The organism is Agrobacterium tumefaciens (assembly GCF_017726655.1).
GTDB lineage: Bacteria > Pseudomonadota > Alphaproteobacteria > Rhizobiales > Rhizobiaceae > Agrobacterium > Agrobacterium tumefaciens_B.
This window is the reverse complement of the sequence record NZ_CP072309.1, coordinates 996,351-1,054,021: the sequence shown is the minus strand read 5'-3', so window position 1 is coordinate 1,054,021 and position 57,671 is coordinate 996,351. Positions and strand designations below refer to the sequence as shown.

The 57,671-nt window shown below is 58.4% G+C and carries 51 protein-coding genes and 3 pseudogenes (2 of these 54 cut by a window edge); 31 read left to right on the top strand and 23 right to left on the bottom strand.

What is annotated here, in order from left to right:
• The 4 genes from AT6N2_RS19085 to AT6N2_RS19070 all read right to left on the bottom strand — a co-directional run.
• Positions 1-1,750, bottom strand: the 5' portion of a protein-coding gene (locus AT6N2_RS19085; protein WP_209090778.1) for a xanthine dehydrogenase family protein molybdopterin-binding subunit. 554 nt of this gene lie to the left of the window's left edge; the window shows 1,750 of its 2,304 coding nt (coding positions 1-1,750); its start codon is at positions 1,748-1,750; its stop codon lies beyond the left edge, outside the window.
• Positions 1,747-2,736 carry an FAD binding domain-containing protein gene (locus tag AT6N2_RS19080; protein ID WP_209090776.1) on the bottom strand — a complete coding sequence of 330 codons (990 nt, stop codon included), beginning with the start codon at positions 2,734-2,736 and terminating at the stop codon, positions 1,747-1,749. The genes AT6N2_RS19085 and AT6N2_RS19080 overlap by 4 nt, the downstream gene beginning before the upstream one ends.
• Positions 2,733-3,266 (bottom strand): 2Fe-2S iron-sulfur cluster-binding protein, encoded by a 534-nt coding sequence (locus AT6N2_RS19075; protein ID WP_209090774.1) that lies wholly within the window; start codon positions 3,264-3,266, stop codon positions 2,733-2,735. Before AT6N2_RS19075 ends, AT6N2_RS19080 begins: the two co-directional genes overlap by 4 nt.
• 113 nt (positions 3,267-3,379) lie before the next feature.
• Positions 3,380-4,366 carry an XdhC family protein gene (locus tag AT6N2_RS19070; protein WP_209090772.1) on the bottom strand — a complete coding sequence of 329 codons (987 nt, stop codon included), beginning with the start codon at positions 4,364-4,366 and terminating at the stop codon, positions 3,380-3,382.
• Positions 4,367-4,591: 225 nt separating this feature from the next.
• Between AT6N2_RS19070 and AT6N2_RS19065 the strand changes: the two genes are divergently transcribed.
• The gene (locus AT6N2_RS19065; protein WP_233282551.1) at positions 4,592-5,173 is read left to right on the top strand and encodes a TetR/AcrR family transcriptional regulator; all 582 of its coding nucleotides are present in this window, start codon (positions 4,592-4,594) and stop codon (positions 5,171-5,173) included.
• A 101-nt stretch (positions 5,174-5,274) separates the two neighbouring features.
• On the opposite strand, the gene AT6N2_RS19060 is transcribed toward AT6N2_RS19065, so the two are convergent.
• Complete coding sequence (locus AT6N2_RS19060) at positions 5,275-6,357, bottom strand: NAD/NADP-dependent octopine/nopaline dehydrogenase family protein (protein WP_209090768.1); 1,083 nt, start codon at positions 6,355-6,357, stop codon at positions 5,275-5,277.
• 387 nt (positions 6,358-6,744) lie between these two features.
• Here AT6N2_RS19060 and AT6N2_RS19055 point away from each other — a divergent pair, with 387 nt between their 5' ends.
• The 10 genes from AT6N2_RS19055 (at position 6,745) to AT6N2_RS19010 (ending at position 16,385) form a co-directional block, all read left to right on the top strand.
• On the top strand, positions 6,745-7,725 hold the full coding sequence (locus tag AT6N2_RS19055) for a LysR family transcriptional regulator (protein ID WP_209090766.1): 981 nt from the start codon (positions 6,745-6,747) through the stop codon (positions 7,723-7,725).
• A 51-nt stretch (positions 7,726-7,776) separates the two neighbouring features.
• Complete coding sequence (locus tag AT6N2_RS19050; protein WP_063947602.1) at positions 7,777-8,877, top strand: extracellular solute-binding protein; 1,101 nt, start codon at positions 7,777-7,779, stop codon at positions 8,875-8,877.
• Positions 8,878-8,956: 79 nt separating this feature from the next.
• Positions 8,957-9,940, top strand: coding sequence for an ABC transporter permease (locus AT6N2_RS19045; protein WP_209090765.1), 984 nt, complete (start codon positions 8,957-8,959; stop codon positions 9,938-9,940).
• Between the two features lie 9 nt (positions 9,941-9,949).
• The gene (locus AT6N2_RS19040) at positions 9,950-10,741 is read left to right on the top strand and encodes an ABC transporter permease (protein WP_063947601.1); all 792 of its coding nucleotides are present in this window, start codon (positions 9,950-9,952) and stop codon (positions 10,739-10,741) included.
• Positions 10,742-10,744: 3 nt separating this feature from the next.
• A complete protein-coding gene (locus AT6N2_RS19035) occupies positions 10,745-11,815 on the top strand; it encodes an ABC transporter ATP-binding protein (protein ID WP_063947600.1) in 1,071 nt (356 codons plus the stop codon).
• Positions 11,816-11,868: 53 nt separating this feature from the next.
• Positions 11,869-13,350: an NAD(P)-binding domain-containing protein gene (locus tag AT6N2_RS19030; protein ID WP_209090764.1), complete on the top strand. Its 1,482-nt coding sequence runs from the start codon at positions 11,869-11,871 to the stop codon at positions 13,348-13,350.
• A 10-nt stretch (positions 13,351-13,360) separates the two neighbouring features.
• On the top strand, positions 13,361-13,954 hold the full coding sequence (locus AT6N2_RS19025) for a 2-hydroxychromene-2-carboxylate isomerase (protein ID WP_209090763.1): 594 nt from the start codon (positions 13,361-13,363) through the stop codon (positions 13,952-13,954).
• A gap of 6 nt (positions 13,955-13,960) precedes the next feature.
• Positions 13,961-14,467 carry a CMD domain-containing protein gene (locus AT6N2_RS19020; protein ID WP_209090762.1) on the top strand — a complete coding sequence of 169 codons (507 nt, stop codon included), beginning with the start codon at positions 13,961-13,963 and terminating at the stop codon, positions 14,465-14,467.
• Between the two features lies 1 nt (position 14,468).
• Positions 14,469-15,047, top strand: a complete 579-nt coding sequence (locus AT6N2_RS19015) for a peroxidase-related enzyme (RefSeq protein ID WP_063947596.1) — start codon at positions 14,469-14,471, stop codon at positions 15,045-15,047.
• The gene (locus AT6N2_RS19010; protein ID WP_209090761.1) at positions 15,048-16,385 is read left to right on the top strand and encodes an MATE family efflux transporter; all 1,338 of its coding nucleotides are present in this window, start codon (positions 15,048-15,050) and stop codon (positions 16,383-16,385) included.
• Between the two features lie 204 nt (positions 16,386-16,589).
• Here AT6N2_RS19010 and AT6N2_RS19005 read toward each other — a convergent pair whose 3' ends face one another.
• The 3 genes from AT6N2_RS19005 to AT6N2_RS18995 are packed head-to-tail and all read right to left on the bottom strand — an operon-like array spanning position 16,590 to position 19,413.
• Positions 16,590-17,351: an ABC transporter ATP-binding protein gene (locus AT6N2_RS19005; protein WP_209090760.1), complete on the bottom strand. Its 762-nt coding sequence runs from the start codon at positions 17,349-17,351 to the stop codon at positions 16,590-16,592.
• Positions 17,348-18,349, bottom strand: a complete 1,002-nt coding sequence (locus AT6N2_RS19000) for a FecCD family ABC transporter permease (protein WP_209091916.1) — start codon at positions 18,347-18,349, stop codon at positions 17,348-17,350. Before AT6N2_RS19000 ends, AT6N2_RS19005 begins: the two co-directional genes overlap by 4 nt.
• Before the next feature lie 53 nt (positions 18,350-18,402).
• Positions 18,403-19,413: an ABC transporter substrate-binding protein gene (locus tag AT6N2_RS18995; RefSeq protein ID WP_209091915.1), complete on the bottom strand. Its 1,011-nt coding sequence runs from the start codon at positions 19,411-19,413 to the stop codon at positions 18,403-18,405.
• Between the two features lie 699 nt (positions 19,414-20,112).
• Between AT6N2_RS18995 and AT6N2_RS18990 the strand changes: the two genes are divergently transcribed.
• Both AT6N2_RS18990 and AT6N2_RS18985 read left to right on the top strand, forming a co-directional pair.
• A complete protein-coding gene (locus AT6N2_RS18990; protein WP_209090758.1) occupies positions 20,113-21,123 on the top strand; it encodes a helix-turn-helix domain-containing protein in 1,011 nt (336 codons plus the stop codon).
• 146 nt (positions 21,124-21,269) lie between these two features.
• Positions 21,270-22,976, top strand: coding sequence for a ShlB/FhaC/HecB family hemolysin secretion/activation protein (locus AT6N2_RS18985; protein ID WP_209090757.1), 1,707 nt, complete (start codon positions 21,270-21,272; stop codon positions 22,974-22,976).
• An 83-nt stretch (positions 22,977-23,059) separates the two neighbouring features.
• Here the strand turns inward: AT6N2_RS18985 and AT6N2_RS24255 are convergent.
• Positions 23,060-23,190 (bottom strand): annotated as a pseudogene (locus tag AT6N2_RS24255) (IS6 family transposase); the annotation flags it as partial.
• Positions 23,191-23,613: 423 nt separating this feature from the next.
• Here AT6N2_RS24255 and AT6N2_RS18980 point away from each other — a divergent pair.
• Positions 23,614-23,862: a type II toxin-antitoxin system VapB family antitoxin gene (locus tag AT6N2_RS18980; protein ID WP_063947588.1), complete on the top strand. Its 249-nt coding sequence runs from the start codon at positions 23,614-23,616 to the stop codon at positions 23,860-23,862.
• A complete protein-coding gene (locus AT6N2_RS18975; protein ID WP_063947587.1) occupies positions 23,859-24,272 on the top strand; it encodes a type II toxin-antitoxin system VapC family toxin in 414 nt (137 codons plus the stop codon). The genes AT6N2_RS18980 and AT6N2_RS18975 overlap by 4 nt, the downstream gene beginning before the upstream one ends.
• 15 nt (positions 24,273-24,287) lie before the next feature.
• On the opposite strand, the pseudogene AT6N2_RS18970 reads toward AT6N2_RS18975, so the two are convergent.
• Positions 24,288-25,279, bottom strand: a pseudogene (locus tag AT6N2_RS18970) (tyrosine-type recombinase/integrase).
• 198 nt (positions 25,280-25,477) lie between these two features.
• On the opposite strand from AT6N2_RS18970, the gene AT6N2_RS18965 reads away from it, so the two are divergent.
• Entirely contained in the window at positions 25,478-26,578 is a 1,101-nt protein-coding gene (locus AT6N2_RS18965) for an RHE_PE00001 family protein (RefSeq protein WP_209090756.1), read from the top strand.
• A 174-nt stretch (positions 26,579-26,752) separates the two neighbouring features.
• Here the strand turns inward: AT6N2_RS18965 and AT6N2_RS18960 are convergent, their stop codons facing one another.
• From AT6N2_RS18960 to AT6N2_RS18945, 4 genes and pseudogenes are all read right to left on the bottom strand, one after another.
• Positions 26,753-27,658 carry a bacteriophage abortive infection AbiH family protein gene (locus AT6N2_RS18960; RefSeq protein ID WP_209090755.1) on the bottom strand — a complete coding sequence of 302 codons (906 nt, stop codon included), beginning with the start codon at positions 27,656-27,658 and terminating at the stop codon, positions 26,753-26,755.
• 113 nt (positions 27,659-27,771) lie between these two features.
• On the bottom strand, positions 27,772-27,933 hold the full coding sequence (locus AT6N2_RS18955; RefSeq protein WP_209090754.1) for a hypothetical protein: 162 nt from the start codon (positions 27,931-27,933) through the stop codon (positions 27,772-27,774).
• A gap of 164 nt (positions 27,934-28,097) precedes the next feature.
• Positions 28,098-28,301 (bottom strand): annotated as a pseudogene (locus AT6N2_RS18950) (non-homologous end-joining DNA ligase); the annotation flags it as partial.
• A 279-nt stretch (positions 28,302-28,580) separates the two neighbouring features.
• A complete protein-coding gene (locus AT6N2_RS18945) occupies positions 28,581-29,210 on the bottom strand; it encodes a hypothetical protein (RefSeq protein WP_209090753.1) in 630 nt (209 codons plus the stop codon).
• 106 nt (positions 29,211-29,316) lie between these two features.
• Here AT6N2_RS18945 and AT6N2_RS18940 point away from each other — a divergent pair, with 106 nt between their 5' ends.
• Entirely contained in the window at positions 29,317-32,256 is a 2,940-nt protein-coding gene (locus AT6N2_RS18940) for a PD-(D/E)XK nuclease family protein (RefSeq protein ID WP_233282550.1), read from the top strand.
• Entirely contained in the window at positions 32,256-35,408 is a 3,153-nt protein-coding gene (locus AT6N2_RS18935; RefSeq protein WP_209090752.1) for a UvrD-helicase domain-containing protein, read from the top strand. Before AT6N2_RS18940 ends, AT6N2_RS18935 begins: the two co-directional genes overlap by 1 nt.
• A gap of 134 nt (positions 35,409-35,542) precedes the next feature.
• Here the strand turns inward: AT6N2_RS18935 and AT6N2_RS18930 are convergent, their stop codons facing one another.
• The 5 genes from AT6N2_RS18930 to AT6N2_RS18910 are packed head-to-tail and all read right to left on the bottom strand — an operon-like array spanning position 35,543 to position 41,964.
• On the bottom strand, positions 35,543-36,505 hold the full coding sequence (locus AT6N2_RS18930) for a hypothetical protein (RefSeq protein WP_209090750.1): 963 nt from the start codon (positions 36,503-36,505) through the stop codon (positions 35,543-35,545).
• Between the two features lie 42 nt (positions 36,506-36,547).
• A complete protein-coding gene (locus AT6N2_RS18925; RefSeq protein ID WP_209090748.1) occupies positions 36,548-37,285 on the bottom strand; it encodes a DCL family protein in 738 nt (245 codons plus the stop codon).
• Between the two features lie 26 nt (positions 37,286-37,311).
• Positions 37,312-38,904, bottom strand: coding sequence for an MBL fold metallo-hydrolase (locus tag AT6N2_RS18920; RefSeq protein ID WP_209090746.1), 1,593 nt, complete (start codon positions 38,902-38,904; stop codon positions 37,312-37,314).
• 12 nt (positions 38,905-38,916) lie between these two features.
• The gene (locus AT6N2_RS18915) at positions 38,917-40,812 is read right to left on the bottom strand and encodes a hypothetical protein (protein ID WP_209090745.1); all 1,896 of its coding nucleotides are present in this window, start codon (positions 40,810-40,812) and stop codon (positions 38,917-38,919) included.
• Between the two features lie 9 nt (positions 40,813-40,821).
• Positions 40,822-41,964 carry a patatin-like phospholipase family protein gene (locus AT6N2_RS18910; protein WP_233282549.1) on the bottom strand — a complete coding sequence of 381 codons (1,143 nt, stop codon included), beginning with the start codon at positions 41,962-41,964 and terminating at the stop codon, positions 40,822-40,824.
• A gap of 466 nt (positions 41,965-42,430) precedes the next feature.
• Between AT6N2_RS18910 and AT6N2_RS18905 the strand changes: the two genes are divergently transcribed.
• Positions 42,431-43,255, top strand: a complete 825-nt coding sequence (locus AT6N2_RS18905) for a hypothetical protein (RefSeq protein WP_209090743.1) — start codon at positions 42,431-42,433, stop codon at positions 43,253-43,255.
• Positions 43,252-46,437, top strand: a complete 3,186-nt coding sequence (locus AT6N2_RS18900; RefSeq protein ID WP_209090742.1) for a DEAD/DEAH box helicase — start codon at positions 43,252-43,254, stop codon at positions 46,435-46,437. Before AT6N2_RS18905 ends, AT6N2_RS18900 begins: the two co-directional genes overlap by 4 nt.
• Before the next feature lie 173 nt (positions 46,438-46,610).
• On the opposite strand, the gene AT6N2_RS18895 is transcribed toward AT6N2_RS18900, so the two are convergent.
• Positions 46,611-47,180 (bottom strand): LysR substrate-binding domain-containing protein, encoded by a 570-nt coding sequence (locus AT6N2_RS18895; protein ID WP_209090741.1) that lies wholly within the window; start codon positions 47,178-47,180, stop codon positions 46,611-46,613.
• Positions 47,181-47,186: 6 nt separating this feature from the next.
• On the opposite strand from AT6N2_RS18895, the gene AT6N2_RS24250 reads away from it, so the two are divergent.
• The 4 genes from AT6N2_RS24250 to AT6N2_RS18875 all read left to right on the top strand — a co-directional run bounded on the left by AT6N2_RS24250 (position 47,187) and on the right by AT6N2_RS18875 (position 49,827).
• Positions 47,187-47,924, top strand: coding sequence for a transglycosylase domain-containing protein (locus AT6N2_RS24250; RefSeq protein WP_233282548.1), 738 nt, complete (start codon positions 47,187-47,189; stop codon positions 47,922-47,924).
• 52 nt (positions 47,925-47,976) lie between these two features.
• Entirely contained in the window at positions 47,977-48,768 is a 792-nt protein-coding gene (locus tag AT6N2_RS18885) for a class I SAM-dependent methyltransferase (protein WP_209090740.1), read from the top strand.
• Positions 48,769-48,880: 112 nt separating this feature from the next.
• Entirely contained in the window at positions 48,881-49,363 is a 483-nt protein-coding gene (locus AT6N2_RS18880) for a GNAT family N-acetyltransferase (protein ID WP_209090739.1), read from the top strand.
• Positions 49,360-49,827, top strand: coding sequence for an AAA family ATPase (locus AT6N2_RS18875; protein ID WP_209090737.1), 468 nt, complete (start codon positions 49,360-49,362; stop codon positions 49,825-49,827). Before AT6N2_RS18880 ends, AT6N2_RS18875 begins: the two co-directional genes overlap by 4 nt.
• Positions 49,828-50,017: 190 nt before the next feature.
• Here the strand turns inward: AT6N2_RS18875 and AT6N2_RS18870 are convergent, their stop codons facing one another.
• Positions 50,018-51,544 carry a hypothetical protein gene (locus tag AT6N2_RS18870; RefSeq protein ID WP_209090735.1) on the bottom strand — a complete coding sequence of 509 codons (1,527 nt, stop codon included), beginning with the start codon at positions 51,542-51,544 and terminating at the stop codon, positions 50,018-50,020.
• 293 nt (positions 51,545-51,837) lie between these two features.
• Here AT6N2_RS18870 and AT6N2_RS18865 point away from each other — a divergent pair, with 293 nt between their 5' ends.
• Entirely contained in the window at positions 51,838-52,500 is a 663-nt protein-coding gene (locus AT6N2_RS18865; RefSeq protein ID WP_209090734.1) for a hypothetical protein, read from the top strand.
• Positions 52,501-52,580: 80 nt separating this feature from the next.
• Here the strand turns inward: AT6N2_RS18865 and AT6N2_RS18860 are convergent, their stop codons facing one another.
• Complete coding sequence (locus AT6N2_RS18860; protein WP_233282547.1) at positions 52,581-53,357, bottom strand: GIY-YIG nuclease family protein; 777 nt, start codon at positions 53,355-53,357, stop codon at positions 52,581-52,583.
• Between the two features lie 141 nt (positions 53,358-53,498).
• Between AT6N2_RS18860 and AT6N2_RS18855 the strand changes: the two genes are divergently transcribed.
• From AT6N2_RS18855 to xth, 6 genes are all read left to right on the top strand, one after another.
• Entirely contained in the window at positions 53,499-54,269 is a 771-nt protein-coding gene (locus tag AT6N2_RS18855; protein ID WP_209090733.1) for a hypothetical protein, read from the top strand.
• Between the two features lie 10 nt (positions 54,270-54,279).
• On the top strand, positions 54,280-54,576 hold the full coding sequence (locus AT6N2_RS18850; RefSeq protein ID WP_209090732.1) for a hypothetical protein: 297 nt from the start codon (positions 54,280-54,282) through the stop codon (positions 54,574-54,576).
• A gap of 167 nt (positions 54,577-54,743) precedes the next feature.
• On the top strand, positions 54,744-55,643 hold the full coding sequence (locus tag AT6N2_RS18845; RefSeq protein WP_209090731.1) for a hypothetical protein: 900 nt from the start codon (positions 54,744-54,746) through the stop codon (positions 55,641-55,643).
• A 56-nt stretch (positions 55,644-55,699) separates the two neighbouring features.
• Positions 55,700-56,104, top strand: coding sequence for a GFA family protein (locus AT6N2_RS18840; RefSeq protein WP_209090730.1), 405 nt, complete (start codon positions 55,700-55,702; stop codon positions 56,102-56,104).
• A 177-nt stretch (positions 56,105-56,281) separates the two neighbouring features.
• Positions 56,282-56,458: a DUF3606 domain-containing protein gene (locus tag AT6N2_RS18835; RefSeq protein WP_018099080.1), complete on the top strand. Its 177-nt coding sequence runs from the start codon at positions 56,282-56,284 to the stop codon at positions 56,456-56,458.
• 3 nt (positions 56,459-56,461) lie between these two features.
• Positions 56,462-57,262, top strand: coding sequence for an exodeoxyribonuclease III (xth, locus tag AT6N2_RS18830; protein ID WP_209090729.1), 801 nt, complete (start codon positions 56,462-56,464; stop codon positions 57,260-57,262).
• Positions 57,263-57,289: 27 nt separating this feature from the next.
• Here the strand turns inward: xth and AT6N2_RS18825 are convergent, their stop codons facing one another.
• Positions 57,290-57,671 carry the final stretch of an SOS response-associated peptidase family protein gene (locus AT6N2_RS18825; protein WP_209090728.1) on the bottom strand. 392 nt of this gene lie beyond the right edge of the window, so the window shows 382 of its 774 coding nt (coding positions 393-774); its start codon lies off the right edge, out of view — the gene reads right to left on this strand; the stop codon is at positions 57,290-57,292.

The window sequence follows — 57,671 nt, the reverse complement described above, 5'->3', positions numbered from 1 at the left end:
TGTGAGACAGACCACCATCTCTCGTCTCGACGTCAAGAAGCGACAGTCCGGCAAGCGGCGAGTCGTTGCCTGCAAGCTTGATCAATTCTTCCACGAAGACCTCGGTTGCGGCAATGATCGCGCCGCCAATGGAGGCGGTCTGGGTCGAGCCTCCGGCAATCACGCCCCTTGGCAGTCTGCTGTCGCCATATTCGAAAGTCACGTGATCGAGCGGCAAGCCCAACCGCGCTGCAAGGTGCTGCACCTGAGCCGTGGCGGTCCCCATTCCCATATCGTGCACGGCGGTCGAAACGGTCACATGGCCGTCTGCCGTCAGCCTGATCCGGGCCGCGCCTCCGGGAAACCGGTGGTAAGGATAGGTCGCGGTCGCGCACCCCATCCCGATCAGCCACTCGCCTTCGCGTCTTTGGCGCGGTTTTTGGCTTCTCCTGTCCCAGCCGAATTGTTTTGCGCCTTTGTCATAGGCTTCAAGTAGATAACGCGACGAAAACGGCTTGCCGGTCGTCGGATCCTTCTCCGGCTCGATCCGCCGACGCAGCTCGATCGGGTCCAGTTCCAATTTTTCGGCGAGTTCATCGAGTGCGCATTCGAGGGCAAAAGTGCCAACGGATTCACCCGGCGCGCGCATGAAGGTGTTCGCCAGCATGTCCATGTCGGCAACATTCTGCCCGATACGGAAGGTTCTAGCGGCATAGAGGTGGCGGGCGGGAAAGGTGAATTGTTCCGGGCAGGAATTATGTGACGTCATCGCCGCCGTTCCGGTGTGGATCAGCGCATCGAGCGTCCCGTCGGCTCTTGCCCCTAGGGCAACGCGCTGTTCAGTGACCGTGCGGCCGCCGACGATCCGGAAGACGCCTTCGCGCGACAGCATGATGCGCACAGGTCGCTTTGCAAGTCTGGCCGCCGCGCAGGCAAGGATTTGATGATCCCACAAACATTTGCCGCCAAAACCGCCACCGACATAGGGCGAGGTGATATGCACCTTGCTGACATCAATGCCGAAAATATCCGCAAGCTGGCCCGTCGTCAGATCGAGCAGCTGACTGGCATCGTGGACGCGTAGTTCGTCGTCATCCCAGACAACGGTCGCCGCATGCAGCTCAATGGCATTATGGTTGTGACGCGGTGTTCTGTAGATGAGATCGACCTTGACCTCAGCATTTGCGAGCGCCGCTTCTGCATCGCCGTTTTCCACGTATGGCGGCTGGCCGAGCAGGTTCTCGAGTTGGCGGGGCGTTTTTTTCGCTTCGTCGAAAGATGTCACCGCCGGCAGCAATTCATACTTCGCCTCGACCAGTGATGCCGCGTAATCCGCCTGTTCCTGTGTTTCGGCAAGAACCAGCGCGATCGGCTGGCCGTTCCAGTGGATTTCGTCATTTTGCATGACGGGAAGATTGCTTGCTCCGGCCGCTGTCGGAGACGACATCATCAGCGATGGCGCTTTCATCCGCGGCGCGTTTTTATAGGTCATGACCAGAATGACGCCGGGTGCGGCCTCCGCGGCGCCGACATCAAGTTCGGTGATGCGCCCACGGGCAACGGTGCTGAAAGCGAGTGCCGCGTAGCTGATGTTATCGTAGGGAAACTCTGCCGCAAAGCGCGTCTTGCCCTGAACTTTCATGGGCCCTTCGATGCGCGATACGGATTGCCCGAGGGAACCATGTTTGCGCAGCAGCGGATCGGTTGTCACGGCAGGCTGCCAGCTGCCTTGTCTGCCTGTCTGCGGCAGCGTTTGGGTATCGGCGCTCATGCGTTTTCTCCCTTCAATTCTTCAAGAACCGCGACAATGGTGCGCTTCGCCAATTCAATCTTGAAAGCATTGTCGCGCAGGCCGACGGCGTCGGCGAGTTCGGCCTCGGCGGCAGCCCGGAAGTGCTCGGTATTTGCCTTTTGGCCCTTTAGATACGCTTCTGCCTTCAGGGCACGCCACGGCTTGTGTGCCACGCCGCCCAGCGCCAGCCTCACGTCTTTCACATTCCCACTGCCATCGACATCCAGTGCCGCGGCAACGGAGACGAGCGCGAAAGCGTAGCTCGCTCTATCCCTTACCTTCCTGTAGGTGGATGTTTTTGCAAAAGGCAGCGCGGGAATTTCCACCGCAGTGATGAGTTCGTCCGGGTGAAGCCCGGTTTCGATTTCGGGCGTGTCGCCTGGAAGACGGTGAAGATCACGCAGCGGCAGGCTGCGCTTGCCTGCCGGACCCTGAAGGTGAACCACGGCATCCAGTGCAACAAGCGCGACGCACATATCGGAGGGATGGGTAGCAACGCAGCTTTCAGATGCACCGAGGATGGCGTGATAGCGGTTGAATCCCTCCAGCGCGTCACATCCTGAGTGGGGCTCGCGCTTGTTGCAGTGAGCGGCATTGTCATAAAAATACCGACAGCGGGTGCGCTGAAGAATGTTGCCTCCCACGGTCGCGACATTTCGAATTTGCGCGCTTGCACCTGCGAGAATAGCGCGGGAAAGAACCGGAAATTGTGTCCTGACCGCACCATGGGCCGCAAGGGCGGTGTTCTTCACGCCCGCCCCGATCAGCAGGCTGCCATCGGCGCGCTGTTCGATGCTGCTCGCCAGGTGCGTGACATCGATCAGCGTCTCCGGTTTTTCGACCGTTTCGCGCATGAGGTCGACGAGATTGGTGCCGCCACCCAGATATTTCGTTGTCGACCCGGCCTGTTTGAGCGTTATTGCCGACGCCGCATCAGAGGCCTGATGGTAGGAAAAGATATTCATGCCCGTGCCCTCTCGTCGGTCTGCATCGCGGTCGGCTGGACCAGCGTTTCAGAAATGGCTTCAACAATGCCGTTATAGGCGCCGCAGCGACAGAGATTGCCGCTCATGCGTTCGCGAATTTCGGTGTCATCGATGATGACGCTGTCGCTCGAAAGATCAGCGGTGACGACGCTCGGGATGTTTCGCTCGATCTCGCCCGCCATGCCCACGGCGGAACAGAGTTGCCCCGGCGTGCAATAGCCGCATTGAAAGCCATCATGTTCAATGAAAGCTTTTTGCAACGGATGAAGGTTGCCGTTGGCCGCGAGGCCTTCCACAGTCGTGATGTTACGGCCCTGATACTGAACCGCAAGCGCGAGACAGGAATTGATACGCTCGCCATCCACCAGCACCGTGCATGCGCCGCATGCGCCCTGATCGCAGCCCTTCTTCGTGCCCGTAAACCCCAGATAGTTACGCATGAGATCAAGCAGCGACGTGCGGATGTCTGCCTCCACCTCCACTGCTGTTCCGTTGACGTTAAATTGCATTGGACATCTCCCTCATCTGAAGGTCCGCACTGAAATTTTCAGGCGGCACCTATGAAGCTCATGGTGTTTGTCTGCGTGTGGCTGCTGTCGGATTTGTCGATCCGGCGGCAGTTCTAGCTTTGCGTCACGTATGACTGTCTCGCCGAGGCGATGTCGGCGATGACCGACAGTGCCAGCGACTGCGCGTCTCTTGCCCTACCGAATACGCCGATCGGCGCTTTGATCCGCGCGATCGCCTCATCCGCATGACCACGGTCGCGCAATCGCTCGACCCGTTTCTCATGGGTTCGGGAGCTGCCGAGAGCGCCGATGTAGAAAGGTGATGCGCGCAGCGCTGCCTCCAGCACCGGCATTTCCCGATCGAGGTCGTGCTGGAGGAGTGCAACAGCCGTGTCGGGGTCGATAAAGGTCGGAGGATGATCGGGTTCAGTGCCCTCGAGAAGGAAAACCTCGTATCCTGCGGCTTTTGCGATACTGGCGGCTGTCTCGACCTCAAGAGAGCGTCCCGAAAGGACCATACGAACCTTTGGACGGTAGCAGGTGACGAAGGTCTCGCCGTTCCACCCGATCTGCGTTCCCTCCAATCCGAGCGAAAGTTGTTCGAGGCCCGGCCGATAGCACAAGGACGCGCATCGGCGCTGATCGACGAGCATGTTGATGGAACAGAGCGGCTCAACGTCTTTGACAAGATGAATAGCGACGGTGATACCGCCGCCGCAGGCAAGGACGATATCGAAGAATGGCGAGCCCTCGCCCAACATGACGAAACGATCATGGCCACTTCGCATGGCCTGCAAGGCTTCAGCGGCGATGGCCGCCTCCGTGCATCCGCCCGAAACATATCCACAATAGCTGCCGTCCTGCGCAACCGCCATCTGCGCGCCAAGCGGACGCGAGGAGCCACCGCGTATCTCCACCAGGGTGCATAGTGCCACGCCAAGCCCCGCCTTGAAGTTGGCGATGGCAAAATTCAGGACGTCATAAGCCCTGTCGGTGGAAAAAGCTTTTCGCGGCGTCGCCAAGATCGGGGCTTCGACGCTGCGATGCAACCAATCCGCGGCATTGACGTTATGTCGGATGCTATCGGCCGATCCTGTCATAAGTGCCTCCCGCATTGTGACATCAGAATGAGTGACGGGCTGTTAAGTTCCTCGGGAACCCTCGAGTTGTGAGATGCTCACCACCGCCACTGTTTGATTTCGGCATGACATCCGCCTCCAATCTGATTTAAAGAAGCGAATGGCGCACCGGTAAACGGAGGCGCCTCCGTTTAACTTAGTGGCTTGCGATCGTTCGTCAAGCGATTTTTCATGGAGTGGCCTTCCGTGCCCAAGGAGCAGACGCCTCCGTCTCAACCGCCCCCCTTGCGCGCAGACGCACGGCGAAACCGGGAAAAGCTGATAGACGTTGCGGCGCTGGCGTTTTCAGAGCAGGGCGCGGCCGCTTCGCTGGAAGATATTGCCAGGCTTGCTGGCGTCGGTATCGGCACGCTGTACCGGCATTTTCCGACCCGCGAACATTTGGTCGAAGGCGTCTATCGCCGCGAACTGGAAATTCTGGCGACGGCTGCGCGCGATCTGATGCGGGAAGAAGAGCCCGCGAAAGCCGTTGAAGAATGGATGAACCGGTTCGTTAGCTACATGGCCGCGAAAAGGGGCATGGCGAACAGCCTGAAGCTTCTGTTTACATCCAATTCCGCCCTCTTTGCGGAGGGGTCGAAGCTTTTGCATACGGCGTTCGAAGAGCTACTGAACAATGCCGTCGAGGCTGGTGCGGTCAAGGGAGACATTGAGGGTGCAGATGTCCTCAACGCGCTCTTCGGCATTTATTCCATTCCCGAAGGTCCGGATTGGCGTGACCGCGCGCACAGGATTGTGCGGTTGGTGATGGACGGGCTGCGGCGTTAGCTTTCGCCCGAGCCGGAACGGATGTTGATCAAAATGCAGAGGACGTGCCAACGGTCCACGTCCTCGAAGGCATTCGCGAGCCTTGAAGGAAAGCGCGCTAGTTATGCCGGCAAAAATCCGCTTTCGCAAAGGTCCCGCAGCTCCCTCGGAGTGAGATGATCAAGCGAAAGCTCCGGCAGCAGGTCATTGTCGGCTTCCAAATTGCGCGCGACCGACGCGGTGAAGATGCGAATACCGGCTTCATGAAGGATCGCAGGACGGTTGACGATGCGGCCAAGAAGAACAGTCGGCAAAAGACCGAACGGTACGTCCTCGTAGATATAGCGGCTGTCGATGGAGGAAGGTCCCATCCCGCCTCGTCCCTCGCGATGCATCTGTTGGTTCATTTCCGACACAGAGGCAAGGGGTACATGGAAGGAGAGAGAAAAGTGCTCTCGGACTGTCTTCACCCCAAGGCCAAAGCTCTCGGCGATTGACAATCGCTCGGCGTCGAGCGCTTCGATCAACTGCCCGACCGCCGGGGTCACATGTTCACCCTGTCCCCAGCTCTCTGCCTTTTCCATGCGTGTCAGATTGAGCAATGCGATCCCGAGATGGTTTTGAGGATTGAGGTTTGAGAGGGCGATGGCGAGCAAACCGTCACGTTCGACGAAACGATCGCCGAAGAGTTCAGTGCACAGGCTTTGGCCCTGTGCTGCCGCCGACTTGGGCAAGGTGGCAAAGTCCACCTTCTGGCGAACGGTGTTCACGACGACGCTGCGTTCATCCGGCTGACGGCGCGCCGTCAGGAGCGTCGTTCCCCAGGCGATGATCGGCAGATGGAGCCGGCGCTCGGCGAGCCGCTTCGACAAATAAAGCGCTCCAAAGGAGCTATGGGAACTGATGATGACTGGCAGGTTCGACCGCAGATGCGGCAGCGCTGCACCGATAGCCGCGCGATGACCGTTGGCCGGCATGGCAATGATAACCACATCCGCATCGGCAATGGCGCCCTCACAGCTTGCCGCAACCTCCACGGGGCCGACGAAATCAAAAGCTCCCTTGGCGTTGAGCTTTTCACCTTGCGCCAATGGATTGGCACTGCGACCGGAGGGTGACCATAGGGACGGGCGATGCCCCGCGGCGGCGAGAAATGCCGCCATGCCATAAGCAATCGATCCCGCACCAAGAATGGCTATCCGCATGTCATCTATCCTTTCGGTTGTAGGAGTTGGGATGGACCCGCCCTCTGGTCACTGATTGGCACGCACATCAAAACCCCGGTTTTGAACTTTGTGGACCGACTGTTACGCAAATGCATCATCTTGTCCTGCCTGCTACAGCCATATTCACGCGTGCTTTGCCTGGTTAATTAGCAGAACCTTGCCTAACCCCTCAGCACATATCGCTGCGTCGAGCAAAAGCGTCTGCTACATTGGCAAAAGCTAAGGCATGTAGCCAAATTTTCTGCACAGCGCGGCGTCAGCAGCCGTCTTTTTCATCCTCTCCGGCTCAAACGAAAAATTCTCTTTTGTCACTAGCAGATATCATGCGTTTAATGCACATTAAATTTGTCATAATGCAAAGGATGCATGATAGCGATGGAGATACGCGAACTGGAGGCGTTTCTGGCGGTAATGTCCGCAGGCAGCATTACCGGTGCTGCGCGCCTCCTTGATCGTTCCCAATCTCAGGTGACGCGCCTCATCCAAGATCTCGAAACGTCGCTTGGATTTGCGCTGTTCGATCGCAATGGCCCGCGTATCATGCCGAGTGACAAGGGAGTGGCCTTCCACGCCGAAGCCGAGCGCTTCATCAGCGGCATCGAGCATTTGCGCAACCGGGCCCAGCGGATCAGTCTCAAGGAGCCTGAGCCGGTCGAGATCGCCGCCACGCCTGCTTTTGCCACGGGAATGGTACCGCTCGCTCTTGCGGAGTTGCCCGAAGCGCTTCTGCCTCACACTGTTTTTCTAAGAAGCATGCCAGCCGAGGCTGCTGTCCAGGCGGTGCTCGGCCGTACCGCTGATTTCTGCGTGACGTCGCTTCCGGCCGAACAACCGGGCCTGGAGGCGCATGGCTACTTCCAGGGGCGATGTGCCGCAGTTCTGGCCGTTAACGATCCGCTTGCCGCCAAGGATGTCGTTTCAATCACGGACCTCGCTGACCAGACGGTCATCACGCTCGCAAACCCATTCCGCCTGCGCCGCCGCGTGGACAAGGCCCTGCAAGACGCAAATGTCCGTGCGGGGCGGATCATCGCCACGAGCGCGGCGATGAGCGCGGTACAGGTCGCGTCGACAGGCATGGGGATTGCGATCGTCGAACCGGCCACCGCTTACGGTCCCCTGACCGCGGGCGTGACTGTGCGACCGCTCGACGTCGACATTCCGTTTCTCTGGGGAATTTTCTCGGCGACAGCGCGCCCGCTGTCGGCAACCGCCCAGGAGTTGATACAGCTTATCATCCGCGTCGCCTCAGCCCGCATGCCGGATTTCATCGCCCACGATCCGCGCGCCTCGGGGCGTGTGGCTGACGTCACCTATGGGGGAACCGTCGAAGGGGACGCTCCCTGATCAGAATTTTCTGCCCCGTCGACCCGATCAAAAAAAACAAAGGAGAGTGCCATGAAAGAGTTTAAAGCGACCCGCCGTTCTACCCTCAAACTGCTCGCTGCCGGCTCCGGTATCCTGGCGGCCCCCAGCCTGATGCGCTCCGCCCATGCGCAGGGCAAGGTCGTCAATATCACGACCTATGACAAGTTCGTTCCGCAGTCTTTCATCGACCAGTTTCAGAAGGACACGGGGATCGAGATCCGCATCCGTCTGACGGACGATCAGGGCAAGCAATACAACATTCTGACGGCCGAAGGTGCCACGCCGTCGACCGATATCGTGACGGTAACCGGCCACCGGCTCTCCCAGTTCATCGGTTCCAACCTCCTTTCGCCGCTTGATACCAGCAGACTGAAGAATTGGGACAAGTTGGCGGCCGCCTACAAGGGCGCACCGCAGCTCACCATCAACGGCTCCACCTACGGCGTTCCGCTTCTGGCGGGCTTTGAAGGTTTGGCCCGCAACACGGAATACACCAAGCCTTCCGACAGCTGGGGCATGATGTTCGACGACGAATACAAGGGGCTGACATCTTACATCATCTCGGACTTCCTTTCGCTGACCATGCTCTATCAAGGCAATGACGGCGATTACGTCACCTACGAGGGCAAGGAAGCCATCGCCCAGGAAGCCACCAACAAGGCGCGTGACTTCCTGATCAGCCAAAAGGACAAGGTCCGCAAATACTATGATGCGGGCTCCGAGGTTCAGCAGATGTTCCTGAACGAGGACATCTACGTGGCGCAAGCCTGGTCCGGACCGACAGCCAAGCTGATCATGGACGGTCACCCCATCGAGCTGTCCGTTCCGAAGGAGGGCACCTACGGGTTCCTCTATTCCTTCAACGTGGTGAAGAACGGTCCGAATGCGGACGCTGCCTATGCTTTCCTGGACGCCATTCTCGCCTCGCCGGAAATCGGGGCTGCCATGGTTCGGCAGTCGGGCTTCGCCTCGGCCTTTGATGGCGTCGACAAGCTGCTCAACGACCGCGAACGGGCCGCCATGGCGCTCCCACAGGACCAGATGGAGCGCATCAAGTTCTTCAGCTCGGTCAACCGTGCGATGAAGAACGCGATGATCGACAAGGCAGCCGCCGAAATCAAGGCTGCCTGAATTATCGATGCGATGCGAACCCGACCGGCGCCGGGTTCGCAACCCCCAATAAAAAGCTTGTCCAGAGCTGGGAACGATCATGGTGAACACGACAATGACTGAATTGCGAGAGGAAGGCGCGCCAGCCCCGGCGCATTATTCCGGATGGATTGGCAAGGTGACAGGATCAGCCCTCTACCGAACCACCATAGGTCGGCTGGCAGACAGTCGCCCCGCGCGACTCGCACTCCTTGCCGGGATACCCGTGATATGGCTTTTCGTCCTGCATGTCGGGCCGATCCTGCAAATGGCCAATATCAGCTTCACGGACAACTATCCGCCCCAACCGAACGAGGCCACGCGCTATACGCTCGCCAACTATGCCCTGTTCTTCTCGGATTCGATTTATATGCTGCCCTTCATACGCAGCCTCGTATTTGCGGCCGTCGTTACCGTTTCGACCCTGGTGATCGTTTATCCGGTTGCCTATTACGTGGCAAAGGTGCTCCAGCCGAAACAGCGTACGCGCGCGCTGCTGCTCCTGCTCATCCCGTTCTGGGCCGGAGAACTGATCCGTACCTTCTCCGTCATCATGCTGCTGGCCAATCGCGGAGCCGTCAACGTTCTGTTGCGCGAGATCGGACTCATCGATCGGCCCATCCCGATGCTCTACACGTCCTTTTCGCTGAGCTTTGGCGTCATCTACCTCCTCGCGCTCTACATGCTGCTCCCGCTCTACTCAGCCATAGAAAAGATCCCGGTACAGCTCGTGCACGCCGCTGCTGATCTCGGCGCAAGCCCTTTCCAACGTTTCCGCCGCGTTATCCTGCCGCTGTCGAAAGACGGTATCGTGTCCGGATGCAGCCTGGTCTACCTCACGGCCGTCGGCGTCTTCGCCGCTCCGCTTCTGCTCGGCGGGCCGAACGCCGTCATCTTCCCGGAGGTAATCGCGACGCTTTTCCACTCTTCCAACGACAAATGGCCTGAAGGCGCTGCCTTCGCCATGCTGATGCTCGCCGTGTCGCTGACAACGGTAGGTCTCTTCATGCGCGTCGTTGGCGGTCGCTCTGTCCGGCTGATGTAGGAGAAGACGATGCGGTCCCCCTTAAACGACCTTCCGAAGACGGCACTTGGCGCCTGTTATGCCATTTTCGTTATCTACCTGCTTTTGCCGCTGGCCCTGATGATGGCCATGAGCTTCAAGGACGCAAACTTCATCGCCTTCCCGATCAGCAACTGGACCCTGGACTGGTATGGCAAGGTACTTCAGGACAAGCAGTTCATCGAAGCCTCGCTTTATTCGGTCGGAATAGCGTTTGCCACCACGATCGGAGCGACCGTCATCGGTGTGTGGATTGCCCTGCTGATTTCAACCGAAGGCATCCGCGGCAAGGCCATTCTCTTTGCGCTCGCCTGCCTGCCTGCCGTCGTTCCCGGCCTGATCAACGCCATCTCGATGCGGATATTCATCCGGATGGTTGATATCCCCACGGGCACCTTCGCGATTATCCTCTCCCATACCGTCCACGCGGTACCGTTTGTGGTAATCATGGTGCTGACGCGCCTGCGTTCCATGCCTGCCAATCTCGTTGATGCTGCACGAGATCTCGGTGCGGACGCGTTTATCGCCTTCATGCGCGTCACGGTCCCCTACATCCTGCCGGCCCTGATTGGCGGCATGATCTTCTGCGTTCTGACCAGTATCGACGATTTCGTGCGCACCTTCTTCCTGGGCGGATACAAGCCGACGCTACCGATGCTCATTTTCGCCAAGGTCCAGGGCGGCATGTCGCCAGAGATCAATGCGATGGCGACCATCGTCCTCATCGTCACCGCCGCCATCGGCCTTTATGCCGAGCACTTCACCCGCCGTTCGAGGAGCTGAGTTATGCAGCCGGTTGTTCATTTTAAAAACGTCAACAAGTCTTACGGCGCTTCCCTTGCTGTCGACGATCTGGACCTGGCGGTCGCGCCGGGCCAGTTCGTTACCCTGCTTGGCCCCTCCGGTTGCGGCAAATCCACGACACTGAGAATGCTGGGCGGGTTCGAAACGCCGTCCTCCGGCGAGATCTACCTCGACGGACAGCCGATCTCGCATCTGCCGCCCAATAGGCGCAACGTCAATATCGTCTTTCAGGACTATGCGCTGTTTCCGCACCTGTCAGTCCAGCGCAATATTGCTTTCGGACTTGAATTGAAGGGGCTGGATTCGGCGTCCATCCACCGGCGTGTCATGGAACTCCTCGGTCTCGTCAAGCTGCAGGATTTTGCCGGGCGTATGCCTGAGCAACTGTCGGGCGGTCAGCGCCAGCGCGTGGCCCTTATGCGAGCGCTGGCACCGGACCCGAATGTCTTGTTGCTCGACGAGCCGCTGTCGGCACTCGACGCCAAGCTACGTCATGAGATGCAGATCGAGTTGAAGTCGATCCAGCAGACAACCGGCAAAACCTTCATCTTCGTCACCCATGACCAGGAGGAGGCGCTGACGATGTCCGACGTCGTGGTGGTGATGAACAAGGGGCGGATCGAGCAGATGGGAGCGCCTGATGATCTCTATGCGCGCCCCCGCAGCCGCTTCGTCGCCGACTTCATCGGCCAGAGCAACTTTCTCGAAGGCCGATTGGTGTCTGCCGAGAGCGGGGTCGCTACGGTCGACTGGCAGGGCAGCTTGATCCGGGCCGATCTCAACGGCCACCACCACGCCATTGGCAGCCACGTCACGATTGCGCTGCGTCCGGAAGCTCTGTTCTGTCTGCCCGAGCAGCCCAGTGATCGTTTTGCCCTCAAGGGCCAGATCGAGCGGCGTGTGTTCAAGGGCGCGCACACGACGTTGACTGTCCGTCTGGATAACGGCGCCCTCCTGTCGGCCCAGCTCGATCCGGTGGCGCTCTCGCATCTCGAAGACGAGACGGTCTGGGTGGGTTGGCGCGATCGCGATGCCGTGGTGCTGGCCGATTAATCCTCGTGCCCGTCGGTGCCGATGGGCAACACTATATTTCAGGAGACCACCTGATGACTTTCGAACAGCAAGACCAGACCGGGCAGCAGAGACTAGCTGCGCTCAACGCGCGGGTGAGACAGGATCTGTCCTACCTCAACTATCCCGCAGCAAACTGGTCGAAACCTGTCTCTACCTCAGAGGGCCAGCGCGCCAGTGACGTCGTGATCATCGGCGGCGGCATGTGCGGCCTCGTTGCCTGGCATGCCCTGACACGGGCGGGGATTGCCAATATCCGGATCGTGGACCGGGCCGCAAAAGGCGAGGAGGGGCCCTGGGTGACATATGCACGCATGGAAACCCTGCGCTCGCCCAAGAACTTGCTCGGGCCAGCGCTCGGTATGGCGTCGCTCACCTTCCGGGCGTGGTACACGGCCCGCTTTGGCGAAGAGGCCTGGGAAGAACTCTTCCGCATTCCGCGACCGATGTGGATGGAATATCTGAGCTGGTACCGGCAGGTGATGGAAATCCCGGTTGAAAACAATATCCACGTCACCCGCGTCGTCCCACGGCCCGATGGGCTTCTGGAACTGGAGATCGAGGGTGGAAAGGCTGACCCGATCGTCACCCGGAAACTGGTGATGGCAACGGGGCGCGATGGCCTTGGAGAACCGACGATCCCGGATTTTGTGAAGGGCATGCAGCGCCACGTCAGCTGGGCGCATTCCGCCGACATGATTGATTTTCAGCGTCTGAAAGGGAAACGCGTCGTTGTCATCGGCGTAGGGGCGTCCGCGGTGGACAATGCCGCCGAAGCGCTCGAGCAGGGGGCCGGTGAGGTGCGTCTCCTTGCCAGACGCAAGACAATGCCGACCATCAACAAGTTGATGGGCATCGGATCGTACGGGGTCACCGCCGGCTTCGCGAAAATTGACCCTGAGTGGCGCTGGCGTCTCATGGATTATTCCGTCAAGCAGCAGACCCCCGCGCCCCACAATTCAACGCTGAGGGTGAGCCGGCATCCCAACGCCTATTTCCATTTCGACTGCGGTATCCAATCGATGAAGGAAGAGGGCGGCGAGGTCGTTATCACGACAATCAACGGCCGCGTCTTCCGGACCGATTTCGTGATTTTGGGAACGGGATTCTCAATCGACCCCGTCAGTCGTCCCGAACTCGACATTTTCAACCGGCAGATCGCGTGCTGGCAGGACCGCTACACACCGCCAGCAGGTGAGGAAAACCCGGGTCTTGGCAGGTTTCCCTGGCTGCAAGACGACTTCTCCTTCACCGAGAAAGAGCCGGGTGCCGCCCCTTGGTTGCGGCACATCCATTGTTTCAATTACGGTTCATCGGTCAGTCTGGGCAAAGTCAGCGGCGATATTCCGGCCATCAGCGAAGGTGCGCTCTGGCTCGCGCGGGGTATCGCCGCTTCGCTGTTCATTGCCGACATCGATCATCACTGGGAAGCGCTGAAGGCTTACGAAAAGCCCGAACTTGATGGGTCGGAATGGACCGATGCGGATGCTGACCCCACCATGCAGAAAACAGCCTGAGGTTAAGGCGATGAGCAAAAGAACCGTTTATTATTACCACGCGCTCAGTTCGCCCTGGGCCTATCTGGGCTGGCCGCAGTTCAAGGCGCTGATCGAAAAGTACGATCTTGATGTCGTCACCCGCCCCACCCGCATCGTCACCGAAAACGGTGGCGTTCCACTTCGTTCCAGACCGCAGCCGCGGCAGGACTACCACGCCGTCGAACTGGACCGCTGGCGCAAGCGTCTGGGTATGCCGCTGGTGCTGAAGCCCAGATATTATCCGACCAACAACGAGTTTTCCGCGCGTATGGTGATTGCGGCTGACAGACAGGGCCTGCCTGCACTGGAACTCAGTCACGCGCTTCTGCGCGCCCTATGGGCGGAAGAAAAGGACGTCACTGATCCGGACGTTCGTATCGAGGTTGCAAACAGTCTTGGTCTTGACGGCCGCTCACTTCAAGCGCTCGAAGACATGCCGGAAATCATGGCTGCCTGGCATGACAGCCACGCCGAAGCACAGTCTCGTGGTGTTTTTGGGACCCCCACCTGGGTTTATCGCGACACGCTCTATTGGGGGCAGGACCGCCTGACCTTTCTGGATGATGCTCTTTCCGAGGATTGAAAAACAATGACAGCAGCACCTTCAGAAGACGTGATCGATCGCGTCCTCGGCCTTGATGAAAGCTCCGATCTGCTGAAACTCCGCGAGCGACGTTCGAAGCTCAAACACCTGACGCAGACCAGCTATCTTGCAGCTTTGCGGCCGGCAGAGCCGCGCAACTTTTCCTACGCCTTGCGGGCGGCACTTGCCGCGCGTATGTCCGCTTTATGGAAGGCGAAAGAACTCCATGCGCACTACATTGAGCGGCTTGCCGAGGAGGAGGGAGGCTCCGACCACGCATCAGTCGCCGATCCGTCATCGGTCCTTCAGCAAGCGGATTCCCGTTTGCAAGCGATCCTGAACCACGTTGATCTCGTGACCCTTACGCCGAAGAATGCGACCCGGGAAAACATAGAGAGACTCTACGCCGTCGGTCTCGACGACCGCGATATTGTCACGCTCGCCGGCCTTATTGCCTATGTGAATTATCAGGTGCTGGTCGTCGCCGGCCTCAAGATGATGAGGGACAATTGATATGTCACAGCCTGTCCATGAATTCACCCTCGATGCGCTTGACTGGCATCCCTACGTCAAGCCTGTCGATCTCGCGACGGCGACGCCCGAGCAATTGTCGGCCCTGAAAGTCACCCCTTCCAATACGAAGGTATCCGCCTATGTTCTGGTGCTCGCCAATGAGGCGGAGGCGCTAAACGAGCGCACCCCGCTCTTCAACGATATCATGTATAGTGAAGGCGGATTATCACGCGGTGGGCGCGAGATCGGCGCGCTGGCGGCGTCCTTCGTCAATCACTGCATCTACTGCGCCGCGGTTCACGCCAACCGTTATATTCAGCTTGAGAAACGGCCCGAGGTCGTTGACGAGATATACGAGAACGGGCTGGATGCGGACCTTCCTGATTTCGAGCAGGCGCTGTTCAATTTCGGTGTCGATCTGACCGCACATCCAGACAATGTGGGGGTCTATCAATTTTATCACTTGCGGGAAATGGGCCTGGATGATCTTGAAATTCTCGATCTCATCCATTCCATCGCCATCTTCGGCTGGGCGAACCGGCTGATGCATACGTTGGGTGAACCACATCGGAAAGAATAATTGAAGGCAACGGCAATCACCGGGACCGAGGCAGCTGTCCGCCCGTTCAGCGTCGCGCATCGCGATGTCCTCAAGATCGCGATACCGATGATGATCGCCTATCTGTCGACACCGCTTGTCGGTCTTGTGGCGACGGGCGTCATCGCGCATATGCGAAACGAGGCGCTGGTGGGGGGCGTGGCGTTGGCCTCCGTGATCTTCGACGTCATCTTCGTGACCTTCAATTTCCTGCGTGGTGCCACAACCGGCTTTACGGCACAGGCAATGGGCGCCGGCGACCGGGTGGCTGAACAGCGCATGTTGCTGAGCGGCCTTATCATCGCACTGGTAGCCGGTCTCTTGCTGCTGCTGCTCCAGGGTCCGATCGGGGTGCTCGGCATGAGCGTTATGGGCGCAGATGGGATTGTCGCGGAAGCCGCCACGACCTACTTCCACTGGCGCATCTGGTCGGCCCCCTTCGTTCTTTTCAATTTTGTCGCCTTCGGCTGGCTCATTGGCCGCGGTGAGGCCATGTGGAGCATGATCCTCCAGACACTGCTGAATGGCTTGAATGCCGCCCTCAGCATGCACTGGGTCATAGGGCTCGGCTGGGGAGTGGAAGGTGTCGCGATCGCTACACTGGTTTCAGAAGCCGTGACCGCTGTGGCCGGCGCAGTTTTGATCCTCGCCAAGACCGATCGCTCGGCCTGGCGCCTCCCGGACATACCCGCGATCAGACGATCTTTCGCGGTCAATGGCGATATGATGATCCGCTCCTTCGCGTTGCTGATCGGCCTGTCTTTTTTTACACGCCAGAGCGGCTTCCTCGGCATCGACGTCCTTGCCGCCAACACTATTCTGTTGCGGTTCTATTTCTTCGGCGTCGCCTTCCTCGATGGTGTCGCTACAGCGGCAGAACAACTTGCAGGCCGCGCCGTCGGCGCATGTTACAGACCCGCCTTCGATCGCACGATCAAACTGACGACACTTTGGGGTGTCATTTTCGCAGCGCTGGTTTCCTTGGCGTTCCTGGCTGGCGGGGATTGGGTCATCGCGCTGACTGCGCCTACCGATGCCGTCGCGAGACTGGCCGACAGCTATCTGATCTACGTTGTGGTTCTGCCTGTCGTCGGCATCATCGCCTTTCAGATGGACGGCGTCTATATCGGTTCCACATGGTCCCGCCAGATGCGCAACCTCATGGTGGCATCCCTGATCATCTATTTCGCCGCCTGGGCGGTCCTTCAGCCGCTTTATGGCAACGATGGCCTATGGATTTCCCTGCTGTTGTTCCAGGGCGCTCGAAGCATCGCCTTTCGTTTCATGCTTCCGAAGCTAGCGGCGGCGACGTTCCGGTAAAGATGTGGCGGAAGGCTTTCGATTGGCAATCAGCCTTTAGGCAATGATCGCAATAGAGGTATCGCCCACGACATCTGAGGATATTGCTCAGGAGGATTTGCGCAGGCGCGACGACCCGGGATCATAAAGCAGTCCGGTCTCGTCATCGTGATAGAGTGTTACGATTCCTACGATGGAACTTTCACGTCACATCGAAGGCGGCGATCACCGCACAAAATGAATGTGTGGCTTTCCATGGTAGGGGGAGGGAGAGACGTGGGCGTCTACGGAGAAGACGTCGCGGAGCATCTCGCGGGTCAGCACATCTTCGGGGGTGCCCGCAGCGACGACTTTTCCAGCCTGCATGACGAGCAACCGGTCGCAAAACATTGCCGCATGGTTCAGGTCGTGCAGCGCAATGATGCTGGTGACGGCGAGCTCGGAGACGAGGCGCAGAAGGCTGATCTGGTGATGAACGTCGAGATGGTTGGTGGGTTCATCAAGGATGAGTTCTGTCGGCGCCTGGGCAAGCGCTCGGGCAAGGTGAGTGCGCTGTTTCTCGCCGCCGGACAGGCTCTGCCAGGCGTCGTTCCGTTTGCCGGTCAGTTCCGTGCGATCGAGCGCACGGTTGACTGCCGCCTCGTCGTCGCTGGTCCAGCCGGTAAACATCGATCGATGCGGGAAGCGGCCAAGCTTGACGACATCCACGACCTTGAGATTGGCGTTGGTGGTGGCGTGCTGCTCTATGAACGCCACGCGTTGCGCGATCGATTTTCTCCGGATCCTGCCGATATCCTGTCCGTCAAGTGTGATCTGTCCCGAAAAAGGGCGATTGAGCCCGGCAAGGAGGCGAAGCAGGGATGTCTTGCCCGAGCCGTTTGGCCCGAGCAGTCCCAGCATTTCGCCAGGCCTGGCAATGAGCGACACGTCGTTGACGATCGTCTTGGAACCGACCTTCCAGACCAGATTGTTGGCCTTTATGCTCATGATGCTCGCTGCAGCTTGTAGAGAATGACCGAGAAGAAGGGGACGCCCACCAGGGCTGTGACCACACCGATAGGCAGGACCTGTTGCGGGACCAGGGTGCGCGACGCAATGTCCGCCAGAACCATGAAAACCGCGCCTGTAACCGCACAGGCCGGCAGGAGCCGCGCGTGAAGGGGGCCTACAACGAAGCGGGCAGCATGCGGAACGACAAGACCCACAAAGCCGATCGTGCCAACCATGCTGACGATCGTGGCCGTCATGATCGCGGTCAGTGCAAAGAGAATGACCCGGGTGCGCCCAACATCGATACCAAGGGACGAAGCGGCCTCATCACCAAAGGCGAAGGCATCAAGAACGCGGGAGTAAAAGAGGCACACAACCAGGCCCAAGCCGACCACGACCGAAACAAGGGCAAATTCCGGCCAGCGGACACCGCCGAAACTGCCCAGAAGCCAGAACATGACGTCGCGTGCCTGCTGGGCATTTCCAGAGGTGGTCACAATATAGGAGGTTGCCGCGTTGAAAAGTTGCGACGTGGCGACACCCGCGAGGATCGTTCGGTCTGCTCCGCCGCGCGCGCCGTTTGACAGCAGCGCGACAAACACAAATGCCGCAAAAGCGCCAGCGAAAGCCCCGGCTGAAAGCGAGAAGGCACCGGCGCCAATGCCGAGGATGACGACTGCGACGGCGCCGGTCGATGCGCCGGCGGAAATGCCAAGCACGTATGGCTCGGCCAGCGGGTTGCGCAACAGCGCTTGCATGATGGCGCCACACAGCGCCAGCCCCGCGCCGCAGAAGACCGCGACCAAAGCCCGGCTCAGCCGATACTCCCAGATCACGGTCTCATGAATCCGGTTGAGCTCGACCGTCGTCCAGCCCAGCTTGTTGGTGATGGCCGCATATGTCGTCGACAGGGGGATTGGCATGTCGCCAATTCCCACGCTGATGCCGACCGCAAGCGCGATGGCAACAAGCGAACCAAGCGCGATCCCCACCATGGCGGGGACCCGTTTCGCGTGGTTGCCTGACGATGTGAGGCCGGTCTGCGTTGTCACTTCAGACCAAGCGTCTTAAGTTGGTGAGCGATCTGCTCGGCGCCATAGATCGTGCGCACCGTCGGGTTCATGGCCTGACCATCCATGACGACGATCGCATTGTTCTTCACCGCCTGCATCTGGCTCGTGCCCGGATCGCTCTTCAGGAATTTGATCTTGGCCTCGGACTTATCGAGGTCCCATCGGTTGCGATCAACCTGTGCGACAACGATGACGTCCGGATTGCTGGCGATGATGCTCTCCCATCCAAGAGCAGGCGATTCTGCCTCGGACGTAATGGCGTTCGTTCCACCGAGCACATCGGCGATAAAGCCGGATGCACTGTTCTTGCCGCCAAGATAAGCATCGGCGGACGGAGAGGGGCTGGAGAACCAGAAGACGTAGGACAGCTTCTTCCCGTCCTTTGGTGCATCGGCACGCAGCGCAGCCTCGCGCTTCTTCAGGTCGGCGATCAGCGCGTCTCCGCGGTCGGACACGTTGAATATCTGTGCGAGTTCGTTGATTTCCTGATACAGGCCGTCCATGGTCCAGAGTTTCGACCGGTCGCCGTAACCGAATTTGTCCTTGGCGGCGCCATCCGCAACGCAGGTGCTTGGCGAAATGTAGCTCGGCACGCCGATCTTGTCGAAATCTTCCCGCTTGGCGACCTTGCTCGAGGGGCCGAGCAGGCTTGGCAGCGCGGCCGCCACGAAATCCGGATTTTGCGCCAGAATGGCCTCGAAGGTTGGGAACTCGACGGTCAGAACCTTGACCTTCGCATTGGCTTCAGCAAGTTGCGGAAGAACCTTGTTCGGCCAAAAAGCTGTGCCGACCATTTTGTCCTCGAGACCGAGAAGCAGCATGATCTCCGCGCTGTTCTGCCCAAGCCCGACGGCGCGCTCCGGCGCTTTTTCGAACGTAACCTTCGCGCCGCAATTTTCAATGGTCAGTGGATAGGTTGTAGACGCAGCTAAAGTAGGCGCAGCCAGCATGCCAAAAATTGCGCAAATACCAGCACGTGTAAGCATCCTGTTCATCGTCTCGCTCATCCTTCTGCGGCCTCGACCAAGTTTCGGCATTCTGTAATCGCCGGCAATGAGAAAAACAAGATTATAATCCTCATCTTTTTCGTTTCAGAAAAACCAAGTATTCTTGGCTATACACGCGCGAGCGATGACGATCATTCGGCGGTGAACCGACTTTCTCGTTGTTCATGGCGGGCGCATCGCAAGCAGAAGCGGCGGGCGGTTTGCTGGTTGCGCTGAACTCACCGTCAATGCCGCCGCCAGCACGGACCTAGGCTCAGGACTCGTTTTCTGCGTGGAAACCAACTGTTCTGTCGCCCTCGATCTCGGCGAATGGTTGGAGAAACACTGGATCGTCCGAGTTCACCGGACTCGCGGCCATGCGCAAACGCAGGATCAAGCGCTGGCATCAGATGCTGCAGAATCGCACCCTGTCGCAAGATCATGTCGTTCAGGATGACCTGTAAGCACAGATCGCTTGCGATCTCCAAGTGAGCCTCGACAATCCCACCCCGGCCGACACCCATTTCGGACGCGGCCACGGCATCCTGTTCGGACGCGAAAGGATTAAGCCCGACACTATCAAACAGCGCCGCTTGAACCGTCAAACCAAAGCAGCTTAAATCAAACCTGCAAACAGCCGAATACTCCATTTTTCCACCCCAAAAAATTTTTAATCATTCGACGACGGATAATAGCCTTATGTCTTTGCTTTCATCTCATTTTGACTCCCGACTTTTTCCGGCACCCATTGCGCTCAGCTTGTGGCACGATCAGATTTCCGTGATTTTCGACTCGCGCCCGCGGCAATCGGTCGAAGAAGGTTTTTTCGCATCCGTAGATGCTTACCTCGTCGGAGAGGTCGCCGTCGGCTTCATGAGAAGCCGGGCACAGCTCTTTGATCGATCTCGCCGAAAAATTGCACGCGACGGCATGGATGGCTATATCCTGCAGTTTTACACCGACGGGACGAGTGAAGATCGCCAGGGCCGGCATGCCGCCCGTCCTGGCGATCTTTACGTTCTTGACATGGCTCAGCCGATTGCCACAAGCGTCACGGATCATTCTCATCTCAGTCTCATCGTTCCACGCCGCATGCTGGCTCCCTTGCTAAAGGCACCTGACGAATGCCATGAACGCGTAGTGCCGGCTGGGTTGCCGATCGTGGCGCTGTTGCGCGACACGATGGCGAGCTATTTCCAAAATCTGGTAGACATGCCTGTGGAGACCGCAGAAGCCGTTCTTCGCCCCTTGCTCGATCTGGTTGCGGTCGCGATAAGCGGCCAAGTCGATGAGGAAAAGACGGCATCGCTCAATTTCGCGCTTTTCGCCAGTGTGCGCCGGTATGTCGAAGCCAATCTTCTTGACTCTGATCTGGACGCACAGGTTGTCGCCGCCACTTTTGGATTATCTCGTCGTAGCCTTTATAGGATGTTCGAGTCGACGGGGGGCTTTGTCCATTATGTGCAAGAGCGGCGACTCCGTAGAGCGCATGCTGCCTTGCGGGCGCTTGAGACCCGCCATGTACCTATCGCGACGATCGCCGACAAGCACGGCTTTCCGAATCCGGAAAACTTCAGTCGTGCTTTTCGCCGTCTGTTCGGGATGACGCCGAGGGAGGCAAGGGGGCTGGCTCTCGCTCTTTCACAAGGGCCACGTGTCGGAGAACCGCAAACGGCCTGGAGCCACTGGATCGGTCAGATCGGAAGGTGACGCCCCGAGCGCTTGGACCGCTGTCCGCATCGTGCCGCAAACTATGAATCTCAAACAAGAACTATGAATGCCGGCCGGATGCATTGCTGTATGCATTCGGTCCGTGTCAGCGGATGGGCAACGTCGATCTTTGAAAGGCCTGTCTCGTGTCACGCGCCGTACTTCCCGGACTAGCACTCGCCGCCCAACTTTGTGCTCCCGCGCTTGCCCAGGATGCCGGTGCACTCTTGCGCGACCGTGAGGTCCAGTCTGTGCAAACGCCGCCGAAGGCATTGCCCCTAAAGGCGAAAGACAATCGATCCGAGGCCGGCACGGTCGCGTCGGGAGGCATGACCGTAAAAGTCAGCCACCTGATCTTCTCAGGCAAGACAAGTCTGCTTTCTCCGGACGAGCGAACGCGGCTTGTCGATGCCGCCGCCGGAAAGGTCTTCGATCTTGCCGGTCTGCGCGACCTCACCTCGCAGGTGACGAGGCTTGCACAATCGAAAGGGCGCATGTTTGCGCGGGCGTTTCTACCGCCACAGGACGTCACCGAAGGCGTGGTCGAAATCGCCTTGATGGAAGCCCGTGTCGAGGACGTCGGACTGGTCCGGGTGGGATCTGTCCGGGTGAGGGACGAGATCCTGCGAGGGGTCGAGCATCGTTACCTGCAAGATCGCTATTCAATGACGGAGCAGCAACTAGAGGCAGCGTTGCTGCAGATGAACAGTCTGCCGGGCTTGAAGGTCCGCGCAAGCGTGGAAGCAGGGGACAGCCCGGGCACCTCGAAAGTTTCGATCGGCATCGAAGAAGGCCCCCTGTTTTCCGGACATATCTGGACAGACAGTTTCGGTTCGGCAAGCACCGGAAGAGCCGAAGGCAATGCGCTTGTCAGTCTTAGCGACCCTTTGGGTTATGGCGAGCAATTCCGCTTCCAAAGCGTCGCCTCCCAGGGGATGGCCTACGGCCGGTTTTCAGGCAGTGCTCCCCTCGGCAGCGCAGGCACTTTCCTGAATGGGGCTTACAGCTATCTGACCTATCGCGACGTGACCGATACCGGGCGCGCGGCGGGTCTTGAGGGGGACGGGCATCAGCTGGCTTTCGGGCTTACCCATCCTATCCTTCGTGACCGGGCTACGGAAGTGACGTTTGGCGGGGTCGTGACGGGAAAGGCACTCCGGAACGGTTCTGCGGCCGGGGATATTGATGACAAACGTCTTCTCACCGGCACGCTGTCTCTGAGCGGAGTTCAAAGGGATTTCGGTGGGACAACGAACTGGGGGCTGGACGTCACCTACGGTGCCCTTGATCTCTCTCGCGTGGCAACCTCGGCCGCCGCCGCCGCCGCCGGCCTCCGTACGGAAGGCGGGTTCTCTCGTCTGAACGCCCGTATCGAACGCCAGCAGCGCCTGGCGGACCGCTGGACCTTGATTGCGCGCGTGAGCGGCCAGTGGGCTTCGACGAACCTAGACTCCTCAGAGGAAATCGCCCTCGGCGGTCCCTACGCCGTACGCGGTTGGCCCATTGGCGAGGCTTCCGCCGACACGGGTGCGATCGGAACGCTGGAACTGCGTCACGACCTGGCCGTCCCGGAGGAGTGGGGACAGTTTCGACTGGGCGGTTTCCTTGATGGCGGCTATGCGAAGATCAATGCGCGTCCGCGCGGCACCGCACTCTCCACAGCCACGAAGGAGAACGAATACGCACTCTTTGCCACGGGGCTCACCCTCGGCTGGCAGCGCGAGAACCTTTCGCTGACTGCCGGCTGGGGCATGGGTCTCGGTGACAATCCGGGTCGCAGTGCGAACGGTGCCAACGTGGACGGCGGCACGGGCCGCCATCAGTTCTGGTTGTCCGGACGTGTAAGCTTTTAGGAGGAACGAGCATGAGGAAACGTTATGCATGCGTGCTGATGGCGCTGATGGCAGGCACGGCGCTTTCGGGGCCCGTCTTCGCCGACTCCACGGGTAGCTAGCAAATCCTCGACCATCCGCAGGCTGAGGGGGAAGCGGAAATAGAGCCACACCGCGTGGGTATGATTTCAGCGGGAAAGCGATGGCGGCGATAGAGCGGATCACGGTGTGCCATGGCCTAGCATCGCACAGCCATTAGGACGTTTTGGGACTGGTGATGGATTGGCGACTTGCCGCTTTGCCATGGTCTTCTCGCGCGCCTTTCGGGTCCTTTGTGCAAAAGGAGTCCATGAGAAGATGACCCGTTGCAAGTAGGTCTATAACCCAAGTTCAAGGTCATGAGGTTCGAAACGCGGCGGTCGATGGAGTAACAACCTAATGTGGATATGAACCGTTATGGTCGCCGTCTACGTCGGTAATTACTTAGAGTAGGGCGTTGTGAAGAAGAGATGTGACGGTCGGCACGCGGAAGGTACCATGCAGTATGGCAAAACATACGACACCAAGGGTGAAACACTAGATAGCCATCAAGATGGCATGTGCCATCTTGATGGCGAGAAGGTTTGAGGGTACAGTGGGTCTTGAAAAGGAGTATTCCATGGTAACCCCGCAACTATCTGTCCGCAGTTCCAAAGCTCGCGACCTTGCTCATAAGCTCGCCCGCCGAGAAAATCGCACGATCGCCGATATCGTTGAGCGCGCCCTCGAAACCTATGAGGCTCGTGAGGCAGGGCGTGAACCCGCTGCGAAATTTTACAGCCGTCTTTCATCGCAGTCGGGTACGGATATCGATCTCGATAGCATCATCGATGAGAACAGACGTCCTCACAAAGGCGTCGAGCTTTGATTTTTCTCGACACGAATGTGATGTCGGAGACTTTGAAGAAAGCTCCCGATTCAGCGGTCATAGCATGGCTGGTTCGTCACGATGCCGAATTGGCATTGCCGACGATTGCAGTTGCTGAAATCGCTTTTGGTATCCAAAAGATCAGGCCGGATCAGCGCGCCGATCGCTTGGACGAGGGACTTTTGAGTTGGCGCCGCCGTTTCTCTGACAAGATGTTTGCCTTTACTGAAGAAGCTGCATTGGCCTATGGCGATATCATGGGAGACGCTGCGCGGCAGGGGAGGGGGATGTCGGTTCCCGACGGCATGATCGCGGCGATAGCGCGGATCAATGGTGGCCGGTTGGCAACCCGAAACCTTAAAGATTTCGAGACAACGGGGCTCGAATTGATCTCGCCCTGGCAATTCTGACAGTGAGACCCGCTCCTACAACAATCGTGCCGCTCGCCCGCTTCTGCGGGTGGCGCTGTTGTAATAGCAATACGCCTGCTGAACCGACCGATGCCGTGATTGCTCCAGCGCTTAGGGAGGGGAATGCCTCGGTTTACCGCTTCCGTCAGATAGCCAGACCGTTGTCCATGCGCCGAAAACTCTCCCGCGTCCAATCCAGCCATTTCCGCCCGCTGCTTGATGATGGCATTGACCGACTGCGGATCGAGCGCCCGTTTCGAAACGGTGCCCTATTTCCCGATCCCAAGAAACTCGCTTCCCTTGCCGCTTTTTGCGACCGTCATCCAGACTTTCAGCGCCTCCACCGGCCGCCCGGTCAGATAGACGGTATTGTCCTGCTCGACAGTCGCGGTTTTCGTCCGCCCAAGATGAATTGCACGAGAGGGGAGGGAAGGACCGCCTGGCATCTCGATCGGCGGCTCGATGGTCAGCTGCTCCACACGAAGCCCGACGATTTCGCTGCGCCGGCGGCCGCCAGAGGCAGAGGTGACCATCAGGATTGCCTTGTCGCGTAGGTCGCGCAAGCTGTCGGAGGCGCAGGTCGCCAGCAGCTTCGTCAGAACATCGGCTGTAACTGCTTTTGCGCTCCTGCGCGCTCGGGCTCGCGGAACGGCGCGCACGGCCAGACGAATGGCGGATTTGAGGGCAGGGGTCGATCGCTCGCTTCTCCGGATCCCAGAGATGATGCGCCACGAATTTTAGGAGCAGCGCTTCGGTCGCCGGCCACGGCTGAGATTTGCCTGCCGCTGCCAGGCCCTAGGCTTCGAGATAGGCCAGATCGGACGTCAGTGCCCGAAGCGTGTTGGCCCGATACCGGCGTTGACCAGGTGGTGTAGCGTTTCGATGTCCTAGTTGGTCAAAAGTTCGGCCAGTTCGTCCCGACGTTCGAGTGGAAGCACGGACGCAATCGTGTAGAGCTCTTCGGCACGCCGCTCGACGGATGTCTGTGATTTTGAAGGTGCGGCCACGGAGGCTCCAAGTTGACTGGTTTTGCGGCCGTTCTGGCCCTACTTTGCTGCGATCCTGTCTGATTTGCGGCTTCAGATCAGCAACCGTCGATAAGGGATACCTATCGTTAGTGAATAGTCGCGTCAACACCAGGCAATGAGTGACGCTAGTAAACGTTGATATTGCTTTCTTTACGAAGCTGATGCAATTTAAATTCAATGGTTTATGATCTCGCCAAAATCGATCTGAGAGAGCTGAACTCCCCCGCCGCCCGTGCTGGCGAAGCTTTGGCGCGCTTTGACGAGCGCATCGCTCGCTCGTCGATCCGCGACGGCTTCCTCGAACGGCAAAACTTCGCTGACGCCATCGCCTCGCTTTGGGTGGATGGCGAACTCGTTCACCTCGAGGACCTCGTCCTGCATGACGCCCGCCTCGACATCCGCACGCCCACCCATGAACTGACCATTGCTCACTCGATCCTGCGTACCCGTCGCCTGATTTCCGGCCGTCCGCCTGAATGGGCGCTCAGCGCGACAGGTCTTGCGCGTCTGCGGGGGAAGGGGGCAGGTGACGCGCCCGAGCTGCCCCGGACTGGTTTGGCGCGCCCAGCAGGCGCAGCCGACGATTCTTTTGCACTCGATGAGGATGGCACCCCCCACGACGATTTCGCCGAGATCGATGCGGTGCTGGCACGGAGCACGGCCGTTCTGAATGGATCCTTTGTTCCGCGATCTGCAGGCGAGCGTGATCCGCTGGTCTACGATGTTGACTGGGATGAGGACGAGCGGTTGGAGCAGTGGCGTATGGTCATCAACGAGACAGACGGTCTCTCACCTGTGTTGCGCAGCGCCATTTTGCTCGATGCCTGGAACGCGATCGAGGTGCTTCAGCATCGAACTGAACTCGGCCGCCAGCTGGTCGCTTCGCTCATGCGCCGCGACGGCACGACGCCCGCCCATTTACCGGCGCTCAATGTCGGACTGCGTAGCGTCCGGCGGGAGCAGCGGCACGCCGCAAGCCGGATGACGCGGTTGATGGCGATGGTCGAAGCATTCACGGCGGCCGCCGAACTGGGGATGAAGGAGCATGACCGCATTCTGCTTGCCCGCCAGCAGCTGGACCGGCAGGCGTCAAAAAAGCGCGCTAACTCTAACCTGTCGAGGCTGGTCGACCTGGTCGTGGCGCGGCCGGTCGTGTCGGCGAACCTGATCGCTAAGGACCTACAGGTGACGCCGCAAGGTGCCCGGCATCTGGCCGCACAACTGCCGCTTCGGGAGATGACGGGGAGGGGGAGATTTCGGGCATGGGGTTTGCTGTAAGGTGTGGAAGTGACCAATGAGACGGAAATTTCTAAGTTTCGCGAGGAGTCAGTGAGCGGTGAATTGTCGGTGAAAAATCTGTCGCAAAGCCATTTGCGAAAATCTGACTTACGCGACTGACTTTTTGCGACACGAGTTAGAGGGATCCTGTATCCGCGATCAGTTGAACCGGACCTAGAGATCGCTGAGGAAGGCGAAGCGCGTCCGCTCTGTCGGTATGCCGATCTCAATGGCGGCCGACTCGATCTTCTCGCGCTCCCGATGCCCGCCATAGTATGAGACTATCCAATCCACATCTTCGGGCAAGCATTCCAGCACTTCTGCGAAATAAGGTGCGTCAACTTCGGCCAGTCCATGCCCCAGGACGTAGACCTCAGAGACATCGCCAAGCCCAGTGAAGAATGCCTGATTGTGCTTTATGATCTCTGCTGTGGGTTTGAAGGTTTTGCGGAAGTAGTCGTCTATTAGACGATAGCCGCCCGCTACGCGCGTGTCCGTGTCTTCATCGATGCGATTCTCCCATCGGTCCTCGACGCTTGGTGTCCAACCATGCCCTAGCACAATTTGAGAAGTAGTATCTGCCAAAGATCCGTGGATGTGCAGGACGTTAGCAGCGCCGTAGAGTGTCTGGATCGTCGGAGTGTAATTGAAGTTTAGGTATTTAGCCCGAGGAACGATGGAGCGGACAGGGGAGGTTGTCTGGGCGGGAATGCTGAGCGTATGCAGCCAGCGCACGAAATTGCGATGAAGCCCGACTGATAAGGCGCGGATCACTCGGTCAAGTTCGTATTCGAAGTCGTGGTGCCCTGAATCGCGCCAATCGTCGGCTCCGTAGCTCGGCAAAAAGCTCATTCCGTAGTCCAGGAGTTGGTCGGTATCAAAGTACTGCAAGTTGTTCTCAAGGTCCGCCCAGGCATTCTGGACATTGCCTTCGGCGTCGACCCAAGTGGGCAGGAATTCCTCAATGGCGCTGTGCACTTCGCGATCGACCGACTCTAGCCATTTTGCAAAGTCTGTGTATCTCGACCTGATCCCATGATGGATATCGAAGCCATTCCCAATGATGAAAAGCTCTGTCACGCGCGAGGCCTCTTCGATAGTTCAGCCGTCAGTCTAGCCCGCCGACCGATCCACGCAATTATCGAGTGCGTGGAAGGAATTTCCTGTTAATTGGTCATGAGGGAATATTGGCTTCAGAGTGCCGAAGCGCCCTCAAAGGAGTTACGCGACGAACGATAGATCGCTCCGATCCCCTGGCCTCTGAGAGGCGGGCGCACGGCAAGGTCGAGATAGCCAAGCTCCGAGTTCTCGCGGTCGACCTCGTTGCTGGCAAGGAGTTGAAAAATGATCTGCATCTGTGGTTCGCAAAACTCCCGCAGACCGTCCAAAAACTCTTTGAAGGATGATGGCTTGCGCGATTCATTGCCGGAACTCTGCAGATGAAGAGATTGTCTGAATGCTGCCCATGAGGTGAGATGAACGATGGAATTCCTGATAAGCGACATCCTAGATGCGGGCCTTACGAGTGATCGAGACGGTACACATCCGCATTGTCTTGGATTTCGCGCAACCCCTTGTGCGCCGCATGGCGCAGTTTTCCATCAGAAGTCCACGCTCGGAACTCGATTTCCGCAATCAGGACAGGTTGAGTCCAGGTCTCCTTTCGTTTGCGGTCATAGTCCGCCGCCGGTGGTGATTTCCGTTTCAAGAGCACCTTGTCCATACCAGGCCCCAGGAAAAGCGCTTTGGCGCGAGCTTTACTTGCCTGTCAGGATGGATGTCGTAGATGACCCCGGTCTCCGATTGCGTTGGCGCCACTGCCCGTTCTCGCACCAGACGTCACCACCCTTGACCTCAAGAACCACGACGCCCTGGTTCGGGTCAAAGGTCACGAAGTCGCATTCGCCATGAACACGGGGAAGTCCTTGCGAAATTGCGCCGAGGGTGCTCGATTACGAACCGAGCACTGGGATTGATCAATCGTGCCGGTAACTTTCCTTGTCTAAAGGAACGCGCGGTCGACGATCACCTTCAGTTCCTTCGGATCAGCTGGGTGCTTCGCGATCCTCCCCTTGCCGGAAAGATTGCGGATTTTAAATCCCGAGCCCCCGCTCCATTCTGTGCGCCGTGCGTATTCACAAAGCCACTGGTAAAGCCGCGGAAAGTGCCGGTTCGAGCCAATGTTGATCCTGCCACGGATATCGTTGTTCGCAAACACACACCGGATAACCGCACGCAAGAAGCTCGCCATGTCTATTTCGACCGGCCCGCCACCTGTACTAATCTCGTATGCCGTAGCTTCGATAGCGGAAAGGATCTGATTGGGGGTCAAGTCATCGACACTGCGCACAACACTGTCATCGGCGACGGCTTCGACCAAGTCCTCCACACTACCCGCGCCAAGCTTCGCGTCGAGATCCAGTGCTTCGAAAAGGCGTGCCTTGTCGCGATCTCGTGACCACCGTTCGCGAAGCTGAGCCAACATGTTTTCGAAACGCGCACGAGGCAGATCTCCGTGGACCGTCATTTCGCTTCCAAACGCCTCAAACCACGCGGCTTTTACTTCGGTTATGACCTTGCTGTAAGTCTTGGACGCTGCGATCATCGCCCTGTCATCGAGATAGATTGCCACGCGTTCCTCCAGAAGAAAGGTGAATTGTCACGATTGGTTTGCGAAGCTGTTCAACACGATTCGTCCGTAAGCAACAGTATCGCCAGATCGGTCTCACTTTTTGCGCATGTGCGGCAACCAGGATCAATGGCCGTCGTTACGAATTTTTTCTCACAGATTCAGATTATCGATTTGCGATATAATCGTAGCCGTAGAGGAACGAGAAGACTTTTCACCAGCATATTTGACAAGCAGACTTCTTGTTCAGCATGCCAGCTATTTAATGATGTTCTGTTTTTTTGTCGGCCTTGCGCTGCGGCTTATCGCATGTGGACCAGATATCGTGCAATCTGGAGTAGGGGAGAATCAGGGGCTAAATATGCATCTCATCTTCGGTATGGCAGCAGATGGTCGAGTTTATCCCGACGCGCACGACGCATTTGGAAGTTTGGATAAGGATGTCGTTGGCCCCTTGGGTCTGGTTCAGACGCTCGAAACCCAGCTAGGGATGCTTGCACCGAGCGTTTCGAAGGCGGTGCGCATTTCGACTTATCTCGCAAAGCTTCGCTCTTGCGGTGGCGATCGTTTCTGGGCCTCATCATTTTCGAAAGATCCTTGGTCTACAGCCAGCACTATCCTCGAATGGCGCGATACGCTGGTGGGCAGTGGGTGGCGTGGTGAGGAGATCGGTAGCAATCGCCTCGATGATCTCGCTGCCGCAGAAGCAGTCGAGCCAACATTGCCGGCGGGCCTTGAAGACCGCGCCATTGCTTTGCTCGACGTCCTCAAAAGAAGACCTGGCCTGAGAATTCGTCAACTCGGTTTGGCGGAGCGGCGGGATCTTTTGCCGCCGCTGTGGGCACGCATCGTTGACGCTCTCGAATCCGTCGGGGTCACCATCTTCCAACATGAGCAGCCCGAACTGGCGCCAGAGGACGCCGACTTGCGAATAGCGCAGCGGGTTCTGTCAGGGGGGCCCGTCCAGCCACTTACCGGAGACGGGACTTTCACGATGGTGGAAGCCGATACGGAACTCATGGCGGCTGAAACGACCGCCGACTGGTTAGCAGCCTTGCCGTCGGAGGACCTGCGCGGAACCGTCATTCTCGCTTCCGACGGCGATACAGCGCTCCTGGACCATGCTTTGCGCGCGAGGGGTATTCCAACCCTCGGGCTCTCCGCCTCATCACCTTGGCGCGGAGCACTGCAGGTTCTTCCTCTGGCTTTTGCCGCCGCGTGGCAGCCACTCGACCCACGGGTGCTTTTGAATCTGTTCCTCCTTCCGCGGCCTCCTGTTGCGGCCTGGGTGGCGCGTCGGCTTGCTCGTGCTCTCAGCGAAGAGCCGGGTGTCGGTGGCCGGGCCTGGCGAGAAGCGTGGGCCCAAATCGAGGATCGCCTGCTCGAAATCAATACGCGATCCGACGCGGATACAGCACGCCGTAAAACCGACACGACGCTTGCGGAATGGCGCGCATGGACGGAGGTCGGGCGCTTTGCGAGAGGCGAGGGGATGCCACTGGTGGAGGCGATGGCGATCTGCGGGAGAGTTGCCGCGTGGGCGATGCGTTCGGACGGTGGCGAGGGCGACCGCTTGCTGATGGCAGTTTCGAATGCTGCCGCCGCGGTGTCGGACGCCCTGAGCCGCCTTGAGCTTTCGGTCATCCCCGCCCTCCTTCTCGAGCGGGTTGTCTTGCAAGTCTTGTCGGAGGGCGTTCCCAATCCGGAGCATTTTGCCGAAGCGGGGGCTATCCGTGCCGTCAAGACGCCGGGAGCATTGTGGTCCTCGGCCCGGCGCGTCATCTGGTGGAACTTCGTTGGTCCTGGCGAGAAGATCACCCTCTTACCATGGGACAATGCTGAGCGTGAAACGCTCGTTGCCAATGGAGTGGAGATCGACCCCTCACCAGTGATTGCGCTTCGGATCGAGGCCGCCCATAGCGGCGTCATTCGGCGTTGCCACGGAAACCTCATTCTAGTGCGCCCAGCGCTTGCGCGCGACGCGCAGACAACCCTTCATCCCATGGCGCACCGTTTGCGACCCCTACTGAAAGAAAGCGGGGCAGCGATCACCTTTAAGGCGGAACGGCTGCTGCGTGAACCCGATGCCATGCTCGCCGGCAGGATACTTCCTCGCCAGCTTGTTGAACGGCACGTGCAGCCGCCAGCAGGGATTCCAGTCTGGACGATACCGCCGGGAACGACACGCCTTACCGACACCCGTCGTGAGAGCGCGACTTCGTTGACACGGATGTTAAACTGTCAATTGAGCTGGTTCGCCCAGGACATTCTCAATCTTCGGCCGGGCCGCTTTGCGAAAATCCCAGGTACCGATCAGCTCTTCGGCAATCTCGCCCACGAGATTGCCCGTCGGCTGCTCCTCCCGGGCGCTCCACCGGCCGAAGCTGATATCAGGCAGGAGGCAATCAGGTATTTCGAAAGCCTGCTTCCGGAGATCGCAGCTCCGCTCCTCCAGCCCGAACATGCCGGAGAACTAGCCGCCGCTCGCGAAATGGTGCCACGTGCCATGGAGGCGCTTGTTCGCCTGCTCCATGCTCAAGGTCTGGAGATCGTCGGGTCGGAGCTCGATCGGGAAGGTATCCAAGGACAGCTGCTGCTTCAAGGCAGGCTCGACGTCCTGGTTCGCCGCGGCGACCGGATCGCAGTTCTGGACCTCAAATGGACCCGCTCCGAACGACCATATAGGGAGGAAGTCGCGTCGGGGCGCGCCATTCAGCTGGCGGTCTATCGCGGGCTCTCGGCCGGAGATGGAAATGGTGCTCCCGGCGGCTATTTCCTGCTGCGCCAGCGACGCCTCGTTGCCGGTCCGGGCTCCATCCTGGCCGACAGCCCGATCGACGTCGATATCGATGACCTCAACACGCTTGACCATGTGACAAACGATTGGGGTCTCTGGCACGATCTCGCGACGAGTGGGACACTGATTGCAGCCGGTTTCCCCGATACGGGCGATCTGCGACCCGCTGGACTTGCCATTGAAGCAACGAAAGAGCCCTGCCGGTTCTGCAATTTGCGCGGCCTTTGTCGCGTCTACGAGGAGCTTGTTTGATGTCACGACTGACGACCATTACCGCCGCCGCTGGCGCCGGAAAAACGACGAGGATCGTCAATGACATCGCCGACGAGGTTCTCGTGCGTGCGCCCGAACAGATCCTTGCGACGACTTTCACAATCAAGGCGGCAGATGAACTTGTCGAACGCGCCCGCGCCAAACTATTTGAGCAAGGCAAGGCGGACGCAGCTGCCCAGTTGCTCGGTGCGCGCTTTGGCACTGTCAACGCCGTCTGCAGCCAAATCGTCAGCGAATTCGCTATCGATCTGGGGCGCTCGCCGTCGACCAATGTCATCGGTGAATCCAACATGTCGCTTGTGTTCAGCGTGGCCGCGGACGCTGCAATCGCCGCACGTGCCGAGATCCTGAACGAACTCGCCGACCACTTCGGCTACAATGATCCTCGTGCGCCGGGGACGGGAGAACCTCCTGACTGGCGCCGGACTGTGCGCAGTATCGCGACGTTAGCGAGGGCAAATGGGATTGAGGCTGACCAGTTAGCCTCGTCGGCGCAGCGATCAATTCAAACCTTCCTGGCATGCTTTCCACCTCCCGCAGCAGACGCCGCGGACCTCGACGCAGCACTGGCGAATGCGTTAAAGGATGCCTTCGAAATGCGCCCGGCCATCGTGAGCAGCAAGGGAAGTCGGTCGATTGAGTCGATCAAAGCGGCGCATGAGAGTATCTTACGCGGAGAAACGCCAAGCTGGTCGACGTGGGCGCGTTTGGCGAAGGTGGAATGCGCGCCCACTAAAGACGGGCAACCTTATAATCAGGCATTGACCCGTCTTATTGCAGCGGCGGGGCGGCACAGCGAGCATCCGCGGCTCCGGTCCGAATGCGAGCAGTTCATCACGGAGACGTTTCATTGCGCCGCCGAGGCGTTGACCGCTTACCAGGATTGGAAGGCCGAGCGTGGGCTATTGGATTTTACGGATCAGGAAGCTCTCGCGCTTGAGATCCTAAAGACACCTCACTTGGCCGCAAGGCTGAGGGAACGCATCAGCCGTGTCTTCGTCGATGAGTTCCAGGACTCGAGCCCTCTGCAGCTTGCCGTGTTCACACTTCTCGGGGAGCTGGTCGATGAGAGCACTTGGGTCGGCGACCCGAAGCAGGCCATCTACGGCTTTCGCGGCGCTGACACCGAGCTGACCCAGGCTGCGTTTCTTGGCGCTGGCGGAAACCCCGAAGACAATCCGGTTCTTTCCAAATCGTGGCGAAGCCGCAAAAGCCTGGTAAATCTCTTCAATGCGATGTTCACGCCGGTATTTGAGCGGATGGGACTGCCGGCGGCGCAACATGCCTTTTCGGATGCGGCGCGATCCGACGCTGGCTTTGACAAGCCTTCGGCTGGATGGTGGTGGCTGATTGGCAAAGTTGATGAGCAAGCACAGGCCCTCGCGGAGGGAATCCGGCAATGTCTGGCCGAAGCCGACGAATGGCTGGTTGAAGACGGTAAGGGCGGTCACAGGCCAATCGTGTCAGGCGATATCGCGGTTCTCTGCCGTTCGAATAAGGATGTCGGACGTTTTGCCGTCGCCCTTAGCCGTGCTGGACTTCCGGTGGCGGTTGAACGGTCGGGACTTGCGCGTACACCTCATGTCGAATTCGTGCTCGCCGCATGTCGACGCGTGGCTGACGCAACGGATCGCCTTGCCCTCGCGGAGCTCGCCCGCTTCTTTGCCGATGATGCCGGCTCCGATGAATGGCTGCAGGCTGCTATCTCTGATGATGCCGACGAAGCGCTCCGGGCAGCCGTGCCGGTATCGGTTGCGCTCGATAGGCTTGCGGCTCAATTGCTCAGTTTCACGCCGGCCGAACTTGTTGACGCCGTACTCGCATTGCCATCAGTGCTAAGCCATATTGAGAGCTGGGGTGATACAGCGACGCGCTTCGACGACCTTGAGGCCTTGCGCGGCTTCTCGCGTGCCTACGAGGAAGAGTGCGCCGCATCCGGCTCGCCGGCAACACTGCAAGGACTCTTACTTGCGCTCGACGGCGCCGACCCGAAGCGGCCCCCCAGTCTTGCCAGTGATGCGATCCAGGTCATGACCTACCACGGATCGAAAGGCCTTGAATGGCCAGTGACGATCTTGACCGGACTTTCCTGGAAATCGGAAGCACGGCTGTTCGAGCCTGTCGCCGAGGCGACCGGGGAGCTTGATTGGCGCAACCCGTTGGCGGGGCGGTGGGTTCGCTTTTGGCCGTGGCCCTATGGTCAGAGCGGAACAGACAGTACGATTGATGTGGAGGTCGCGAACTCGGAGATGGGGCGGCGCGCATTGCAACGCGCTGTCGAGGAAGACACCAGGCTTCTCTATGTTGGCGCCACGCGAGCTAGGGACTATCTGATCTTTGCTCCGTCTGCGAAGGGGCCTCTTAATTGGCTGAGCCTGCTCAATGCGCCGGAGGCCGCAGCGCATGTCGTTTCTCCCCAGAGTGATGATAACCAGCTTGGGGTTGGAAACCAGAATTTCACAGTCGATGTGAAAGTTCTTGCGACGAGCGGGGTGTCCGTGGAGCGTGACGCGCCGCCCACCTTCGTTCGAACGCGAACACTCGAACTGCAGGTCCGTCCGCCCTTGTTCCTGAAACCAAGCGAGGCGGTAGGTGGAGGCTGGAAGGTCGTCGAAAGGGTTGACCTTGGCGGAAGGCTCCCGATTGACGGGATCGCCGATATCGCAGCGCTGGGCGAAGCCCTTCATTCCATCATCGGCTATGATGATCCGGACCGCGACCGAGGTCAGCGGCTGGCCGACGCGTCGTCTATCCTGACGCGTTGGAACATCATTGGCTTCAAAGCGGATGATGCGCTTATCGCCAGTGACCGACTAGCAACCTGGCGCCGCGGCCGATGGCCGGCGGCCAGCACCATTGCTGAAGTGCCTGTCGCGGCCGCCATAGCCGATCAGCTTCTCAAGGGGCGCATCGATATGTTGGTCGAAACGGGGATTGATTTTGCTATTGTTGACCACAAGAGTTTTCCAGGCCGTTTCGAGCTTTGGGAAGAACGAGCGGTTGGCCACGCGCCGCAACTTGCTGCCTATGCAGGCGCGGTGGAATCAATCACCGGACGACGATGCTCGGAACTCTGGATTCACATGCCGATCGTCGGCGCGCTGTTTCGCCTCGCTCAGATCGAAGAGTGAGGCAAAGGGATGTCTGCCTCCCTTCATCCTCGCGTCGCTCGGTATTTTCTCTCCCCGACGGAAGCAGTCCCTCCAGAGTTACCAACCCGCCTTCATGATCCTTCGGAATATCGTCGACCCGAAAAAAGGCGACATCATAGCCTACGCTCGATAATGCAGTGAATATAGCTAATCCCGCTTGACCAAGGGCGCTCTGCGCCGCCAAAGTCATCGGGAGGACCGCTGGACGCAGACTTGCTAAAGGCGATCCGCGATGTCGAATTCGTTACCGGAGGCTGCTTTGGCTGGCCGGCCATCCTAATCGAATGGGACCGGCCACGGATGGCTCCCGGTCCGCCAGCGCGCGTCAATGCCCTGTGAGTGAGTTGACCGGTGACATCAAGCAACTCGGCGACTGTAAATGACCAGTCGTCCAACGTCTGTGCGGGTTTGCCGACCACATGTGTCGCCGGCGCTCCAACGCCGCTCTGCCCGTCGGCCAGCCGAGCAAGAAAGGCGCCGAGTTCGACTCCGTGAGCGCTGACAAACGGCGGTTGCGTACTTGGATCGATCTGCCGCCATTCCTCAGCCTGGAGTGTGAGATCGATTCCGCCATAACGTCCGGCGTCCGCCGCAGCGCTCAACGCCGTCCAAAAATTCCGCGAATGCTGGCTATAAGCAGCGGATTGGAAGGTGAAAGAGGGCCAGTTTTGATAGAGAACAAGCTGTGTGGTCGGTCCGGGGCCTGAAATGGCAATTTGACCGCCAAGAACCAACTTCGCCTGCACCAGCGCCGCTTGCCTAGTCGAGCCAGTGCTGTCGAAATAGTCCATTACGAGGAGCAGGTCCGCCAATTCGCACGCCCGTGACGCGCCGCCATGGGTGAAATCAACATAGGGCGATCCATGACAAAAGACCGCGTGAAACGTCACGCTGTGTTGCGGCGCCAATATGGATTGCCAATTCGCAGCGATCGTCGGCGTTCCATTCAACACCAAATCGGCAAGCGTCGCAACCTCGCCAGCCGGTGGCGGTCCACTGCGGCCCTGCAACACCGCTTTGACATCTGCATTCGCGGCCGTTTCCAATTGTGCAACCAGCGAAGTAGTGAAATGCATTTCGCTTCCCCGTTCTGTTCATCTGCCTGCGCAGGTCGGCCCTCAGGCTAGCCTGATTGGCCGTCGGATCGTTGTGGGATCAGCAACCAGCCCGCCCTGGCCGACAGCGACAATGCGCATGATCGCGCTTGCGTGGTGAAATGCTTTGAACGCCTCCGCGTCACTCGGATCCGTAAAGCTTGTCGAAATCTGTCGGTCGGCGGAAGGGGACAACATGCCAGCGGGTACTGCGCCACCCCAGCCACGCATTTCCATGAACGTTCTGACAAGCGTCACAAAAGCCGGATGGGCGTGGCTGAGCCGGGCATTAGTGAAGGTGACGAGCACCCCGGTCTCGTCGCAGGGAAGGCAGCCGTTTTCGTCCGCAAATCGCTCAAACTGCCGCTCCTTGGCGCGTCGCAGATCCTCGCTGATCGCGCCATGACACGCGTCGTAAAACTCCTGCGACTGTGGTCGAGGTGAACCGGTGATCGCATCGATGTAGGAAAAATCCGTATCGCTGTCATCGACGCGAACAACCCAGAAGCCGCGTGTCGGAAAGCCTTTGACGAAGGATTTGCGTTTCTCGAATCTAGAAATACCAGCACCGATCTTCGAGGGACCGTCAGCGATCAGAAGATCGTAGCGTTCGAGCAGCGCAGAAAGGTCGGCATGGTCACCGGCATCTGCGATTGGCGTATCGTCTTCGTAGCGCGCCAACATCTCCTTGAAATGCTGCCTTGCCGCGGTTTGCGTCGGCCAGTCCCTACCATTCGACAATGCTACGCTTTTCTTTGCCATGCGCTTACCTATATCCTCTAACTTGGTCAGACTTCATTGCACGGCACGGCGAGCCGATATTCGAGCGCAAGCGCTCCAACCGCGTCATTGATCTCATCAAGGTCCGTCAGAAAGTTCTCCCACTCGCGGAGAGCGCCATCGACAGTATCGGCGACAGGATTCATATCCGCTTTGCTGCGGTCGGCACGGATCACCCGACCACGGGTTTTTTCCTCAAGACGCTGTAGCAGTGAAGGAAATGGCATATTCCAATGTTTGCTTTCGTTGGCGAATTTTTGGTGAACCGGGATCATTGCTGCCAGCTGCTTGTGGGTCATCAGCTCGAGCCCTTGATCGCGCAAGGTCGCGTTATGACTCGCATGATGGCCCACTTTATAGAGAACCGTCTTTTCCAGCAGAATCGTCGATGTAACGGCACCTTGATCGCCGGACGCTTTGCCGTTCGGCCAGACATAGTTACTCCACGACAGCCAGTTGCCGACCTGCGCATCGCCCGGGAACAAGAGGACCCGGCTATCTTTGCCTTCGCCGATCTCGAAGGCCAGTACCAGGCTAGTGTTGTTGGTGTCGCTGTCGAGTTTCAAGGCGATGGTTTCAGCTGCCCAGAGCCAGTCGACGTCGATACGACGCCACTCGTCCTGCGCCTGACCATAGCGCGCCAGAAATGTGGACTGCGCTGCGGGATCCTGCTGTGCGCCGATTGTGGCGGACTTGCCGTCGAGCGCAACGAGGTTCTTGAAGCCGAACGGCAGACTCATCTTCAGCTTCTGCAGGGCGTCGGCATCGAGCAGGACCGCGTCCTCCTCAAGACCAACCGCGGCGGCCAGAAGGTAATCGTCGCCCCCTTCACCATTCAGCGCGTAGACTTCCGGATTGGCCTTGCTCGGATTGCTCTTCCGCAGCAGCGTCTTGTCGCGCGGGGGACCCATGACATAGGTTCTAACATAGGAAAGTCCGGCAAGCGCAAAAACGTCCTCGCCAGGCTCGAGGTAGCGCACTTTTTCCGCCTTCGCTATCAAGGCTTTGAGGATGCCGCCGGTGGTCGCCTCGCTGTTCGCCCCAAGACTGCTAGGCCCGATGCCGGCAAAGGACATGACGTTACGCAAACCGTCGAGCGGGCTCGATCGCTGTGATCCAGGCACGGCGGATGTTTCGGCGTAGCCACGCGCGGCAAAGGCGTTGTAGCTCTTTTCGAGAAGCGTCAAAGCCGTCTTGCGCGCCTGGCGGAGCTGGTTCGCGTAGTCGTCTCGCGGATCCTCCGTCCAGGCCAACCACAATTCCTTGACCTCGATGGGCTGGAACTGCTCGCGAGCATGATAGAAACCCGAGAGGTGATCAACATGCTCGTGGGTAATTACCAAAATGTCGATCGTGTTCGTAACAGAGGCGATATCGGCCATGATGCGCTGGGCACGTTTCTTCGCATCGGGCATTCCCTGGATTATGCCGAAGTCGATCAGCATATGCACGGTTCGGCCCTTGTCCGGAAACCGCAACAAGAAGCAGTCCCCGAGAATGTCGCGGTACATCCGGACGCTGATGAAGGCGCGTTGCTCTGCACTTGCAACTCCTTCGGCCGGTGCTGCGGCATCTTTCTGGTCGTTTGGCAGAGGCGTCACTGCTCCGTCTCCTCATAGCATGCGGTGCACAAAGGCAAAGGGTTCATCGCGGCCGGCCGCGCCGAAATAGGTTGCCCCGAGCGCTTCACTGTCGGCGCCAAACTGGAAGGCGCGCTGGGCGGCCAGACGCTCAGTGCTAGCAATATCCTTCGAAATGCAGTACCGGACTTCGCGCGTACGAAGATCAACGATGAGCGTGGCGCCACCGCGGAAGACGAAATCAGAAGTTAGGCCGGCGACTCGTCCGCGTTCTTCCACCTGCATTTGGGCTTCGGCTGTTCTGTAGCCCCGTCGCTCCTGAGTGATCTCTATGATCAATTGTTGTTCCTGGTCTCCATCAGGGCCGACGCGATTGGCCACGCGCACTGAATGAACCTCGACAGCCGGGCGGCGTGGCCTGCGGTCACTGTCCCTCTGCCGTCTTCGGATTGTTTTCGGAGCATCCTCCCGCAGCCACAATCCCATCGATCGCATCGCTTCATGCGAGATCCTGGCATTGTCCCATAGCCAGTTGAAGAGATCTGCGCAGCGGCGAGTGGCTGTCTCGTAGATCTCGCGGCGATCGGCGATAAATGGAAAGTCGATTTCCTTCAGCCAGTCGATCTCAATTATCGTGTCCGGCCGCTCCCACAAGAGACTATCGACAGACAGTGAACGGCAGTCTCGCGGAAAGATGCCGCGTCGGCGGAAGGCTTCAGTGACAGCGATCCGGTAGCCGCGGGCGTCATCGCTGACAAGATCTGCGTCGGCGGTGATCAGCGCCCGGAGATAGTCGCCAAAATTGATGTCCACCGGCGGAAGATAGTCGACGGCCCGGACGCACATGCGCAGAACGTGCGAGGCCGCCTTGGTTGCCTCTTTCGTCAGGCGCCGGATCAAGTCAGGGTGAAGATCGTTGTCCGGAAACCGCGTGCCGTCGCCGGTACTTATGCGCAAGAGGTCCTCGACGCGCGATCGGTAGATGGACAAGAAGGCATCGAAGACGGCGGCTACTAGGATAGCTCCGCGCTCATGAGGTTCGATGGCACGATCGAGTGCGGTCGGATCCGGCAGACCAGTTGTCGGATCAATGGCATCAATGGCGTCACGCAACGCCCCGTAGTGACCGATGGCATTGCCGAACTGGATGGCAAGTCCACTGAGCAACGATCGTCTGGAAAGATCGCCACGCAACTGGCTGATTTGCTGGTAGACAGCCTCCTCAACGGTGAAATGCTGGAACAGCGCCACAATATCGGCGAAGGCTTCGTGGAAGGCGAGGGAATCAGGATTGCTCGCCTCGATAAAGCGTCGGTGCATACCGTCGAGGATCGCGTGGGTCGTCTCATGGGCGACAATATCGTGAGATAGGCAGGTGAAGATCGTCCCGCCAGGTAGAACGGTGCCGAAGTCGGTGCGTGAGGCTTGAAAGTAACCAAACAGCAGCCCCACTTTCTGCGGGCTATAATAGGCGTTCGCCTCGCGCAACGCATGCGGATAGATGCGCAACCGGCCAACATAGCGATCAACCGTGTCCTTCGTTTTCCAATCCCAAGGGCGCTGTGCCCAAAGTACCCGCCGGCCCAGCGCCCGCTCGAAATTGCGGATGGTCATCATCGCGACGGCGTAGACCATCTGCTGGTGGAATTTCGGATTGCCGTCGGAGGGCGGAAAGCCATCTTGGACGAGAAGCGCCGGGTCATTGAGATCGACGGGCAAATAGAAGCCGCCACTTGCTGGATCGACATCTATCACTTCAATATATTCGCCGATAGGTCCAGGCTCTAGCTGTTCCCACGGCAGCGTGACGGTTGCACTGTTGATGACGGCGGTGCGCATATCGAGCGAGGCCGCCGGATCGAAAGCGTAGATCCGCAACCTGCGGAAGGGTGGCTCAAGAGTATCGCGCGATGCACCCCTAATCGGCATGCTCGTCTCCTAATAACCGACACGGTAGGGAAAGCCTTCAGGCTCGGCAAGCTTGCGTCCCGTGATCGCCTCGAGGTCCACGGCAAAGTGCTTTCGAAGCGCTGCGTCCGTTACCGCGTATCCCCAATTGATCAGCCGTTCCTGCTCCTCGCCGGGCATCGCCTGAAGGCGCGTCGGAATGGCCGCCAGATAGGACGGATCTCGGCTCTCTGCGGCCAGCGGGTCGCTTACCAAGGCATAATCTTTGATGTCGGAACGAATGCCCCAATAGCAGCCAAGAATTGCGCGGGCTTGATAGCTGTCGATCAGCGCGCGCTTGCGCAGGCTGCGAACTTGGTTGTCGACAATGTCGAGGATCCTGATTGAATGGCGGGCCCAGTCATGATGGGGACCGACCTCGGGACTTATCTTCTGGCCGGCATCGCTTACGAGCACGGTGCGACAGCTCTTTATCACGGGCTCAAGGCCGAGATTGTCGTAGACGCCGCCGTCGCTCAGCACCACCTTTCCTCGAAAGGCGGTGTCGGGGAGATCCCCGGCGTCATCCCATTTGGCTTCCTCGTCGATATCCAAGGTTAGCGGTGACAAGACCGGCGGGAAGGCAGACGAGGCGGCGACGGCGAGCGAGAGCTGGGTCTTCGGATTGGCGACAAGGCCGACGCGATAGTCGCCCATATAGGGCTGTGAGAAACGCCACAGTGCGCCTGTCTGCACATTTGTCGCGTTGATGACAAAGCGCGGACCATGATCGTCGTCAGGCAAATGGTCGAGACCCGCTCCGTGAAAAAGAACCCGATCATAGGCCGCCGCGACCCGGTCGCTGATCGAGCCTGGCATCAGGATGCCCCCGAGGATCGCTCCAGCGTCGATTGTCGTCGACGCCATTTCACGGATCTTGTCGACGACGATATCGAGTGCGTTGGCCCGCCCGCCGGGGTCAAAATCGAGATCTTTCCACCGAAGGCCAAGATAGGCCGCAGTAATCGATCCACCCGAAACGCTGGAGACGCGCGACAGATGCTTGAGCAATCCCGCCTCGTTCAACCGCAGCAGCGCGCCGAGGTGAAAGACCATCGCCCGGTAGCCACCGCCTGATAGGCATAATCCGATACCACTCTTGCCGCTGACGGCTGTTTCCCCTCCGTGTCCCACGTCTTGCCCTCCATACCCCTCAAACCCCATAAGACGCCAGTTCAGCGCTGCAACGCAAGGGGGTTCTCACGCGCGCGGAATAAAATCTAGGGTGTCATCGGTTGTAGGATCCGGTTGCCGTCCTTTTTGCGCTAAGAATTCGGTGCGGAAGTTGACAACGGACTGGGATGGCGGTCATCGTGTAAGAAAAGGGCATATCGCCCGTCGGCGGCCGATCATTTCTGGCCGCTGCTCGGCAGGGTCTTCTCGCCCGAGGGCGGCGTTGAAGACAGCCGAGCCTTCCTTCATGGCAGCCCCCTTGCCGCTGATCGAGGGGACAACAGGCAGGGCCGTCGTAGACGGTTCGATTATATGTGACCTGGTGACCGCGAGAAGTTAGCATTCTTCACCCCTTGATTTTAGTTCGTGTCCCACTCATAAGGAGTTAACAACTTAAAGTGGGACGGGGATGCCTTGGGGCAACATAGTGCGCGTCGAAACGCTCGACGCTCCGCATCATTACTCTTCACATGAACCGGAAGATTTCTCGGCCTGGATCGATGTGGTGGCGGCCGAGTATGTGCGCCTGCGGACAAATTTCACCTCACCTCTTCCCGACCTTTTCGAGTTTCCTGGCCTTGGTGGTTTTACCGGCGCGGCGATCAAAGCGCGCGTAGCTCAGGCCACCGTGCCAAAGGAAGACTATCACAAGAAGAATTTTTCAGTCATGCGCAGCGATCTCAGCGAGGTTGCCGCATACATGCTTCTTGAACGCACCTTCGGAACTGAGATTGCTTATAAACTTGTGCGCGATCGCGAACTGACGAAGCTGCCTGGTCGTGGCATCGATGCGATTGGCATCGAGGTCGGCGACAAGCACGTCATCGTCCTTGCCGAAGTTAAGTTCTCTTCTGAGAGCGTTAAGCCTGGTTCGGCGCCCCAGGTGGTCGACAAGTCCGATGATTGCATGCGGAACCAGCACCTCTGCCACATTAAGGAGCGGAAGGAAACGATCGATAAGCTTATCGATTGTGCCAGGCGAGCTGCGACCGACGCCGAGCGAGATAATTTGATGGCGGCTGCTATGTACCTGGAGCACGAACTCTGGGATAAGGTCGAAGTCGTGAGTTGCTGCGTTCTTATGCGTCCAAAGTCGCTCCACACGGATGCCGACTTTGGTACCTTCCGCACGAGCCCGCTTGACTACCAGCCGGCGCGCGTACGCTTCCTCGTGTGGAAGCTGCCCGGAGTAATCGACGACATCCTCAAAGCGTGGGCTCAAGCGGTGGAGAACAAGGTGGGCGCGCCATGATCGGAAAGAGCGGCCAGCAAAATTCCCTCTCGGCAATCCTCCAGGAGGAGGCTGTGCGTGAACGCGTGGCGCACGCCCGCGAGAGCGTCCTTACAGCCGATCTCGTCCATGCTGCTGACCGCGCCACGAGCGACATTACGCGCACGCCACGTCTTGCCTATGCCTTTGAGAGTGACGGACTGACAAATTATCGACATGGCCGCTCCGAGCGCGATCGAGAAAGCAGCCACGTCTCGTCCTTTTACTCTGCGCTTTCTTGCTGGATGGCGATCGCCGATCACGCACGACGGACAGAAGCTCGACCGGACGTCTTCGGCTCCGCCACAGTTTTTCCATTTGAGGTGGAACTGGCGTTCCATGTTGCCGCCTCCGGCCTTCTCGCCGATGCGGCGGCAGAAACCCGACATCACCTGGCCGAGTTCAGCCTGGTCGCTAGCAACAGCGACAACTGGCTGGCGCGCCTGGCGCAAAATATCGCGACGGCATTCTCACTTCTCGTCAGGAAAGCCGGGGGCTGGGAAGATGTAGAGACGGGGCTTACCCTTATCGAAACCCTTCGTCGCGAACAGGCAAGTTTTGAACCTCTGTTCCTCAATCAGACGGAAGACGACTTTCAGACGCGCAACGCGCTGACCCTTGTTGGCTTTTACCATCTGGCCCAGCTCATCACGACGGCGGGCGATTACCTGAAGACTGGCGGCGATGGTGGTACGCAGGCCGGCCTGCGCATCGACACCGGTAGACGAAAGGCGGTGGAGTCCTTCCAGTTATCGGCAACGCCGGAATACACCAATTTCGCCGACCTGCTCTGGGCCGGCTGCCGCGAGCTGATTCGCAACTCTTTGTGGAGCCACATCGAGGGTCTTCCGGACGGTGTCCAGCAGTTCGGCCGCCTTCTGCTCGATCAGTCAAACAGCAGACCGGTGCTGGAACTCTGGCCAAGCCAGCAGGAGGCTTTGCGAAACAGCTTCCTTGATCCCTATCGTCGCGCCATCCTTGTCGAGATGCCGACAAGTGCAGGAAAAACACTGCTTGCCAAGTTCGCGATCGTACAAGCGAAAGCCTTTAACGACACGGCAACGGTCGCCTACATCGTTCCGACACGTGCGCTAGTGAATCAAGTCACGTTCGACCTGCGGCGCGATTTCGCCAAGCTAAATTTCGTCGTCGAAATGGCGGTGCCAGCTTTCGAACTCGATCCGACGGAGGCAAGGCTGTTGGGCGACAGAATCGATGTGCTCGTCACCACGCCGGAAAAGCTCGACCTCCTGATCCGAGTCGATCATCCGTCCGTCAAGAATCTCAATCTGATCGTTGCCGACGAAGCGCACAATCTGCAGGACGGCACACGCGGTGCTCGACTGGAACTGCTACTTGGCACGATCAAACGCGAACGCAGAAATGCCCGTTTTCTGCTTCTGTCGCCGTTCCTGCCGAATGGCCACGAGATTGTCAGCTGGCTCGGCGAAGACCGCGCCCTGCCGCCGATCCAGGTCAGCTGGCGCCCGAGCCGGCGAATCGTCGGATCGGTGTCTGCTGTCGGGCGTCAGAGCAAACGAAGACTGGCGCTCGAAGCTTTGCCTGCAAGCGACAATGTCGATGTCCGCGCCGGAACCGAAATCCCGATTGCGCCCCGTTCCGAAGTGCCCGAGCAACTGTCGGTTTCCTCGATCAGCCGAGCGACGGCGCGGGCGATGCGAGGGCGCGGCGGCGTTCTCATCCTGTGCCGTGGGAAAGGCACCGCCATGAAACGGGCGACCGAGCTTGCTAACGAGCTCGGGCCGCTGAAAAAATTGTCGCCCCTGGCGCAGGCGGTCTGCGAATTTTCCGAAGCCGAGGTCGGGGCCCCGACGCCGCTCAGCAAGGCGATCCGCGCCGGTGTTGCCTATCATCATGCCGGGTTGTCGCAGGAGACGCGTTGGCTCGTCGAGCGCTTGATTGCCAATGGCGATGTCGGGATTGTCTGTGGAACGACAACGCTTGCCCAGGGCGTGAACTTCCCGATCTCCACCGTCGTGATGGAAACGCTGCACAAGCGTGACAAGCCCCTTACCTATTCGGACTTCTGGAACATCGCTGGGAGAGCAGGGCGTGCGCTGATGGATTCGCTTGGTGTCATCGCCTTCCCAAGCGAAAACACCAAGCGCAAGGCTGACTATGTCGATTTCTTGAAGGGCGAGGCGACTGCAATTTCAAGTCAGCTTGCCGCGCTAATCGTTGCAGCGGACGAAATCGGCGAGCAGTTTAATCTCGCTGTCCTCAGAAGCTATCCGGAACTGTCGGCCCTCCTGCAGTTTCTGGCCCATGCGGTCAGAACATCCGACAATGTCGGCATGGCGGACGAGATGGAAAATCTTCTGCGCTCCAGCCTCATCTATCATCAAGCCGCACTTGAACGATCGGATCTCGACAAGTTCATCAAACTTTGCCGCTCATATGTCCGGTCGATCGCCGGCCAGGCAAAAGGACTGCTAGCTCTTGCCGACACGACCGGCTTTGCCACGCCAAGCGTTTTCTATCTCAGTGCCAAGGTTAGCGAGAATAGGGGACTGCAGGATCCTGCCGACTGGTTGCCGTCAAAACTGTTCGGCGATGACATTTCTGCGCTGCGTCAGCGCGTCGAACTCATTGCCGGAGTGCCGGAAATGCGATTGGGCGAGGGTGTCGGCGGCGGGCCGTTCGATGCCGAACGTGCCGCATCGATCCTCCGAGACTGGGTGCAAGGGGCTTCGCTCGGGGAACTCGCCGAAAAATACGCCCTGCCCAATTCCGACGGCTCGCAACGAACACCAGATCAGAAACTCACCGACTTCAGCACTTATCTCTTTTCCACACTGATCGGAAACGCTTCCTGGGGACTGGGAGCGCTTGAGGGCCTTTGCCTGACCGGAAAAGCTTCGAAGGAGGCGGAAGTCGCCCAACATATCCCATCTATGGTTTTCTTTGGCGTCTCCTCCACCGAGGGCGTCTGGCTCAGAATGGCCGGTGTTCCGAGGCTGGTCGCTGAAGGCGCTGCCGAGATCTGGCGTATGAGAGGCAAAGGCCAACCAAACACTTTTAGAGACGTCCGTAGCTGGATGAACAACTTTTCTGAAAACGATTGGCGGGCCGCGCTTCCGAAGGGTGGACCGATGAGCGTCAGCTCGATGCAGCTCGTGTGGAAAGAACTGAGCGGCATCTAGGACCGAAGAATAGTGCGTACGCGGCAGCGGAGACAGTTATTGACGGCCTTCGAATGTACTTCGTCAAGGTCGTGATGGCTGCCAGCTTCTGGGGTTCATTTAGAAGGCAAGTTTGTCAATAAAATCAGGGATCTTCAATTAAGCCCTTCCACAGAGAATGCTAGGTCGGCGGTTCAAACCCTATCAAGAGCTTGTCGTTTTATACCCCCGCCAGGCTCTTCGGTCTCCGCGTCCGTCGCGCATTCAACGATGACATTGATCGCCTCTTGCAGCACCGGCCCGAGCCGCCGGCCTTTCTGCCAGAACACGACGTAGTGATAGAGCGCGTTGGGCTCAAATGGACGAAACTCGACGGAGAAGCCTGCATACTGACGTGCAACAAAGGTATTGCTGCTCGTGATGCCGAGGCCCGCGGCAACGTAGTTCACCTCCTGGCCGATGATATCGACCTGAATTGCCAGATGCGGCTCCGCGCCCATATACCGCAGTGCATTTTCGTTCATCTGGTGTGAGTGCATCTGGGGCTCGACATCCGCCAGCGGTTCGCCGATCAGATCCTCCGGCCGAATTTTGTCCTTCCCGGAGAACCTGTGGCCGGGATAGAAGACGTAGACATTCGTCGCTGTCGCGACAGGGCGCCAGTCGAAGACCTTCTCGTCCAGCGGCAGGCGCGCGAGCCCGATGTCTGCACGCCCTTCCAGCGAGTAATTCGTATCATACGGCGGGAATGCCTGGGGCGCCACGGCTGGATGCCCATCGGCGTCGTTTTGCAGATAGTGTTCATGGAGGGCAGGGCAAAAGACCAATCTGAGGGAGATTCAGATCGAATGATGCGGATACTGAAATATGGCAGCCTTGTCGTTACGCTCTTGCTTATCGGTCTCGTTGGTTATGGTGCTAAGGGGTACTGGGATGCGCTATCGGATGCCGAGGACTTGCGTGCTCGCGCCGACGCGGTGATTGCTCAAGGCCGTGGCGGCGACACTTTGGGGGCAGCCCATCGGGCAATTCTGCTCGCCGTGGAAGATCCGAGTTTTTCAACGCATTCCGGTGTCGATTTCTCGACCCCGGGCGCTGGGTTGACCACCATCACTCAATCGGCTGCCAAGCGGCTCGCCTTTGAGGAATTTCATCCTGGCCTCGATAAGATAAGGCAGACCGGCTATGCGCTTGGGCTGGAGAGCCGTCTTTCCAAGGAGCAGATCCTTGCCCTGTGGTTGGAGACGCTGGAAATGGGCAAGGGTCCTAACGGCTGGATGGTCGGCTTCTATTCGGCAAGCGCAGCGATCTACGGGCGGCCTCCAGCCGAGCTGACCGAAGCCGAGTTTATCCGGCTGGCGGCGGTGCTGATAGCGCCGGCCTCCTATGATCTCACCAGAAGCGACGCCAAGCTCGACGAACGCGCCGCACGCATCCAGCGTCTGGCAGCCGGAGCGTGCGCGCCTTTCGGTTTTTCGGATGTTTGGCTTGAAGGGTGCCGACAATAAATCCCACGAGGTGCGAGAGGATTTCGGGGAGAAAGAAAGATGGAGGAGAGGCATGGCCTCGTCCGGCAATGCAGAGCAATATGGCGATAGCCGCAAGCTTGCGGCTCGCGCCCGGCTGAACAGCGAATATACGATTGCCGAGACCGGCTGGTTTCCTTGGATAGCAAGACAGCTTCCTCTCAAGCCCGGTGACCGCATTCTTGATGTCGGGTGCGGCCCTGGCTGGTTTTGGGAGGCAGCCGCAAGCGACCTGCCGCAAAACCTGCACCTCACGCTTACCGATCTATCGTCGGGCATGGTTCAGGAAGCCGTCGAGCGTTGCCGGCCCCTGCCATTTGCATCGGTCACCGGCCAGCAAGCCCATGCGGCCGCATTGCCCTTTGAAGACGAGTCCTTTGACGGCGTCATCGCCATGCTCATGCTCTATCATCTGCCTGACCCGTCAAAGGCTGTTGTGGAAATGCACACGGTTCTGAAGCCAGGCGGTTTCATCGCGGTGACAACGAACGGCGCCGGCAACATGCGAGAGCTGTATGCCCTGACCACCGTGTTCGGCAGTCCGCCAGTCGACCCGGCCGGCGCCGCGTTCGGGTATGACGTGGCTGAACGGATCATGCGTGCTCAGTTCGGCAACGTTAGCATGACGCAACATCCGGCCCACCTGCGCGTGACCGATCCGGAAGACGTATTCCTCAATCTGACGTCCTATCCGCCCGGCGATGCGGCCGACGAAGCGCAGCTTGCCGCGTTTCGAAACGCGATTAGCGGAGCATTTCAGGCGGGCAATGGTGTTCTTGAGGTCGGAAAGGAAAGCGGATTGTTCATCAGCTTGAGAAACGTTTGAGATTGAGTATCCGGATCAAAGGATATTCTTACGGTGATTCAGATTTCCAGTACGTCGTTTTATCGGCAATAATGACCAACGGGAAGGGACGAGAGACTACCTGATAAAAGATTTGGAAATTCGACCTTTCTCGCCAACTGAATTGGACCCAATCCAGGAGATTCGCGCAAAGGCTTTTGCACCAATTTTCTCATCCTTCCGCGAGATAGTAGGTGAGGCATTAGCTGGACCGGCTTTTGGAAATGCCGACGAGGAGCAGCGCCGCTATCTCGATAAAGTGCTGCGATCCGCGGACGAAACGGTGTTCGTTGCCCATTTATGTGGCCGGGCGGTGGGGTTCATTCATTTGGAAATGGATATTGAACGCGATGTCGGAAAAGTCGGTTTGAATGCAGTCGATCCTGGCTTCGGCAGGCAAGGCGTTGGCACGCTGATGTATCGTTTCGCCATCGACTTCTTCAGGAGCGCGGGACTGAAAGTAGCGAAAGTCTCCACCGGCGGCGATTCAAGTCATGCGGCAGCACGACGTGCATACGAAAAGGCGGGGTTCAATTCCGCTATTCCTACCGTGACGCTGTACCAAAGATTACAATGACCCACATGAAAGAACGCCCTGTTTTGCATCTTATTTGTGGCCTTCCAGGATCGGGCAAGACAACCCTTGCCGAGGAACTCGCGCACACCTTCAATGCCGTGCGGTTCTCGCCCGATGAGTGGTTGCACCGCCTCGATTTTGACTTCAACGATGAAGCAGGAAGAGGGAAGGTTGAGCGGCTCCAGTGGGAGATCGCACAAGAATTTCTCCGACGCGGCGACGACGTGATCCTTGAAAATGGGTTCTGGTCGAAAGAGGAGAGAGACGGGTATCGCGACGTTGCCGACGGGATCGGTGCGACGACCAAAATACATTTTCTCGATGTTCCTATCGCCGAACTGAAATCGAGGATCGCCAGGCGCAACCAGGAGCGCGCTGCCGGCACGCCAGAGGTCGATCCTGCCAGCTTGGATGAATGGGCCACTATGTTCGAACCACCGACGGAGGACGAACTGGGCCGGTGAGGCGTTGCGCCCTTTGCTAGAGATATTCCGCCTGCAGATCGTTAACCTACAATGGTGGGGTCGGCTTGTCGCATTCTCCGCCGACTTTTTGTTCGTCCGTCGCCAGAGTATCCACGTCGGCTGCTGGAAAGGACATACAGAGCGTGGCGCCAATCGCCAAGGTTTGCGTGCCCTGACCACTTTGCTGCCCCTAAGGTACAGGCTTTGTGGCCAATATCGAATCGGCCATGGCCGAAAACTCGCCAATTTGAGAAAGAGAGGAGATGCGTGGGTTGTTCGAAATTATTGGGAAGCGGGTGATCACGAACGGCTCCACCCTGTCCAGGCCGAGGCGATTTTTGAGCAGTTCCTCTCTCGATCGTTCCTTGCTGATCGCGCGCTCATAGTAGCGTTCCAGAGTTCGGTTGGTGCGGATAAATCGTGCCGGGTCGAGATCAATCCACGAGGGATCGATAAGGTTATTTTTGCACTGAATATTGAAGACGACGCCGCCACGGGTAGCGACAACGTCGAACTCTTTTCGGTCGATACGTTTAATCGGTTGTACAACGAACCCTTGCCTCGCAAGCTCTCCCTTGATGCGCTCTTCAAAAATGAAGCCAGAACGGATCTGAAAACGACGTTTGCTGTAGAGGCAGATGTTTTTAAAGTTGTAAAGAAAGCGGCTTAGTGACGTTACAGAGCAAAGGAGTTCGCCCTCGCAGGGAACGAAAGCAGCATAGCAGTTCAGCGCGGCGACATATGTTTCGCTTGAGGTCGTCAGCAAACGTCTATGTGGAAGTGAAACTTCATGCTTGTCCGCGAGCGCATTCAGCTCTTCCGGTGATACCGTTATCCAGAAATCGTCCTCCGTTTGCCAGGAAAGGTCCCGAGCTACATTGGCCAGTCGAGTAAACGCGGTATCCTCGAGCTCGAATTCAGCGAAGGCTGCTCCCATCAGTGCGATCTGGTTGCGCAACTCGGCGGCGCTGAAAATGCGATCCGACGGTACAGGCTCGAATTCAACTGGCGCGGCGTCAGATGCAATATCAACGATAGGGACTCTTTCAGCCTCAAGAAACATTTCGTCGAGGGTGTGATAACGGTGGGAAGTGGTGAACCCCTGCGGCTCGACGTAAAGCCTAAAGTCATCATGGAGCTCGCTCATTGCCCGCTGCTGCAAGAGCCCGGTGATCGTCGTTCCGCTGATCTCGGCATGTGGCAGCATCCAAGCTAACGCATCAGGATGGGGCATGCGGACCGTTCCCCTGCATGCCTGCGGAATTATGTAGAGCAAGCTCATCAAGTGGCGGCGTCGGGACTGTAGGTATCCGATCGCGTGCGACACCGTCGACAAGCCTAGCGCGGCGAAAATGTGCCCTCCAATTTTAAAGCTGTTCTGCATTTGAGAAAGCTGCAGTAGAAGCAGCGTCTGCCGCTGCGCGAATGCGGCACCATAGTAATAGCCGAGGTAGTGGAGAACGAATCTTAGGCGCCGTCGATTGATTTCCGCAGGCTCGAGATTGAGAGCGAATAGCGCGGACGCAAGCACGTCATCATTGATTTCTCCGGGCAAATTGATGAGCTCTTCAATCGCTCTGATTGTTTCATACCAGGATCTGACGGCCGCGCCAGGTTCAAACCTCGCCAGCGCTTGCAGGATGCCGCCGGCATGCCGGGCGAGTTGGCTCTCAATTAAACTGGCGGCATCTTCGCCAGTGAGTGTCGTCGACGTCATCTTTTGGCCTGTGCGAAACGATGCAATGCAACTCGCTCATTGGTGAGAGCAGGAGACACTATGCAACTAGGGAATAAGATGAGCATATTTCTAGCGGTTAATGCAACGCGCCGGCCAGACAGACAACGTCGGGGACAATACAAAAATCGGGGGTAAAAGTGGCCGAATGGCAATGTGCATTTTGCGGACCGACAGACGCAAAGCGAACCAAGGAACACCTTTGGCCGGCGAGTCTGCATAGAAGGGTAGCCGCTCTTCTTGATGGGGGCGAACAAAAATTCTGGATAGCGCGTTTGGGCAAAGCATTGTCCAACGAGCCCACCATCCGGGACGTTTGTGCGACTTGCAACAACGGTGAACTGTCTAAGCTCGATGATTACATCTGCCAGGCTTTTGACCGCGAATTTTACTTAATCCGGGAGCGCGGCGAGGAGGTAAATCTGGCGTACGACTACCATTTGTTAAAGCGATGGCTGCTCAAAATGTCGTACAACTCAGCGCGTATGAGCAGTTCAGATGCGGCATTGTTTCGGCCCCTGCTGCCTTACATCATGGGAAATAACCACTCGATCGGGCGGAGTGTGAAACTTTTCCTGGAGATGACCTATCCAAGCGAGCTCCCCGACGACGAAGCCCAAGGTGCAATGCCAACAACCATAAGGCCTGCCATCAATCGAGTCGGGTTCGTCGGGTATAAAACACCCGCGGGAATGAAGATCGTCAGGGCGGTTCATCTCAGAAGCTTCAGCTTCCTCCTTGCGTTCCTACCGCCAACGGCGAAGGCAGCATCAATTCAGGCATTCGTGGCTGAGTTTCTCTCATCCCGTCCTGCAGCACGCGAGCTCAGAGCCTCCATGTCGCAGGTGAGTCTCTACTGTGACGGGATCGATTGCTGGACCTCGATCATTTCGGGTATGACACATAGTCTGAGGCCGAAGGACCATAACGCCCGGTAGTCGCCGGCTCGGAGGCGTCGTCGTGCTAGAGACCGCGGAAGCGGCAGATGGAACTATGATTACGTTCTGCGCAAGACCTGCTATCCCGCGCTTCGCATATTCCAAGGTAGCGCGAATGTCTTAATCAGGCCCAGTTCGAGTCCGGCACTGCCATGCACAGGCAGCCCATTCCACTCGAGGTCGGAAGGGAAGGCGACGTAAATCTCAATCGTGGCGGACTGTCGCAGTTCTTCCTTGATAGTTGCGTTGAGCCGCTGACTGGTTCGTTGTGAGATGCCTGGGCGGCCGTAAAAGTAGAGCCGCTTGGCGATGCCCATGGTCGCTACCCCGACGTAGGTGGCGAAACCATCTTTCACGAACGCGTAGACACCTACTTCTTTCGGCAATGGAAGATCAGTGATCAGGTTCTCGGCAGGAGAGAGGGACCACCGGCCAGCGTGATGGAAGCCGCCCTCCGTGAGAACTGAAACCGGTAGCGGCGGCTTCTCCGGCCTTGGAGGCTTCTGGATCGGGAGCGGAGGAGCGTCTGCGGGGCCGATGCTTGAGCGTTTTAACACCTTATAGGCGTGCTGGTAGCGGATACCAAGCTGCCGCGCGATATCGGCGGTTACCAAGCCCTCGGCGGCCAAAGCTCGGATCCGGGAAGCTTTCGTTGTGTTAGTCGTGTCCATTTGTCCTTCTTTCTTGCCGATTTCCGCTTTGACCAATGCCGCTTTAGCCGCTCGATCCATAGTGGTTTCGGCGTCCAGAGTTGAACCGATGGCGCGATCATCCCTATTCCTGGGTAAAGCATCGCTCCGGGTTTCTTTCTTGCCCGTTTCAACGTCCTCCAATTCCGGCGCCGGGTGCGCAGTCATCCAGCGACCCTCCTCCGACGCTACTCGTCCGATGGTAAATTTTCAGTACGACTTGCAACTTTCCGCTGAGATAATATGGTTAACGCGGGCGGGGGAATTCAAATGAGTAGAAGTTCATTTCGAGCAGTGGGGATGCTGGTCTTGTCGACTGCGCTGAGCGCGTGCGGGACGGCCCTGCCCGTTATGGACTACAGTCACAAAAGCGATGAAGATTTTGCACTTTTCGTTCGCTCGATCGCTCAGCATGTCCGGTGTGAGCTTCGCCACGCAGTGGCGACGGAATATGCTCCTGAAGACCCCAACAGGAAGCAGCTATACGACTGGGCTGCAAAGATCGCGCTGACGATCAGAGCCTATGACAAGGGCAACTTTAACCCTAATGTCTCATGGCTGAATGGCCCCGGAATCCTAAAGACCACAGTCGGCGTTCAGACCGAGGCCAACGGCACTCGCGAAATGACGATGACCTACTATCTGCCGTTCAAGGAGCTTCTGACCTCCCGGGATCGTATCGATGAGGCAGGCAAAAAGATCGATTGCTCGAAGTTGAACGACGATGTCGAACCGATCGCGGGCAATCTCGGGATTGCGAGCAGCCTCCAGGCTTCCCTTCAGGCATGGGATGGTTTCAGGACGCTGTCCGAGAACCTCGAGGGTGGCCCCTTCGAAACGATCACACATAAAGTCTCCTTCCAGGTGACAGGCGGCATGTCCGCAACCCCGACATGGACGTTCACCGATGTGACCGTCAATCCGAATCCGAGCATACTAAGTGCGACACGCACGCGCACTGATGAATTGCAGATCACCATGGGGCCGACCGTGCTGGGGACGAAGAAGGAGCGCATCCCGTCGCCGGCGCTCAACGAAGCGTTTGGCATCGAGCGGATCAACACACGCAACCGTCAATAGGAGGCTGGGAATGTCCGTGCGAAAAAAATGTATGCAGAGCAAGACACAGGCGTTGTCTCGAATTGTGCCTCTCGACGTTCAATCTGCCGAGGCAATGGATTGGGACCTTGTTGCAGGCATCCTCGACAATGCGCAGCCGATGATAGCCCCGGACGTTCCGGACAATCGAAACGGAACTCCTTACCAGTTCCGGTTAGCGTATTTTTATCCAAACAAAACCATCGCCCGTTACACCAACGATGTCGATGGCCAGGCTTCGATCGAATTCAATGGGCCGGCGCTCGCGTGCGGCGTGGTGGCCGAATAGTGTTCTTGCCTGGTTGGTGTTGTCCCGCTCTAGGCTGGAACAGATTGCAGAAGGGAGGGAAGCGCGCACGGAGCGGCTGGTTAGCCTCATTTGACGAATTCACTTCAAGTCCTGCCCGGCGCGCTGGCTAAGGCGCAACTTCGGTCGACCCAAGATCGTTTCTTGCCATGGACGACGAACATGATGAAGATCACGAGGATAGCCCGGCTTCGGAAACGGTCTCGTTTCCCTTCGACCGCATGACTGTGGCGCGGTTTCGCGAGACTTTCCCGAAGGCGCGGTGGAGCGACCGCCTGCAGGCCTGGACGGTTCCTGGCAGCACGGCGCGGCGCCGCATCGACCGGTGGCTGGCGTCGGAAGCCGACCGCAAAACTCCGTTCGAGGAGGCGAAAGGACGTGACGCCTTCGAGTTCGAGCCGATCCTCAGCCCTTACCTGGAGGTCCACGACCGCGGTTTGCGCGTCCGCACGCCATATTCCCGCACCGTCGTCGACGAACTCCGGCAGATTCCGTTCGCCCGCTGGAACGGAGACGACAAGGTCTGGGAGGTTCCTTATTCTTCCTATGACGAGCTGCAGCAGCGGTGGGAAGCCATCGAGGATGCTGCCAGGTGGGCCGAACCCTCGGAGCGACGCAAAAGGGCCGAAGCGAGGAGAGGCACCGAGGAAGAAGCCAAGGCGAAACGCCGAACGTCGGAGCGAAGGAGGAAGAGACTTCCAGTCCCGAGCCATGATCTACCGCGTCTTGGCTGCCCGATTGGCACAACCGCTTACGGGATCGTGGTCATCACCGAAATCACCGGTGAGCTCGTCGATCAGAATGAGGTGTCCGAGCACCATCCTGACGTCAGCGCTGAGCATGTGTGGGCAGGATGGCGTCTACCGACGCTGGAGGAATTGGTTCAAACTTGGCCGGCACGCCACGAGCCGTCCGAATACGAAAAAGACCGCGGATGGTGGCAGCCCACATTGATCGAGTTGCGGGAGGCAAGAAGGCAGGCAAAATCCCGCGACAGGCGCAGACGTAAAAATCAAGGTGTCGAGGGGTTTCAGGACCGGCAGATGTAGCGGTCCACTTGCGAGGGGCATTCTCATGGAAACAGCAATACGGATGGAGGGATGACATGCACATCGATGGCGCATGCCAATGCAAAAAGATCACCTATGAAGCCGAGATCGATCCACAAGACGTGGCCATTTGCCACTGCACCGACTGCCAGAGATTGACGGGAACCGCCTACAGGGTGACCGTCAGCACGCAACGCAGCCAGTTTCAGATTACGACCGGCGAGCCCAAGCTTTATGTCAAGACTGCCGATAACGGTCGCCGGCGCTTGCAGTTCTTCTGTGCTGATTGCGGATCGCCCATCTATACGACTGGAGAGGATGAAGACGCCGAAGAGGTCGGGATCAGATTGGGAACGATTAATCAGCGCCAGGAGCTTAGGCCCCGCTCCCAGATCTGGTGCTCCTCGGCTTTGGGATGGGCTCAGGATCTGACCGGTCTTCCAGGAAGGGTGGGGGATTGACCCGCGCTGTCAAAAATGAAGCATGCTCATCTAAGAGAGACCTGATGCGGTTGCTGCGCCAGCAGGTGCCCAGCGGCTCCCGGCCGCGCTAGTCTGAGGATCACGCGTAACGAACAGAATGGAACTTCTTGAATCAGTGTCCGTTTTCCGGTGACCGAAACCATAAGGAGAACGACGATGGCAACCACATCGCGAGGCAGAGCTCAGGATCGGGCCAAGGTCGCAGCCGGACAGGATCATGAAGTCCGCTACGAGGCGAAGAAAGAAGGCGTCTCGAAGGACACGGTCAAGAAGGCCGTGAAGAGCGCCGGTAATTCTCGCAAAAAGGTGGAAGCGGAAATCGGTCGGCACTGATCGGTGAAGCTCGCGACCTATAACGTCAACGGCGTCAACGGCCGGCTTGAAGTCCTGCTCAGGTGGTTGGATGAAGCCGATCCGGACGTCGTTTGCCTGCAGGAACTGAAGGCGCCCCAGAATAAGTTCCCGATCAAAGCGATCGAAGCCGCCGGCTACGGTGCCGTCTGGCAGGGCCAGAAATCCTGGAACGGCGTCGCGATCCTTGCCAAGGGTCAGGAGCCTCACCTCACGAGAAAAGGTCTGCCCGGTGAGCCGGAAGACGAACACAGCCGCTATATCGAGGCAATCGTCAACGGCATCATAATCGGCGGGCTCTACCTCCCTAACGGCAATCCTTACCCCGGGCCGAAATTCGATTACAAACTCCGTTGGTTCAAGAGGCTGCACGACTATGCGGCGGAACTGCTCGAACTAGAAGTTCCGGTCGTGCTCGCAGGCGACTACAACGTCATGCCGACAGAGGTGGACGTCTACAAGCCGGAGCGCTGGACCAACGACGCGTTGTTCCGGGTGGAAGTCCGGGAAGCCTATAGGGAGCTGGTCAATCAAGGTTGGACAGATGCGCTACGGCATCTTCACCCGAACGAACGCATCTACACGTTCTGGGACTATTTCCGCAATGCCTACGCACGAGATGCGGGGTTGCGGATAGACCACGTCCTCCTGAGTTCCGAAGCTGCGGCAATGCTCTCTAAGGCAGAGGTCGACCGGCATGTGCGCGGATGGGACCACACCAGCGACCATGCACCCGTCTGGATAGAGCTGCAGGACGAACGGGCGAAGAAGCGGAAGACGAGGTAATCGATCCCCATTGGGCAGGCAGGCGGGTTAAAACAGTCTACCCTGCTCAACAAGCTCGCCAGATTTCGATACGATTGACGATCCATAGGGCTCACGCGACAAAATGATCAGCGCATCGTCCGGAAGCGGGCGAGCAAGGTGCTTTGCCTCGTCCCAGGGCGCCCGCATCCAGATATCGGTTTCTTCCTTCGTCAGCAGCAGGACAGGCATGGCCTTTTCGTGGATCGGCTTAACGAGATCATTGGGATCCGTGGTCAGGAAACCATAGAGATCATCCGTGGTCATTCCATCCTTTACCTTCCGGACGCTCTTCCATTGCGGCACGTGGATACCAGCGAAGAACATCAGCGACTTTTCCTCGTCGCGAGCGAACCAGGCGTTAGGCACATTGCCACCTGCCTGTTTGCTC

Coding starts and splice junctions, on each gene's coding strand:
- AT6N2_RS19050 (WP_063947602.1), top strand. CDS start 7,777: ATGAAAGAGTTTAAAGCGACCCGCCGTTCTACCCTCAAACTGCTCGCT.
- AT6N2_RS19015 (WP_063947596.1), top strand. CDS start 14,469: ATGTCACAGCCTGTCCATGAATTCACCCTCGATGCGCTTGACTGGCAT.
- AT6N2_RS18900 (WP_209090742.1), top strand. CDS start 43,252: ATGATCGGAAAGAGCGGCCAGCAAAATTCCCTCTCGGCAATCCTCCAG.
- AT6N2_RS19030 (WP_209090764.1), top strand. CDS start 11,869: ATGACTTTCGAACAGCAAGACCAGACCGGGCAGCAGAGACTAGCTGCG.
- AT6N2_RS19080 (WP_209090776.1), bottom strand. CDS start 2,736: ATGAATATCTTTTCCTACCATCAGGCCTCTGATGCGGCGTCGGCAATA.
- AT6N2_RS19060 (WP_209090768.1), bottom strand. CDS start 6,357: ATGCGGATAGCCATTCTTGGTGCGGGATCGATTGCTTATGGCATGGCG.
- AT6N2_RS18840 (WP_209090730.1), top strand. CDS start 55,700: ATGCACATCGATGGCGCATGCCAATGCAAAAAGATCACCTATGAAGCC.
- AT6N2_RS18930 (WP_209090750.1), bottom strand. CDS start 36,505: ATGCATTTCACTACTTCGCTGGTTGCACAATTGGAAACGGCCGCGAAT.
- AT6N2_RS18885 (WP_209090740.1), top strand. CDS start 47,977: ATGGCCTCGTCCGGCAATGCAGAGCAATATGGCGATAGCCGCAAGCTT.
- AT6N2_RS19045 (WP_209090765.1), top strand. CDS start 8,957: ATGGTGAACACGACAATGACTGAATTGCGAGAGGAAGGCGCGCCAGCC.
- AT6N2_RS18990 (WP_209090758.1), top strand. CDS start 20,113: ATGTCTTTGCTTTCATCTCATTTTGACTCCCGACTTTTTCCGGCACCC.
- AT6N2_RS19040 (WP_063947601.1), top strand. CDS start 9,950: ATGCGGTCCCCCTTAAACGACCTTCCGAAGACGGCACTTGGCGCCTGT.
- AT6N2_RS18835 (WP_018099080.1), top strand. CDS start 56,282: ATGGCAACCACATCGCGAGGCAGAGCTCAGGATCGGGCCAAGGTCGCA.
- AT6N2_RS18845 (WP_209090731.1), top strand. CDS start 54,744: ATGGACGACGAACATGATGAAGATCACGAGGATAGCCCGGCTTCGGAA.
- AT6N2_RS19055 (WP_209090766.1), top strand. CDS start 6,745: ATGATAGCGATGGAGATACGCGAACTGGAGGCGTTTCTGGCGGTAATG.
- AT6N2_RS18860 (WP_233282547.1), bottom strand. CDS start 53,357: ATGACTGCGCACCCGGCGCCGGAATTGGAGGACGTTGAAACGGGCAAG.
- AT6N2_RS18935 (WP_209090752.1), top strand. CDS start 32,256: ATGTCACGACTGACGACCATTACCGCCGCCGCTGGCGCCGGAAAAACG.
- AT6N2_RS18925 (WP_209090748.1), bottom strand. CDS start 37,285: ATGGCAAAGAAAAGCGTAGCATTGTCGAATGGTAGGGACTGGCCGACG.
- AT6N2_RS18965 (WP_209090756.1), top strand. CDS start 25,478: ATGGTTTATGATCTCGCCAAAATCGATCTGAGAGAGCTGAACTCCCCC.
- AT6N2_RS19005 (WP_209090760.1), bottom strand. CDS start 17,351: ATGAGCATAAAGGCCAACAATCTGGTCTGGAAGGTCGGTTCCAAGACG.
- AT6N2_RS19070 (WP_209090772.1), bottom strand. CDS start 4,366: ATGACAGGATCGGCCGATAGCATCCGACATAACGTCAATGCCGCGGAT.
- AT6N2_RS24250 (WP_233282548.1), top strand. CDS start 47,187: ATGCCCATCGGCGTCGTTTTGCAGATAGTGTTCATGGAGGGCAGGGCA.
- AT6N2_RS18870 (WP_209090735.1), bottom strand. CDS start 51,544: ATGACGTCGACGACACTCACTGGCGAAGATGCCGCCAGTTTAATTGAG.
- AT6N2_RS18915 (WP_209090745.1), bottom strand. CDS start 40,812: ATGCCGATTAGGGGTGCATCGCGCGATACTCTTGAGCCACCCTTCCGC.
- AT6N2_RS18980 (WP_063947588.1), top strand. CDS start 23,614: ATGGTAACCCCGCAACTATCTGTCCGCAGTTCCAAAGCTCGCGACCTT.
- AT6N2_RS19020 (WP_209090762.1), top strand. CDS start 13,961: ATGACAGCAGCACCTTCAGAAGACGTGATCGATCGCGTCCTCGGCCTT.
- AT6N2_RS18940 (WP_233282550.1), top strand. CDS start 29,317: ATGTGCGGCAACCAGGATCAATGGCCGTCGTTACGAATTTTTTCTCAC.
- AT6N2_RS19000 (WP_209091916.1), bottom strand. CDS start 18,349: ATGGTGGGGATCGCGCTTGGTTCGCTTGTTGCCATCGCGCTTGCGGTC.
- AT6N2_RS18875 (WP_209090737.1), top strand. CDS start 49,360: ATGACCCACATGAAAGAACGCCCTGTTTTGCATCTTATTTGTGGCCTT.
- AT6N2_RS19025 (WP_209090763.1), top strand. CDS start 13,361: ATGAGCAAAAGAACCGTTTATTATTACCACGCGCTCAGTTCGCCCTGG.
- AT6N2_RS18955 (WP_209090754.1), bottom strand. CDS start 27,933: ATGCAGATCATTTTTCAACTCCTTGCCAGCAACGAGGTCGACCGCGAG.
- AT6N2_RS19035 (WP_063947600.1), top strand. CDS start 10,745: ATGCAGCCGGTTGTTCATTTTAAAAACGTCAACAAGTCTTACGGCGCT.
- AT6N2_RS18995 (WP_209091915.1), bottom strand. CDS start 19,413: ATGCTTACACGTGCTGGTATTTGCGCAATTTTTGGCATGCTGGCTGCG.
- AT6N2_RS18850 (WP_209090732.1), top strand. CDS start 54,280: ATGTCCGTGCGAAAAAAATGTATGCAGAGCAAGACACAGGCGTTGTCT.
- AT6N2_RS19075 (WP_209090774.1), bottom strand. CDS start 3,266: ATGCAATTTAACGTCAACGGAACAGCAGTGGAGGTGGAGGCAGACATC.